The organism is Microbispora sp. CA-135349 (assembly GCF_050947365.1).
Lineage (GTDB): Bacteria > Actinomycetota > Actinomycetes > Streptosporangiales > Streptosporangiaceae > Microbispora.
Genome location: NZ_CP192001.1, coordinates 1175855 through 1230424, shown reverse-complemented (window position 1 = coordinate 1230424; position 54570 = coordinate 1175855). Strand labels below are relative to the sequence as shown.

General features: G+C 69.1%; 62 protein-coding genes and 1 tRNA gene (1 of these 63 running past the window's edge). 6 read left to right on the top strand and 57 right to left on the bottom strand.

What is annotated here, in order from left to right:
- Positions 1–634, top strand: the 3' portion of a protein-coding gene (locus ACQPZZ_RS06210) for a CAP domain-containing protein (RefSeq protein WP_363639225.1). 92 nt of this gene lie to the left of the window's left edge; the window shows 634 of its 726 coding nt (coding positions 93–726); its start codon lies off the left edge, out of view; the stop codon is at positions 632–634.
- A gap of 41 nt (positions 635–675) precedes the next feature.
- Positions 676–1887: a hypothetical protein gene (locus tag ACQPZZ_RS06205; RefSeq protein WP_432929736.1), complete on the top strand. Its 1212-nt coding sequence runs from the start codon at positions 676–678 to the stop codon at positions 1885–1887.
- 2014 nt (positions 1888–3901) lie between these two features.
- On the opposite strand, the gene ACQPZZ_RS06200 is transcribed toward ACQPZZ_RS06205, so the two are convergent.
- A complete protein-coding gene (locus ACQPZZ_RS06200) occupies positions 3902–4165 on the bottom strand; it encodes a hypothetical protein (RefSeq protein WP_432929734.1) in 264 nt (87 codons plus the stop codon).
- Between the two features lie 66 nt (positions 4166–4231).
- Here ACQPZZ_RS06200 and ACQPZZ_RS06195 point away from each other — a divergent pair, with 66 nt between their 5' ends.
- Positions 4232–6229: a hypothetical protein gene (locus ACQPZZ_RS06195; protein ID WP_432929732.1), complete on the top strand. Its 1998-nt coding sequence runs from the start codon at positions 4232–4234 to the stop codon at positions 6227–6229.
- Between the two features lie 92 nt (positions 6230–6321).
- Here ACQPZZ_RS06195 and truA read toward each other — a convergent pair whose 3' ends face one another.
- The 49 genes from truA to ACQPZZ_RS05950 all read right to left on the bottom strand — a co-directional run bounded on the left by truA (position 6322) and on the right by ACQPZZ_RS05950 (position 44291).
- On the bottom strand, positions 6322–7212 hold the full coding sequence (gene truA / locus ACQPZZ_RS06190; RefSeq protein ID WP_432929730.1) for a tRNA pseudouridine(38-40) synthase TruA: 891 nt from the start codon (positions 7210–7212) through the stop codon (positions 6322–6324).
- A gap of 94 nt (positions 7213–7306) precedes the next feature.
- On the bottom strand, positions 7307–7840 hold the full coding sequence (gene rplQ / locus ACQPZZ_RS06185; protein ID WP_432929728.1) for a 50S ribosomal protein L17: 534 nt from the start codon (positions 7838–7840) through the stop codon (positions 7307–7309).
- Positions 7841–7989: 149 nt separating this feature from the next.
- Positions 7990–9006, bottom strand: a complete 1017-nt coding sequence (locus ACQPZZ_RS06180; protein WP_363639215.1) for a DNA-directed RNA polymerase subunit alpha — start codon at positions 9004–9006, stop codon at positions 7990–7992.
- A gap of 155 nt (positions 9007–9161) precedes the next feature.
- Positions 9162–9788, bottom strand: a complete 627-nt coding sequence (gene rpsD / locus ACQPZZ_RS06175; RefSeq protein WP_363639213.1) for a 30S ribosomal protein S4 — start codon at positions 9786–9788, stop codon at positions 9162–9164.
- Between the two features lie 20 nt (positions 9789–9808).
- Positions 9809–10213 (bottom strand): 30S ribosomal protein S11, encoded by a 405-nt coding sequence (rpsK, locus tag ACQPZZ_RS06170; RefSeq protein WP_020542285.1) that lies wholly within the window; start codon positions 10211–10213, stop codon positions 9809–9811.
- A 36-nt stretch (positions 10214–10249) separates the two neighbouring features.
- Positions 10250–10630, bottom strand: a complete 381-nt coding sequence (rpsM, locus tag ACQPZZ_RS06165) for a 30S ribosomal protein S13 (protein WP_169951815.1) — start codon at positions 10628–10630, stop codon at positions 10250–10252.
- Positions 10631–10896: 266 nt separating this feature from the next.
- Positions 10897–11010, bottom strand: coding sequence for a 50S ribosomal protein L36 (gene rpmJ / locus ACQPZZ_RS06160; RefSeq protein WP_003956441.1), 114 nt, complete (start codon positions 11008–11010; stop codon positions 10897–10899).
- A gap of 45 nt (positions 11011–11055) precedes the next feature.
- Positions 11056–11277 carry a translation initiation factor IF-1 gene (infA, locus tag ACQPZZ_RS06155; protein ID WP_030508344.1) on the bottom strand — a complete coding sequence of 74 codons (222 nt, stop codon included), beginning with the start codon at positions 11275–11277 and terminating at the stop codon, positions 11056–11058.
- A gap of 609 nt (positions 11278–11886) precedes the next feature.
- Positions 11887–12324 (bottom strand): DUF1707 SHOCT-like domain-containing protein, encoded by a 438-nt coding sequence (locus tag ACQPZZ_RS06150; RefSeq protein ID WP_432929724.1) that lies wholly within the window; start codon positions 12322–12324, stop codon positions 11887–11889.
- Positions 12325–12393: 69 nt separating this feature from the next.
- Positions 12394–13224: a type I methionyl aminopeptidase gene (gene map, locus ACQPZZ_RS06145; RefSeq protein ID WP_432929722.1), complete on the bottom strand. Its 831-nt coding sequence runs from the start codon at positions 13222–13224 to the stop codon at positions 12394–12396.
- A gap of 85 nt (positions 13225–13309) precedes the next feature.
- Complete coding sequence (locus tag ACQPZZ_RS06140; RefSeq protein ID WP_079319854.1) at positions 13310–13963, bottom strand: adenylate kinase; 654 nt, start codon at positions 13961–13963, stop codon at positions 13310–13312.
- Positions 13963–15270: a preprotein translocase subunit SecY gene (gene secY / locus ACQPZZ_RS06135; RefSeq protein WP_432929719.1), complete on the bottom strand. Its 1308-nt coding sequence runs from the start codon at positions 15268–15270 to the stop codon at positions 13963–13965. Before secY ends, ACQPZZ_RS06140 begins: the two co-directional genes overlap by 1 nt.
- Positions 15271–15451: 181 nt before the next feature.
- Positions 15452–15907, bottom strand: a complete 456-nt coding sequence (gene rplO / locus ACQPZZ_RS06130; RefSeq protein ID WP_357118110.1) for a 50S ribosomal protein L15 — start codon at positions 15905–15907, stop codon at positions 15452–15454.
- Positions 15908–15909: 2 nt separating this feature from the next.
- Complete coding sequence (rpmD, locus tag ACQPZZ_RS06125) at positions 15910–16092, bottom strand: 50S ribosomal protein L30 (protein WP_079319858.1); 183 nt, start codon at positions 16090–16092, stop codon at positions 15910–15912.
- Between the two features lie 2 nt (positions 16093–16094).
- Positions 16095–16727 (bottom strand): 30S ribosomal protein S5, encoded by a 633-nt coding sequence (gene rpsE / locus ACQPZZ_RS06120; RefSeq protein ID WP_030508336.1) that lies wholly within the window; start codon positions 16725–16727, stop codon positions 16095–16097.
- A gap of 64 nt (positions 16728–16791) precedes the next feature.
- Positions 16792–17175: a 50S ribosomal protein L18 gene (gene rplR, locus ACQPZZ_RS06115; RefSeq protein WP_363639202.1), complete on the bottom strand. Its 384-nt coding sequence runs from the start codon at positions 17173–17175 to the stop codon at positions 16792–16794.
- 2 nt (positions 17176–17177) lie between these two features.
- A complete protein-coding gene (gene rplF, locus ACQPZZ_RS06110) occupies positions 17178–17720 on the bottom strand; it encodes a 50S ribosomal protein L6 (protein ID WP_432929716.1) in 543 nt (180 codons plus the stop codon).
- 18 nt (positions 17721–17738) lie between these two features.
- Positions 17739–18137: a 30S ribosomal protein S8 gene (gene rpsH, locus ACQPZZ_RS06105; RefSeq protein ID WP_357044533.1), complete on the bottom strand. Its 399-nt coding sequence runs from the start codon at positions 18135–18137 to the stop codon at positions 17739–17741.
- A gap of 111 nt (positions 18138–18248) precedes the next feature.
- Entirely contained in the window at positions 18249–18434 is a 186-nt protein-coding gene (locus ACQPZZ_RS06100) for a type Z 30S ribosomal protein S14 (RefSeq protein WP_030451489.1), read from the bottom strand.
- Positions 18435–18436: 2 nt separating this feature from the next.
- Entirely contained in the window at positions 18437–19006 is a 570-nt protein-coding gene (gene rplE / locus ACQPZZ_RS06095; protein ID WP_432929713.1) for a 50S ribosomal protein L5, read from the bottom strand.
- Positions 19006–19305 carry a 50S ribosomal protein L24 gene (gene rplX, locus ACQPZZ_RS06090; RefSeq protein WP_432934290.1) on the bottom strand — a complete coding sequence of 100 codons (300 nt, stop codon included), beginning with the start codon at positions 19303–19305 and terminating at the stop codon, positions 19006–19008. The genes rplE and rplX overlap by 1 nt, the downstream gene beginning before the upstream one ends.
- A gap of 8 nt (positions 19306–19313) precedes the next feature.
- On the bottom strand, positions 19314–19682 hold the full coding sequence (rplN, locus tag ACQPZZ_RS06085; protein WP_030508330.1) for a 50S ribosomal protein L14: 369 nt from the start codon (positions 19680–19682) through the stop codon (positions 19314–19316).
- A gap of 189 nt (positions 19683–19871) precedes the next feature.
- Entirely contained in the window at positions 19872–20159 is a 288-nt protein-coding gene (gene rpsQ / locus ACQPZZ_RS06080) for a 30S ribosomal protein S17 (RefSeq protein ID WP_346225635.1), read from the bottom strand.
- Positions 20152–20388 carry a 50S ribosomal protein L29 gene (gene rpmC / locus ACQPZZ_RS06075; RefSeq protein ID WP_030508328.1) on the bottom strand — a complete coding sequence of 79 codons (237 nt, stop codon included), beginning with the start codon at positions 20386–20388 and terminating at the stop codon, positions 20152–20154. The genes rpsQ and rpmC overlap by 8 nt, the downstream gene beginning before the upstream one ends.
- The gene (gene rplP, locus ACQPZZ_RS06070) at positions 20388–20807 is read right to left on the bottom strand and encodes a 50S ribosomal protein L16 (RefSeq protein ID WP_030508327.1); all 420 of its coding nucleotides are present in this window, start codon (positions 20805–20807) and stop codon (positions 20388–20390) included. Before rplP ends, rpmC begins: the two co-directional genes overlap by 1 nt.
- Before the next feature lie 2 nt (positions 20808–20809).
- A complete protein-coding gene (rpsC, locus tag ACQPZZ_RS06065; protein WP_363639194.1) occupies positions 20810–21652 on the bottom strand; it encodes a 30S ribosomal protein S3 in 843 nt (280 codons plus the stop codon).
- Entirely contained in the window at positions 21652–22005 is a 354-nt protein-coding gene (gene rplV, locus ACQPZZ_RS06060; protein WP_079319864.1) for a 50S ribosomal protein L22, read from the bottom strand. Before rplV ends, rpsC begins: the two co-directional genes overlap by 1 nt.
- 33 nt (positions 22006–22038) lie before the next feature.
- On the bottom strand, positions 22039–22317 hold the full coding sequence (rpsS, locus tag ACQPZZ_RS06055) for a 30S ribosomal protein S19 (protein WP_030508324.1): 279 nt from the start codon (positions 22315–22317) through the stop codon (positions 22039–22041).
- An 11-nt stretch (positions 22318–22328) separates the two neighbouring features.
- Entirely contained in the window at positions 22329–23165 is an 837-nt protein-coding gene (rplB, locus tag ACQPZZ_RS06050; protein ID WP_363639191.1) for a 50S ribosomal protein L2, read from the bottom strand.
- A 128-nt stretch (positions 23166–23293) separates the two neighbouring features.
- The gene (gene rplW / locus ACQPZZ_RS06045; protein WP_076432505.1) at positions 23294–23596 is read right to left on the bottom strand and encodes a 50S ribosomal protein L23; all 303 of its coding nucleotides are present in this window, start codon (positions 23594–23596) and stop codon (positions 23294–23296) included.
- Positions 23596–24246: a 50S ribosomal protein L4 gene (gene rplD, locus ACQPZZ_RS06040; protein ID WP_432929708.1), complete on the bottom strand. Its 651-nt coding sequence runs from the start codon at positions 24244–24246 to the stop codon at positions 23596–23598. The genes rplW and rplD overlap by 1 nt, the downstream gene beginning before the upstream one ends.
- Positions 24243–24899, bottom strand: a complete 657-nt coding sequence (gene rplC, locus ACQPZZ_RS06035; protein ID WP_363639187.1) for a 50S ribosomal protein L3 — start codon at positions 24897–24899, stop codon at positions 24243–24245. Before rplC ends, rplD begins: the two co-directional genes overlap by 4 nt.
- 13 nt (positions 24900–24912) lie before the next feature.
- Positions 24913–25221: a 30S ribosomal protein S10 gene (gene rpsJ / locus ACQPZZ_RS06030; protein ID WP_012887830.1), complete on the bottom strand. Its 309-nt coding sequence runs from the start codon at positions 25219–25221 to the stop codon at positions 24913–24915.
- Between the two features lie 246 nt (positions 25222–25467).
- Positions 25468–26661, bottom strand: coding sequence for an elongation factor Tu (gene tuf, locus ACQPZZ_RS06025; RefSeq protein WP_346225640.1), 1194 nt, complete (start codon positions 26659–26661; stop codon positions 25468–25470).
- A 98-nt stretch (positions 26662–26759) separates the two neighbouring features.
- A complete protein-coding gene (gene fusA, locus ACQPZZ_RS06020; RefSeq protein ID WP_432934288.1) occupies positions 26760–28808 on the bottom strand; it encodes an elongation factor G in 2049 nt (682 codons plus the stop codon).
- Positions 28809–28892: 84 nt separating this feature from the next.
- On the bottom strand, positions 28893–29363 hold the full coding sequence (gene rpsG, locus ACQPZZ_RS06015) for a 30S ribosomal protein S7 (protein ID WP_079319871.1): 471 nt from the start codon (positions 29361–29363) through the stop codon (positions 28893–28895).
- 1 nt (position 29364) lies between these two features.
- Positions 29365–29739, bottom strand: coding sequence for a 30S ribosomal protein S12 (rpsL, locus tag ACQPZZ_RS06010; RefSeq protein WP_030508316.1), 375 nt, complete (start codon positions 29737–29739; stop codon positions 29365–29367).
- 642 nt (positions 29740–30381) lie between these two features.
- Positions 30382–34257 carry a DNA-directed RNA polymerase subunit beta' gene (locus ACQPZZ_RS06005; protein WP_363639179.1) on the bottom strand — a complete coding sequence of 1292 codons (3876 nt, stop codon included), beginning with the start codon at positions 34255–34257 and terminating at the stop codon, positions 30382–30384.
- Positions 34258–34276: 19 nt separating this feature from the next.
- Positions 34277–37750: a DNA-directed RNA polymerase subunit beta gene (gene rpoB / locus ACQPZZ_RS06000; protein WP_432929704.1), complete on the bottom strand. Its 3474-nt coding sequence runs from the start codon at positions 37748–37750 to the stop codon at positions 34277–34279.
- 420 nt (positions 37751–38170) lie between these two features.
- Positions 38171–38677: a hypothetical protein gene (locus ACQPZZ_RS05995; RefSeq protein ID WP_432929702.1), complete on the bottom strand. Its 507-nt coding sequence runs from the start codon at positions 38675–38677 to the stop codon at positions 38171–38173.
- Positions 38674–39162 carry a hypothetical protein gene (locus ACQPZZ_RS05990; protein ID WP_432929700.1) on the bottom strand — a complete coding sequence of 163 codons (489 nt, stop codon included), beginning with the start codon at positions 39160–39162 and terminating at the stop codon, positions 38674–38676. The genes ACQPZZ_RS05995 and ACQPZZ_RS05990 overlap by 4 nt, the downstream gene beginning before the upstream one ends.
- A gap of 234 nt (positions 39163–39396) precedes the next feature.
- Positions 39397–39789, bottom strand: a complete 393-nt coding sequence (gene rplL, locus ACQPZZ_RS05985; RefSeq protein WP_169953189.1) for a 50S ribosomal protein L7/L12 — start codon at positions 39787–39789, stop codon at positions 39397–39399.
- Between the two features lie 78 nt (positions 39790–39867).
- A complete protein-coding gene (gene rplJ / locus ACQPZZ_RS05980; RefSeq protein WP_363641459.1) occupies positions 39868–40392 on the bottom strand; it encodes a 50S ribosomal protein L10 in 525 nt (174 codons plus the stop codon).
- Between the two features lie 223 nt (positions 40393–40615).
- Positions 40616–41461, bottom strand: a complete 846-nt coding sequence (locus tag ACQPZZ_RS05975) for an LppX_LprAFG lipoprotein (RefSeq protein WP_432929697.1) — start codon at positions 41459–41461, stop codon at positions 40616–40618.
- Positions 41462–41743: 282 nt separating this feature from the next.
- Positions 41744–42457: a 50S ribosomal protein L1 gene (rplA, locus tag ACQPZZ_RS05970; protein ID WP_363641463.1), complete on the bottom strand. Its 714-nt coding sequence runs from the start codon at positions 42455–42457 to the stop codon at positions 41744–41746.
- A 73-nt stretch (positions 42458–42530) separates the two neighbouring features.
- Positions 42531–42962, bottom strand: coding sequence for a 50S ribosomal protein L11 (gene rplK, locus ACQPZZ_RS05965; RefSeq protein WP_193207638.1), 432 nt, complete (start codon positions 42960–42962; stop codon positions 42531–42533).
- A gap of 94 nt (positions 42963–43056) precedes the next feature.
- Complete coding sequence (gene nusG / locus ACQPZZ_RS05960; protein ID WP_363641465.1) at positions 43057–43830, bottom strand: transcription termination/antitermination protein NusG; 774 nt, start codon at positions 43828–43830, stop codon at positions 43057–43059.
- A gap of 55 nt (positions 43831–43885) precedes the next feature.
- A complete protein-coding gene (gene secE, locus ACQPZZ_RS05955; RefSeq protein WP_432929693.1) occupies positions 43886–44143 on the bottom strand; it encodes a preprotein translocase subunit SecE in 258 nt (85 codons plus the stop codon).
- 75 nt (positions 44144–44218) lie between these two features.
- Positions 44219–44291, bottom strand: a tRNA-Trp gene (locus ACQPZZ_RS05950).
- Between the two features lie 235 nt (positions 44292–44526).
- Here ACQPZZ_RS05950 and ACQPZZ_RS05945 point away from each other — a divergent pair.
- Positions 44527–45732 carry a pyridoxal phosphate-dependent aminotransferase gene (locus ACQPZZ_RS05945; RefSeq protein WP_363641469.1) on the top strand — a complete coding sequence of 402 codons (1206 nt, stop codon included), beginning with the start codon at positions 44527–44529 and terminating at the stop codon, positions 45730–45732.
- 167 nt (positions 45733–45899) lie between these two features.
- Here the strand turns inward: ACQPZZ_RS05945 and ACQPZZ_RS05940 are convergent, their stop codons facing one another.
- The 5 genes from ACQPZZ_RS05940 to ACQPZZ_RS05920 all read right to left on the bottom strand — a co-directional run bounded on the left by ACQPZZ_RS05940 (position 45900) and on the right by ACQPZZ_RS05920 (position 50767).
- On the bottom strand, positions 45900–47306 hold the full coding sequence (locus ACQPZZ_RS05940) for a hypothetical protein (RefSeq protein WP_432929690.1): 1407 nt from the start codon (positions 47304–47306) through the stop codon (positions 45900–45902).
- Positions 47293–47793: a SigE family RNA polymerase sigma factor gene (locus ACQPZZ_RS05935; RefSeq protein WP_363641473.1), complete on the bottom strand. Its 501-nt coding sequence runs from the start codon at positions 47791–47793 to the stop codon at positions 47293–47295. The genes ACQPZZ_RS05940 and ACQPZZ_RS05935 overlap by 14 nt, the downstream gene beginning before the upstream one ends.
- Before the next feature lie 85 nt (positions 47794–47878).
- Entirely contained in the window at positions 47879–49120 is a 1242-nt protein-coding gene (locus tag ACQPZZ_RS05930) for an ATP-binding protein (RefSeq protein ID WP_432929688.1), read from the bottom strand.
- Positions 49121–49259: 139 nt separating this feature from the next.
- Complete coding sequence (locus tag ACQPZZ_RS05925) at positions 49260–50270, bottom strand: PASTA domain-containing protein (RefSeq protein WP_432929686.1); 1011 nt, start codon at positions 50268–50270, stop codon at positions 49260–49262.
- Positions 50267–50767 (bottom strand): SigE family RNA polymerase sigma factor, encoded by a 501-nt coding sequence (locus ACQPZZ_RS05920; RefSeq protein WP_363641479.1) that lies wholly within the window; start codon positions 50765–50767, stop codon positions 50267–50269. Before ACQPZZ_RS05920 ends, ACQPZZ_RS05925 begins: the two co-directional genes overlap by 4 nt.
- Positions 50768–50841: 74 nt before the next feature.
- Here ACQPZZ_RS05920 and ACQPZZ_RS05915 point away from each other — a divergent pair, with 74 nt between their 5' ends.
- The gene (locus tag ACQPZZ_RS05915; RefSeq protein WP_432929684.1) at positions 50842–51861 is read left to right on the top strand and encodes an adenosine deaminase; all 1020 of its coding nucleotides are present in this window, start codon (positions 50842–50844) and stop codon (positions 51859–51861) included.
- Positions 51862–52004: 143 nt separating this feature from the next.
- Here ACQPZZ_RS05915 and ACQPZZ_RS05910 read toward each other — a convergent pair whose 3' ends face one another.
- Both ACQPZZ_RS05910 and ACQPZZ_RS05905 read right to left on the bottom strand, forming a co-directional pair.
- Positions 52005–52865, bottom strand: a complete 861-nt coding sequence (locus ACQPZZ_RS05910) for a hypothetical protein (RefSeq protein ID WP_432929682.1) — start codon at positions 52863–52865, stop codon at positions 52005–52007.
- Positions 52849–53400, bottom strand: coding sequence for an RNA polymerase sigma factor (locus ACQPZZ_RS05905; protein ID WP_432929680.1), 552 nt, complete (start codon positions 53398–53400; stop codon positions 52849–52851). The genes ACQPZZ_RS05910 and ACQPZZ_RS05905 overlap by 17 nt, the downstream gene beginning before the upstream one ends.
- A 335-nt stretch (positions 53401–53735) precedes the next feature.
- Here ACQPZZ_RS05905 and ACQPZZ_RS05900 point away from each other — a divergent pair, with 335 nt between their 5' ends.
- Complete coding sequence (locus ACQPZZ_RS05900; RefSeq protein WP_432929678.1) at positions 53736–54467, top strand: class I SAM-dependent methyltransferase; 732 nt, start codon at positions 53736–53738, stop codon at positions 54465–54467.
- Positions 54468–54570 lie beyond the last annotated feature (103 nt).

The following is a 54570-nucleotide window of genomic DNA, read 5'->3' as shown; positions in this document are numbered from 1 at the left end:
TCTGCGTCAGGTGGAGTCCACCCCGTCGGCAAGCAGGAAGGCGCCGGACGCGGCGCCGCGCGACCGGCCCACCCTCGACCACGTGCTGCGCACCGTGGCACCGGTCGTCCCCCGGCAGGTGCCGCAGCGCAGGCCCCGCAGGGAACGGCCGCCCTCGAACGTGATCGGCGGCTCCGGCGGCGGTTCGTCGTACACCGTGATCACCCCGGGAACGGACGGGGGTGAGGACTCCTACGACGCCGACACGATGCGGTCCGCCTCGATGGAGGCCGAGGTCGTCCGCCTGGTCAACGCCGAGCGCCGCAGGCACGGCTGCCGGCCTCTGCGGGTGGACCGCCGCCTGGTGGAGTCCGCCCGCGCGCACTCGGACGAGATGGCGTCGAGCACGCTGTTCCGGCACAGCTCGCCCGGGGGCGCCTCCCCCTGGGACCGCATGGGCGCGGCGGGCTACCCCGACGGCGGGGCCGAGACGATCGCCAAGGGCTACCAGACCCCCGAGGAGGTCGTACGCGGCTGGATGGCCGGGCGGAGCGACCGCGCCACGCTGCTCAACTGCCGCCTGGTCGCGACCGGGGTCGGCGTGAGCACGGGCGGAGGCGGCCCGTGGTGGACCGAGGACTTCGGGTATTCCTGACGCTTCCTCATCTGTCCATTTAGCCGACTAATCTCAGCGCCATGGGTTATCCCGGCGACCAGCAACCACCTCCGCCGAACCATCCCGCCGATCCCCGCAGGCGGGACCTGCCGCCGTACGCCGGCGGGGACGACTCGCCCCTCGCCGGCCGTCGCGACGCGCCCCCCCACGGCGGGGGCCAGCCGCCCTACCAGCGCGAGCAGGCGCCGTACGCCCGCGAGCAATCGCCATATGAACGTGAGCAGGCGCCCTACCAGCGTGAACCGTCCCCGTACGCCCGCGAGCAATCGCCGTACACACGCGAGCAGGCGCCCTATCAGCCCTACCAGCAGCAGCCGGAGCAGCCGCCGTACGCCGGGCGCGGGCCGTACGAGCAGGAGAGCCCGAACCGGGCGGAGCAGCTCGCTTCGGGTCCGGGCCCGTACGCGCTCCCGGGCGGCGGTCAGGCGGGCGGCGACTGGGACGCGAGGCGGCAGCCGACGGCGCCGCGGGTGCCTCCTCCGCCGGAGCCCGAGTGGGATCCGGACGCGAAGGGGCCGCTGTGGCGCCGCCCCTGGGTCCTCGGCCTCGCCCTGCTGGCCCTGATCGGGGTGCTGTTCACCGGGGTCTGGTACGCAGCACGCAACGAGAAACCGCCCGTGGCCGCTCCGAAGCAGACCGCCCCGCCCCCGACGCTCGCCCCCCAGGCCCCTCTCGGGAAGTACGGCTACACGGCCTCGCGAACGACCGACAAGAGCCCACTGTCACTCGGGGAGCTGTTCGCCAAACGCAAGATCGTCAAGAACAAGCGGTCGTACGTCCGGACGGTGACGCGCAAGGAGAAGAAGTGCGCGGACGGCGTCACGGGAGACAAAATCACGAAGGCGCTCAAGGCGGCCGGATGCACGCAACTCATGCGGGCGAGCTTCGCGGACGCCAAGGGCACGGTCATCGGCACCGTGGGCGTCGCCAACCTCAGGACCTCCGCCGCGGCGAAGAAGGTCGCCTCCGCCGGAGGCGGCGGGGAGCGCAAGGACTACCTCAAGCCGCTGCCGGGCAAGGACGAGGCCACCAAACACCTCGGCACCGGCGAGGCCTACGCGGGCGGCTGGACCCACGGCCACTACGCGGTGCTGCTGTGGTTCCAGTTCAAGGACGGCCGTAAACCAGCCAAGAATGAACTGAAACGGCTCTATCAGGTCGCGGTGGACGTCACCGACGCGACTGTTTTCCCTGCCCTGGACACCCGCTCGCTGACCGGTGGCCCCAGATGAGGCCAGGCGTTCCCTGAGGTGGGAGCCGCTGGGCGACCCGGGGCGGCACGGACCGAAACGCCCAGAGGGGCACGCCCAACGCGTCCACGCCGTTACGCTTCCGGCTATGCGTGGCAAGGATTCCGGTTCCGAGCACGAACACGAAACGGCGTGGACCCGCCCCGAGGCGGACGCCGAGGGCTCGGCGACACCTCCGACGCCACCTCCGAGCTTCGGACAGACCGTCCCGCCCGGATCCGGGCAGCCTCCGGCGGACGGCGGCACGGCCTGGGCTCCGGACGCCGCCGCCTCGGCGGGCCCGCCTCCAGAGGTGCACTACCCGACCAGGTATGGGCCACCCGGCGGTCTCAGGGCAGGGGAACCGCTCAACGACGACCCGGAGAGCACGAACAGGTTCAGGGCCGTCCCGGCATACGGCCCCCCGCCCGCCGCTCCCCACGCACCGGGGAACGCCGGCGGAGCGGAGGACGCGAGGTCCCTTCCCGCACCGCGCCGCCCGGAAGACGAGGGCCCCGGCAGGCCGGCGTCCGGCGAGCCGTATCCCGGGGTCGAACCTGGAGCCGGCCCGTACGCCGACCAGGGAGCCGTGCCGCAGCAGCCCGCGTACGGCGGAGATCCGTCGTCCTGGCACCAGCCGGAAGGGCAGGGAGTGCACGTGTGGCAGCCGCCCGCGGCCCACGGCGACCAGCGGCAGCCCGGGTACGGCCCGCCCTCATGGCAGCCCCCGGCCCCCGTCGCGCATCCCTGGCAGCCTCCCGTGGGTCACGCCCCCGATTCTCACCCTCCTGTGCCCGGCCCGGGCACTCCCTCCTGGCAGCCCCAGAGCCCAGGCGGACCGGCACAGAGCGGACCGGCACAGAGCGGACCGGCCTGGCAACCCCACGCCGACCCGAACGCCCCACACCGGCCGCAGCCTGACCCCGGTACCGCGCACTGGGGTCAGGCCGACCCCACCGCACAGGGTTACCCGAACACACAGGGTTACCCTGACGCACAGAACTACCCGAACACACAGGGCCACCCCGGCGCACAGAACTACCCCAGTGCACAGGTGGGCCCCAACGGCCCTGGCTGGGAGCAGGCTCCAGGCGCGGGCGGCCCGCCCTGGCACCCCGCGCAGCCGTCCTGGGGCCCCGCGCAGGCCGCAGGCGGTCCCGCGTACCCGCAGGCTCCCCCGCCTCCGGGGCCGCAGCAGCCCGCGTACGGCCCCGGCGCGGGCCCCGGTCCCCAACAGCCCCCCTACGGCGCCGGGCCGCACTCCTGGCAGCCGCCGGCGGAGGGAACGCCTGGATCATGGCAGCCGCCGGCCGACCCGGGTGCGCAGACATGGCAGCCGCACGGGTCTCAGCCACAGGGGCCCGGGACACCGGCCTGGGCGCCGCCCCCGAACGCGGCCCCGCCGTCGTGGCAGCAGGAGCCGCCGCCTCCGGGCGCCGGGGCTCCGCACATGTGGTCCGCTCCCGTCGGTGACCCCGGCCCCCAGCCCGGCGGTGTCACCTCCTGGCCCTACTCGGGTGACGAGTCGCAGTGGCCGCAGGGCCCCGGACAGGCCGGGACGGCTGACACCGGCCCCGCCCCGTGGTCGCCCCCTCCGGCCGCCGAACCGACCGCTCCCGGCGCCTTCGGCGCGTCCCCCTCGCCGTACGACACAGGGCCGCAGGCGGAGCCCGTAGCCCGGGAGCCGTACGACGACGGGTCCCAGGGGCGGTCATGGCAGGACCAGGCCGGGTCCGCCGGCTGGTCGCAGCCCGGAGGCGCCCCCGCCACACCGGACTCGTACGCTCCGGGTCAGCAGAACACCGGAGGTCCGTGGGCCGTCCAGCCCGGGCAGGCCGCGCCCGGCGTGCCGTCGTTCCCCGAATGGGGGCCCGCCTCCGCCGCGGGACAGCCCTCCGGCGGGGAGACGTGGCCGCAGGCTCAGGCGCCCGCCCAGGGGTATTCGCCGGCGGATCCGCAGCAGCAGGTGCCCCAACATGGGCCACAGCACGAGCCCCAACATGATCCGCAGTACGGATCACCCCCGGGCGCCCCGGCAGAGCCTCCCGCGTCGTCGCTCCACGACGAGAGGCAGCACGGCGCAGGGCGGCACGGCGGCGGACGGCACGGCGCAGGGCAGCAGGACGAGGGATGGCAGGGGCACGCTTCCGGCGCCGCCGAGCCCGGCGCGCACCAAGCCGCCCCACCGCATGCCGCCCCACCGCATGCCGCCCCACCGCATGCCGCCCCACCGCATGCCGCCCCACCGCATGCCGCCCCACCGCATGCCGCCCCACCGCATGCCGCGCCACCGCAGCCCGATCCCGGGATCCCGGCCACGCAGCCGGAGACGTACGCGGAGGAAGCCGTGTCCCCCGAGGCGATCCGCCCCGGGGAGCCCGGCGACGTGCCCGTCTGGCCGCCACGGCTGCCGGGCGAGCCGTATCCGCAGGGAGACAGGCCCGCCGGCACCTCCTGGCCCCCGGTGCACGCCTACCAGGGCGAGCCGGGCGCGACGCAGGCGCCCACGGCCCCGGCCGGCGACCGGGCAGGAACGAGCGAGCCGGGCGGCACGTCCGGCGACACGCTCGCTGCCACCGACACGCCGGAGCACACGAGCGCGCCCGGCCGGCTCAGCATGTCCGGCCACTCCGGCGAGCCCGGCGCGCATGACCAGACCGGCCCGGGAACGCCCACGGACTCGTCGCGTCGATCGGGTGTGCCCGCCGACGAGCGCCCGCCGTCCGACGGCGCGAGCTCATTCGCCGGCGGCGCTCCCGGCAGCACTCTCGGCGGCGCGCCCGACGGCGCTCACGGCGACGGCCCCGGTCAGACGGACACCCCCGCCGACGAGCGGACGCTTCCGGGCGGTGCCGTGCGGGACGCTGTCGCGGACAGCGTCCCGCCGCAGGGCGCCCAGGCGTCGCATCCCTTCGCCCCGGGCCACGCCGGGCCGCCCCAGGGCTTCGGAGCCGAGATCGCGCACGCGGTGACCCCGATCGAGGGGTTCCCCATCGAGGGTTTCCAGCAGGGCGAGGGCGTCCACGAACCCGACACACAGCACGAATCTGGCCAGACCGCCACATATCGCGATTACAGCACCGCGCAGGGCGAACAGCGGGCAAGCTACGACAGGACGACACAGCCGCTCGTCCCGCCGCAGCCCGAGGAGCCGTTACAAGCGCCCACTCAGACATCGAACGCGCCGAACCAGGCACAGGACAGCGCACCGTCCGGGACGCCGCTGGGGACACAAGACGGGACACAAGACGGGACACAAGACGGGACACCGGCCGAGACCGCCTGGCCGCCGTCCCAGTCACCGTCCGAGACGTTCCCCGCGAATGTCCCTCCAGCCGCCGCGTCCCCGGGCGCGGCGCCCTCTGACACGCCGCCCACGGGCCCGTCCGCGAGCGACGGCGCCACCGGAGCGGACTCCCCCGACCCCAGTTCAGGACAGATGGCGACAACCTCCTCCACGACCGGTTCGCCCTCACAGCCGACCGGTGAGACTCCGTTCGCGTTCACGCCGGTGACACCGGCCAAGGCGGGCAAGCCTGCGCCTCCGCCCGGATTCGGGCCGGCTCCCTCCGCCGGCGGCACCTCTCCTGCGGGCAACCTCCCCGCGACGCTGGGCCCCGGCAGCCCTCCCCCCTCCGGAGGAAAGGTCAAGCGGATCCTGATGGCCGCCGGAGCGGTGGTCGTCGTAGGGGCGATCGGCACCGCGGCCTACTTCGCGTACTCGGGTGAAGCGGATGGCGGCCACGCCGCCCCGACGCGGGCGGCCACCACCGCTCCCCCTTCCGACGAGCCACAACCGAGCCCCACGGTCGCCTCCGTCATCCTCGACTCCGAGCAGACCGACCCCAAGACCCTCAAGCCGGGAGAGGCGTTCCCGGACGAGAAGGTCACGCTGGCCGGGCGGACGTACCGCCGGGTCAAGGTCGACGCGACCGACGACTGTGAGAAGGCGGCGATGGGCGCGTTCGCGCAGGCCCTCACCGACCAGCAGTGCCGCAGGGTGCTCAGGGCCACCTATGTGGACGGCAAGCGCCAGTACGCGGTGACCACCGGCATCGCCGTGCTGCCGGGCAAGACCGAGGCCCTCGCCGTGGACCAGGCCAAGAATCTCGGCACGAACGTCTGGTTCCGCGGCCTCGACGGCAACCAGGCGAGCGGAGCGGACAAGGTGTCGATCTCCGGTGGCTACGCCGCCGGCATGGTGTGGGGACGCTACATCGTGTTCAGCTACGCCACCTACGCGGACGGGCACACCCCGGACGCGAACGACAACACTCTCGGGCCGATCAGCGGCGCCTTCCGCGACAACATGGCGAAGGTGATCGAAAAGCGCGCCGCACGCTGACGGTCCCGGCGCGTGGCCTCCCGGCGCGGAGATCACGCGCCGCCCCACCGCACGGCGTGGAAGCGACTCTCGGCGTCAGGAGCCTCGCGGCGTCAGGAGTTCAGTGTGCGCACCCGGCGGGTGGCGGCGGCACGTCGCGCCAGTTCCTCCGGCTCGGGGTAGCGCACCTCCTCCAGCGTCAGCCCGTGCGCCGGAGCGACGTGCACACCCGAGTCCCGTACGGCTCTCGCCAGCACCTCGGCGGGCCACTCGGCGGGCCGCCTGCCCTCCCCCACGGACAGCAGCGCACCAACCAGCGCCCGGACCATCGAGTGGCAGAAAGCGTCGGCGACCACGGTCGCGAGGAGGATCCCGTCCTCGCCCCTGACCCAGTCGAGCCGCTGCAGCTCACGGATCGTGGTCGCGCCCTCGCGCCTGCGGCAGAAGGCGGCGAAGTCGTGCTCGCCCAGAAGGCGGGCGGCCGCGGCGTTCAGCAGGCCGACGTCCAACGGCCGGGCGTACCACAGCACCTCGCGCCGCCGCAGTGGGTCCACCCCGCCGGGGCCGTCGCCGACGCGGTAGCCGTACCGGCGAGACAGCGCGGAGAACCGGGCGTCGAAGCCCTCGGGCGCCACGCTGACGGTGTGGATCCGCACGTCGAGGGGCAGCACACCGGCGAGCCGTCTCGTCAGCGCGGCGAGCCGTTCAGCGCCGCGCTCCTCCCACGTGTCCTCCGGGTCCGCGGGGACGGCAGCGCGCCCCGACGAGGCGGCGGCCAGCGCGGCGATCGGAAGGTCGACGTGCGCCACCTGCCCCCGAGCATGGACACCGGCGTCCGTGCGACCGGCGACCGTGAGCGGCGGCGGGGCGTCCAGGCGCAGGATCCGGCCGAGCGCGTCCTCGATCTCCCCCTGCACGGTCCGCCGTCCGGGCTGTCGCGCCCAGCCCGAGAAGTCCGTTCCGTCGTAACCCAGGTCCAGCCTCAGCCGCAGTTCTCGCCTCACGACATCCCTCGTACGGTGGCTCGTACGGTGCACAAACGAAGAGCGGGCCCAGCGTTCCCCGAAGGGAAACTGAGCCCGCTCACAGAGCCTGGGATCAGGCCTCGTCCTTCTTGTCGCCCTCCGCCGGGGCGGCCTCGGAGGCCTCGGCGGTGGTGCTCTCGGCGGCCTCGTCCTGCGCCGCCGGCGTCTCCTCGACCTCCGCCGGAGCGGCCGGAGCGGCCTCGGCGGCGGGCGCGGCCGGAGCCGTACGGGAGACCCGGACCGGGTTCAGCTGCTCGGTCACCAGCTCGATGACCGCCATGGGGGCAGCGTCGCCCTTACGCGGGCCGAGCTTGGTGATCCGGGTGTAACCACCGGGACGCTCGGCGTACGTCGGGGCGATCTCGGTGAAGAGGTGGTGGACGACGCCCTTGTCGCGGACGACCGTCAGCACCTGGCGACGGTTGTGGATGTCGCCCTTCTTCGCCTTGGTGATCAGCTTCTCCGCGAGCGGGCGGAGACGCCTGGCCTTGGCCTCGGTGGTGGTGATCCGGCCGTTCTGGAACAGCGCGGTGGCGAGGTTCGCCAGGATCAGCCGCTCGTGAGAGGGGCTGCCGCCGAGGCGGGCGCCCTTGGTGGGCTTGGGCATTTCATGCTCCTCATGGGATAACCCGCTCCGGCCGTGTCAGGTACCGGGGTCGGGCCGACCGGCGTACCGGTCGTGACTTGTCATCGCCGCCTCATGCCGCCCTCGACGGGCGGCACGAGACGGTGGTGCCGCTGCTGAAAGACGCGAGATCAGTACTGCTCGGTCTCGATGAACCCGCCGTCCTCGTCGTCGTACCCGCCGCCGGCGACGGCGGAGGGGTCGAATCCGGGCGGGGAGTCCTTGAGAGCCAGACCCATCTCGTGCAGCTTCTGCTTGACCTCTTCGATCGACTTGGCGCCGAAGTTGCGGATGTCCAGCAGGTCCTGCTCGCTGCGGGCGACGAGTTCACCCACGGTGTGGATGCCCTCGCGCTTGAGGCAGTTGTACGAACGGACGGTGAGGTTGAGCTCCTCGATCGGCAGCGCCAGGTCGGCCGCGAGAGCCGCGTCCGTCGGCGACGGGCCGATGTCGATGCCCTCGGCCTCCACGTTGAGCTCGCGGGCCAGGCCGAACAGCTCGACCAGGGTCTTGCCGGCCGAGGCCACCGCGTCGCGGGGCTTCATGGACGGCTTGGTCTCGACGTCGAGGATCAGCCGGTCGAAGTCCGTGCGCTGCTCGACACGGGTGGCCTCGACCTTGTAGGTGACCTTGAGAACCGGGGAGTAGATCGAGTCGATCGGAATCCGGCCGATCTCCTGGCCCGGCTGCTTGTTCTGGGCGGCGGAGACGTAGCCGCGACCGCGCTCGACGGTCAGCTCCATCTCCAGCTTCGCCTTGCCGTTCAGCGTGGCGATGTGCAGGTCGGGGTTGTGCACCTCGACACCGGCCGGAGGCGCGATGTCGGCGGCGGTGACCTCACCCGGGCCCTGCTTGCGCAGGTACATGACCACAGGCTCGTCGTGCTCGGAGGAGACGACCAGCGACTTGAGGTTCAGGATGATGTCGGTGACGTCTTCCTTGACCCCGGGCACGGTCGAGAACTCGTGCAGCACGCCCTCGATGCGGATGCTGGTGACCGCCGCCCCCGGGATGGAGGACAGCAGCGTGCGCCGCAGCGAGTTGCCGATGGTGTAGCCGAAGCCCGGCTCGAGCGGCTCGATGACGAACCGGGACCGGTGCTCCTCGAGCGACTCCTCCTGGAGGCTCGGGCGCTGTGCGATGAGCATCAGGATCTCCTGGATCCGGGACCGCCCCGTCGCGACGGACGAGGGGTCCCTGGGTTACGGCGACGCCCGCTATTTGACGCCGCTCGCCTACAACCATGATGCCGTACGGCCGGGAATGTACCAGCCGTACGGCGCCATGAACTGCCGGGGCCCTACTACTTGGAGTAGAGCTCGACGATCAGCTGCTCCTGGACCAGCGTGTCGATCTGCTGGCGGACCGGGAGCTGGTGCACGAGGATGCGCATGCTCTCGGCGGAGACACCCAGCCACGCCGGGACGGTCTTGTCGCCGGCGGTCGCGCGGGCCACCTCGTACGGGAGCAGGTTGCGCGACTTCTCGCGGACCTCGATGATGTCGTGCTCGCGCACGCGGTACGACGGGATGTCGACCTTCCTGCCGTTCACGAGGAAGTGGCCGTGGCGCACCTGCTGGCGGGCCGCGTCCCGCGACTCGGCGAAGCCGGCGCGGTAGACCACGTTGTCGAGACGGCTCTCCAGGATCTGGAGCAGGTTCTCACCGGTCTTGCCGCCCTTGCGGTTGGCTTCCTCGTAGTAGTTGTGGAACTGCTTCTCGAGGACGCCGTAGATGCGGCGGGTCTTCTGCTTCTCACGAAGCTGAAGCTGGTACTCCGACTCCTTCGGACGGCCGCGGCCGTGCTCACCGGGCGGGTACGGGCGGATCTCGATGGGGCACTTGGCGGACTCGCACTTCTTGCCCTTGAGGAAGAGCTTGGTCTTCTCTCGACGGCAGAGCTTGCAGTCCGGACCCGTGTAACGAGCCATTTCTTTCTACTCTCCTGAGCTCAGACGCGACGGCGCTTGGGCGGACGGCAGCCGTTGTGCGGGACCGGGGTCACGTCCTGGATGGACCCGACCTCGAGGCCGGTCGCCTGCAGCGAACGGATCGCGGTCTCACGGCCGGAGCCGGGGCCCTTGACGAAGACGTCGACCTTGCGCATGCCGTGCTCCATGGCGCGGCGGGCGGCGTTCTCGGCAGCCATCTGGGCGGCGAACGGGGTGGACTTACGGGAGCCCTTGAACCCGACGTGGCCGGCGCTGGCCCAGGAGATCACGTTCCCGTTCGGGTCGGTGATCGAAACGATCGTGTTGTTGAACGTGCTCTTGATGTGGGCGTGCCCGTGAGCGACGTTCTTCTTTTCCTTGCGGCGCACCTTCTTCGGTGCGCCCTGGCGGCTCTTCGGCGGCATTGAAGCGCTAACTCCTGGAAATGTGGCTGCTAAGGACTACTTCTTGCCGGGCTTCTTCTTGCCGGCAACGGTCTTCTTCTTGCCCTTGCGGGTGCGCGCGTTCGTCTGCGTCCGCTGACCGTGGACAGGCAGCCCCTTGCGGTGCCGGATGCCCTGGTAGCAGCCGATTTCGATCTTGCGTCGGATGTCGGCCTGAATCTCGCGGCGAAGGTCGCCCTCGATCTTGTAGTTCGCCTCGATGAAGTCACGCATCGGGACGAGCTCGGCGTCCGTGAGCTGGTGGACGCGCAGGTCGGGGCTGATGCCGGTCGCGTCAAGGATCTCCTTGGCGCGGGTGCGGCCGATTCCGAAAACGTAGGTGAGAGCGATCTCCAGCCGCTTGTCGCGGGGGAGGTCGACGCCAACCAGGCGGGCCATGGTCGGGCATTCTCCTTCAGTGTGGCGGAGGTCTTGCGCCACACTTCCCCTCCCATGCCCGGGCGAGGGCCCCGGCCTCCGACCGGGGGTCTCCCACGTGGTACGGCTCTCGCCGCCTGCGCGGGTGTGTGACGCGTCTTCGTTGTCCCGGCCCTCATGCGGGTCGAGTCCGCCACGCGGACGGACTCAGCAGGGGCCTGGTGGCGACGTACTGGAGAGGAAGGTCGGCCTCGCCCGGCACACGGCCCGGCGCAGCCCCCGTCCGCTCAGCCCTGGCGCTGCTTGTGGCGCAGGTTGTCGCAGATCACCATGACGCGACCGTGCCGGCGAATCACCTTGCACTTGTCGCAGATCTTCTTGACGCTCGGCTTGACCTTCATAGTCCTTATTCGTTCCGCATACGGCCCGTCCCGCTGGCGGGGGGCCTACTTGTACCGGTAGACGATCCGCCCACGACTCAGGTCGTAGGGGCTCAGCTCCACGACTACCCGGTCGTCGGGCAGGATCCTGATGTAGTGCATCCGCATCCGCCCACTGATATGGGCCAGGACCTTGTGACCGTTGTCGAGCTGCACCCTGAACATGGCATTCGGGAGCGACTCAATAACAGTGCCCTCAATCTCGATGGCGCCGTCTTTCTTGGCCATGGCCCTCGCGTTTCACTGATCGGATCGTCTGAGGCTTCGGAACACTAAGCAGCCGCGACCTTCGTGGCGCTTCCAGAGAGCGGCGACCAGCAAGGCCGCCTAGGCGCAAAGGTCATAGTGAACCGACAAAGGAGTGTACGACAACCCGGGCCGAATTGCGAAACGACGGCAGGGGTCCCGACACAACCAGATCACAGCGTACCCCCGGCGGGTGCGTCCGGCCAATTCCGCGCCCGGCCACGTCCGGCCGAGTCTGCAGGGTCCGCGCCGCGCCGATGTCCTCATCGGGCCGTTCACGTCGCCCAGGTCCACGTCCGCCCGGTCCCGTGTCCGGGGCCGATCGGGCCTTCACAGGGGAAGCCGCCGCACCCGCCCGCCCGGCACCGCCGAAATGCCGGGACGGGTGGGTGCGGCCCGATCACCGCGGGCGCACGGCCCGAGCGGGGCCGTACGTCGCGACATCGGACATCTACCCGCCGCCGGCTCTCACGACATCGGCGCTCCGGTAAAGAAGGGGCCGCACACGCGGAAGGGCGCGGGCGCCCCGCCCGGCCGACGCGTACGGCGAGGAGAGCGATCGGCGTCAGAAGGGTCGGGACAGCGTGGGCGTCAGGAGTCGCGCCGGGACTGTCCGCTGATCGTGTTGATGAGGAGGATGATCCCCCAGGGGCCCATGACCCACAGCGGCCACGGAGGAACGAAGTGGCCCGAGGCGACGAAGGCGAGGAGCCAGAAGAGCCAGCACATGGCGCTGACCCCCGCCCAGGCGGTCCACGCGTTCTTCAGGCTCCGTGCCTTGTCGTCCGGCCGGGCCGGATGAGCCCCCTGTGCGGGCGCGGCGGCGGCGGGCAGCCGGTGCAGGTCGATCTCGGGCAGATCCGAGGTGAGCGTGGCCAGCTCCCCGTACGTACGGCTCTGGTAGACCCGCTCCAGCCGCTCGTTGAACTCGTCGATGGTGAGCCTGCCCTCGGCCACGTGCTCGCGCAATGCCGCCGCGACCCGGTCCCGGTCGCCGTCGGAGGCCCGCATCTCCGGAGCTGCAGCCATCACCATCTCCCGGTCATTCGAGCGATACGACCATTATTGTTCAGACGCCGCCGGAGCGGGCGTTCCCGATCAGAGGGCGGTATCCCCCGCCTGGGTTGCCACGTCCGGGAACCGGGAGGCTCCGCCGTCCAGTGCGGTCAGCACCAGCGGGCCGTTCTCGGTGACCGCCACGCTGTGCTCGAAGTGCGCAGAGGCCCGGCCGTCGAGGGTGACGACCGTCCAGTCGTCGGCCAGCACCTTGGTCCGGTCGGTGCCGAGGTTCACCATCGGCTCGACCGCGAAGCACATGCCCACCTCGAACCGGGGCCCCCGCCCCGGGCGGCCGTGGTTGGCGATCCACGGGTCCATGTGCATCTCGGTGCCGATGCCGTGCCCACCGTACTCCTGGGGGATGCCGTAGCGGCCCTGGGAACGCACGTACTGCTCGACCTGGTGGCCGATGTCGGACAGGTGCCCGCCGACCCGCAGGGCCGCGATGCCCCGCCACATGGCCTCCTCGGTCACCCGGATGAGCTCGAGCAGTTCGGGGTCGACCTCGCCGATCGGCACCGTGATCGCCGAGTCCCCGTGCCACCCGTCGAGGATCGCGCCGCAGTCGATCGAGATGATGTCGCCCTCGCGGAGCTCCCGGCGGTCGCTGGGGATCCCGTGGACGACCTCGTCGTTCACGGAGGCGCAGATCGTGGCGGGGAAGCCCTGGTAGCCCTTGAACGACGGGATCGCGCCCTCGCCCCGGATGGCCTCCTCGGCGATGGCGTCGAGATCGAGCGGCGTCATCCCGGGCCGGACCGAGGTCCGGAGCAGTTCCAGCGTCCTGCCCACGACGAGGCCGGCCGCGCGCATCTTCTCCAGTTGCTCGGCGCTTTTGATCTGAATTCCGTGCCGGTTTTTCTTGAACACGTAACGCACCCCCTCTCGAATTGTCCCATATAAGCCTGAACGCCACCCCATGGAGTGGAGTGGCGTTCCGGGCTGCGGTAATGATTCAGTCAGCGAACCGCCGCAGTGCCGACATCGCCCGCTGGGTGATCTCCTCGACCGGACCGGTCGCGTCGACCCCCTGCAGGATGCCCTCGTCGGCGTAGAACGAGATCAACGGCGCCGTCTGCTCCTGGTAGACCTCCAGGCGGCGTCTGATGGTCTCCTCACGGTCGTCGTCCCGCTGGAAGAGCTCCCCGCCGCAGGCGTCGCAGACGCCCTCCACGGCGGGCGGGTCGAACACGACGTGCCACACCTTGCCGCAGGAGCGGCAGGTACGGCGGCCCGCCAGGCGGCGTACGACCTCGTCGTCCTCGACGACCAGGTTGAGGACCACGTCGAGCGCTGTGCCGAACTCGGCCAGCATCTTCTTCAGGACCTCGGCCTGCGGCACGTTGCGGGGGAAGCCGTCCAGGAGGAAGCCCTCCTGCGCGTCGTCCTCCGACAGCCGGTCGCGGACCATCGCCACGGTCACCTCGTCGGGGACGAGGTCGCCGCGGTCCATGTACTCCTTGGCGAGCTTGCCGAGCTCCGTGCCGCCGGAGACGTTGGCACGGAAGATGTCGCCTGTCGAGATTTTCGGGATCGACAGGTGCGAAGCGATGAACTGGGCCTGCGTCCCCTTACCCGCTCCGGGGGGCCCTACCAGGACGACGCGCACTATCTCAGGAAGCCCTCGTAGTTGCGCTGCTGAAGCTGGCTCTCGATCTGCTTGACCGTGTCCAGACCAACACCAACCATGATCAGAATGCTGGTCCCTCCGAACGGGAAGTTCTGGCTCGCTCCGGCCACCGCCAGCGCGATGATCGGGATGAGCGAGATGACACCCAGATACGGAGCGCCCGCGGCCGTGAGCCTGTTGAGCACGTAGCTCAGGTACTCAGCGGTCGGCCGGCCCGGGCGGATGCCCGGAATGAACCCACCGTACTTCTTCATGTTGTCAGCCACTTCAGGGGGGTTGAAAGTGATGGACACGTAGAAGTACGTGAAGAAGACGATCAGCAGGAAGAACGTGGCCATGTAGATGGGGTGGTCGCCCCTGATCATGTTCTGCGCCAGCCACTCGACCACCGCGTTGGGGTTCTGGCTGTTGCCGAACAGCGTGACCAGCAGCTGCGGCAGGTACAGCAGCGACGAGGCGAAGATGACCGGGATGATGCCGGCCTGGTTCACCTTGAGCGGGATGTAGGTCGAGGTGCCGCCGTACATCCGGCGGCCGACCATCCGCTTGGCGTACTGCACCGGGATGCGACGCTGCGCCTGCTCGATGAACACGACGACACCGATCATCACGATGCCGACGATCATCACGACCACGAACTTGAACGGGCTCTGGCGGAAGATGTTCACGAGCTCGGACGGGAACACCGCGATGACCTGCGTGAAGATCAGGATCGACATGCCGTTGCCGACGCCGCGGTCGGTCACCAGCTCGCCCAGCCACATGATCACGGCGGTTCCGGCGGTCATCGTGACGACCATGGTGATCAACGGGAAGACGTCCTGGCTCAGCAGGACTTCCTTGTTGCAGTTCTGGAAGAGCTGCCCACTACGGGCGAGCGCGACGAACGCGGTCGACTGCAGCACCGCGAGGCCGATGGTCAGGTAACGGGTGTATTGTGTGATCTTCGCCGTGCCCGCCTGGCCCTCCTTCTTGAGGGCCTCCAGCCGGGGGATCACCACCGTCAGCAGCTGCAGGATGATGCTCGCGGTGATGTACGGCATGATGCCGAGCGCGAACACTGAAAGTTTCAACAGGGCGCCGCCGCTGAAGAGCTGCACCATCCCGTAGATGTTTGCAGCGTCTCCCGCCTGGGCCTCCTCAAGACACAGGGCCACGTTCTGGGCGTTGACGCCCGGAGTGGGAAGCACCGAGCCGAGCCGGAACAGCACGATGATGCCCAGTGTGAAGAGCAGCTTCTTGCGCAGGTCCGGCGTACGGAACGCCCGGGTAATCGCGGTCAGCACGGTCCCTCCTGCGCGTCAGTGACGCGGTAACGGTCGGCGATGGCCCCCAAGGCGTCCATCGACATGTCTTTCTGCCAGAGTGCTTGGTCTGGCACGGGTGGAGCCCCGTGCCAGGCGAACTCTAACGCACTACGGGCGCGGAGGCTCATAACGAACCTCCGCGCCTCGTGCAGCGTCATGCCTACAGCTCGGAAACCGAGCCACCGGCCGCGGCGATCTTCTCCTTCGCGCTGGCGGAGAAGGCGTGCGCCTGCACGTTCACCGCCACGGAGATCTCGCCGGTGCCGAGCACCTTCACGGGCTGGTTCTTGCGAACCGCACCCTTGGCGACCAGGTCGTCGAGGGTGACGTCGCCGCCCTGGGGGAACAGCTCCCCAAGCCTGTCCAGGTTGACGACCTGGTAGGTCGTCTTGAACAGGGCGTTGGAGAAGCCCTTCAGCTTCGGCAGCCGCCGCTGGAGCGGAACCTGGCCACCCTCGAAGCCCGGCATCACGGCGGTACGGGCCCTGGTGCCCTTGGTGCCACGGCCGGCCGTCTTGCCCTTGGAGCCCTCACCGCGACCCTTGCGGGTCTTGGCCTTGTTGGCGCCGGGGGCCGGACGGAGGTCGTGAATCTTGAGCGGAGCGTTCTCGGTCATGACTAGTCGACCTCCTCAACTTCGACGAGGTGCGACACCTTGGCGACCATGCCCCGGATCTCCGGGCGGTCCTCCTTGACGACCACGTCGCCGATTCGCTTCAGACCCAGCGAGCGCAGCGAGTCACGCTGGTTCTGCTGACCACCGATCTTGGACCGGGTCTGGGTGATCTTCAGACGAGCCATCGCTAGCTCACCGCCTTCGCGGCCGCGGCCGCCTCGGCCAGGCCCTCGGCGCGAGCCTTCAGCATCGCCTTGGGAGCGACGTCCTCGATCGGCAGGCCACGGCGGGCGGCGATCTCCTCGGGCCTGCTGAGGCCCTTCAGAGCCGCCACGGTGGCGTGCACGATGTTGATCGGGTTGTCCGAGCCGAGCGACTTGGACAACACGTCGTGGATCCCGGCGCACTCCAGGACCGCGCGGACCGGGCCACCCGCGATGACGCCCGTACCGGGCGAGGCCGGACGCAGGAGGACGACGCCGGCGGCGTCCTCACCCTGCACCGGGTGCGGGATCGTGCCCTGGATGCGCGGAACCTTGAAGAAGTGCTTCTTGGCCTCCTCGACGCCCTTGGCGATCGCCGCGGGCACCTCCTTGGCCTTGCCGTAGCCGACCCCGACGAGGCCGTTGCCGTCGCCGACGATGACCAGCGCGGTGAAGCTGAAGCGCCGGCCGCCCTGGACGACCTTCGCCACTCGGTTGATCTTTACAACGCGCTCGATGTACGAGACGCCCTTGTCTGCGGCGCCACCGCGGCGGTCATCACGACGGTCACGCCGCTCGCCACCGCCGCCGGCACCGCGACGCGGAGCTGCAGCCATCAGTGGTTCCTCTTCTCGTTGCTCTTGGGACGGGCCGTCAGTCGCGACCCCCGGGCCGGAGCCATCAGAACTCCAGCCCGCCTTCACGGGCGCTGTCAGCGAGAGCGGCAATGCGCCCCGCGTAGCGGTTGCCACCGCGGTCGAACACGACAGCGGTGATCCCGGCGCTCTTGGCCCGCTGAGCGAGAAGCTCGCCGACCTTCTTCGCCTTCTCGGTCTTGTCACCCTCGGCGCCGCGCAGCGAGGCGTCCATGGTGGACGCGCTCACCAGCGTGTGCCCCTGGGTGTCGTCGACGATCTGCACGAACAGGTGACGCGTGGACCGGTTGACGACCAGACGCGGACGCTCGGACGTACCGAAGACGTTCTTGCGGACACGGTGGTGCCGGCGGGCCCGGGAGACCGTGCGGGCGGCCGTGTGCTTGCCGAACGCAGTCTTTCCAGCCATGCCTACTTACCAGCCTTTCCGACCTTGCGGCGGACAACCTCGCCCTGGTAGCGCACGCCCTTGCCCTTGTACGGGTCCGGCTTGCGCAGCTTCCTGATGTTGGCGGCGACCTCGCCGACCTTCTGCTTGTCGATGCCGTCCACGTGGAACAGGGTCGGCTTCTCGACGCGGAAGCTGACACCGTCGGGCGCGTCGACGATCACCGGGTGGCTGAAGCCCAGCGAGAACTCCAGCTGCGTCGGGCCCTTGGCCTGAACGCGGTAACCGACGCCGACGATCTCGAGCGTCTTCGTGTAGCCCTGCGTGACGCCCGCCACCATGTTGGCGATGAGCGTGCGGGACAGGCCGTGCAGAGCACGCACCTTGTTCTCGTCGTTCGGGCGGGTGACGGCTACGGTGCCGTCCTCGCCGCGCGAGACCTCGATGGGCTCGGCGACCGTGTGAGTGAGCGTGCCCTTGGGCCCCTTGACCTGGACTTCCCGGCCGTCGATCGTGATGTCGACACCCGCCGGTACGGGGATGGGCAGCCGTCCGATTCGCGACATGCTGAGTGCCTCCCCTCGTTACCAGACGTAGGCGAGGACTTCCCCGCCCACTCCACGCTTAGTCGCCTGCCGGTCCGTCATCAGGCCGCCGGACGTCGAGATGATCGCGACGCCCAGACCGCCCAGCACGCGGGGCAGGTTGTCCTTCTTTGCATAGACCCGCAGACCGGGCTTCGACACCCGGCGCAGGCCCGCGATGGCGCGCTCGCGGCTGGGGCCGAACTTCAGCTCCATCACGAGGTTCTTGCCAACCTTCGCGTCCTCGACGCTCCAGCCCTGGATGTAGCCCTCCTGCTGGAGGATCTCCGCGATGTGTGCCTTGATCTTGGAGTAAGGCATGCTCACGGTGTCGTGATAGGCCGAGTTCGCGTTACGCAGACGCGTCAGCATGTCTGCGATCGGGTCGGTCATCGTCATGGCCGGTGGCCTTCCTCACCGCGGTTTCCCCGATGGGACCTTCGGTGTGGTCGTGGGCGCTGCGTTCAGCGCCCGGTTGATATGACTTCTGTACGGCTGGCCCGCGAGGGCTTACCAGCTCGACTTGGTGATGCCGGGCAGCTCGCCCCGGTGCGCCATCTCGCGGAAGCACACGCGGCACAGCCCGAACTTGCGGTAGACAGCGCGGGGACGGCCGCAGCGCGAGCACCGAGTGTACGCCCGGACCTCGAACTTCTGCTTGCGCGCTGCCTTGACCTTCAGCGACGTCTTCGCCATGATCAGGCCTCCTTGAAGGGGAATCCGAGGAGCTTCAGCAGCGCCCGGCCCTGCTCGTCGTTCTTCGCGGTGGTCACGACCGTGATGTCCATGCCCCGCTGCCGGTCCACCTTGTCCTGGTCGACCTCGTGGAACATGACCTGCTCGGTCAGGCCGAAGGTGTAGTTGCCGTTGCCGTCGAACTGCTTCGGCGACAGACCGCGGAAGTCACGGATACGCGGCAGCGCCAGAGCCAGCAGCCGGTCGAGGAACTCCCACATGCGGTCGCCGCGCAGCGTCACGTGCGCGCCGATCGGCATGCCCTCACGCAGCTTGAACTGCGCGATGGACTTGCGGGCGCGGGCGACGGCCGGCTTCTGGCCGGTGATGGCGGTCAGGTCGCGCACGGCGCCCTCGATGAGCTTCGAGTCGCGGGCGGCCTCGCCGACACCCATGTTCACCTTGATCTTGGTGATCGTGGGCACCTGCATGATGTTCTCGATGCCGAACTCCTCGCGCAGCTTCGCGATGATCTCCTCGCGGTAGCGCTGCTTGAGGCGCGGAACAACTCGCTCTTCAGTCGTGGCGGTCATCAGCTGTCCTCACCCGTCGCCGCGGCGTCGCCCTTGGCGGCGGCCTTCTTCTCGGGCTTCTTCTCGTCATCCTTGAGCTTCTTGACGTTGCTCACGTGGATGGGAGCCTCCATGGTCTGCACGCCGCCCTCCTGGGCGCCTCGCGGGCCCTGGTTGGTGACCTTGGAGTGCTTCTTGATCATGTTGACGCCCTCGACCACCACACGCTCGTCGCGCGGGTAGGCGGCGATGATCCGGCCCTTGGCGCCCTTGTCCTTGCCGGCGATGACCTGGACGAGGTCGCCCTTCTTCACGTGCAGCTTCGGCATCACAGCACCTCCGGCGCGAGCGAGATGATGCGCATGAACTTCTTGTCGCGCAGTTCACGGCCCACCGGGCCGAAGATGCGGGTGCCCCGCGGGTCGCCGCTGTCCTTGATGATGACCGCGGCGTTCTCGTCGAAGCGGATGTAGGAGCCGTCGGGGCGGCGGCGCTCCTTCACGGTGCGCACCACGACAGCCTTGACAACGTCGCCTTTCTTAACGCCTCCGCCGGGAATGGCGTCCTTCACCGTGCCCACGATGATGTCGCCGATTCCCGCGTAGCGCCGACCCGAGCCGCCGAGCACGCGGATGCAAAGAATCTCCTTGGCACCCGTGTTGTCGGCGACCTTGAGCCGCGACTCCTGCTGGATCACGTCTACTCCTGTGTGTCGTGCCGGTTCTCACCTCACGGTGAGCCTGGCCGAACCCGATGTGGTCTTTTTCCCTCGGCGACAGTCGTACGACCGCCGCCGCTGGCGGACGGGGCCGACGGCCGGCCCCGCCCCTTGGACACCGTCATGGGGGGTGGTTTCCCACCCCCCACGAGGCGCGTCTTTGTGAGGTTACTTGGCCTTCTCGAGGATCTCGACGACCCGCCACCGCTTGGTGGCCGACAGCGGCCGGGTCTCCATCAGGAGGACGCGGTCGCCGACGCCGCAGGAGTTCTGCTCGTCGTGGGCCTTGTACTTGGTCGTACGGCGGATGACCTTGCCGTACAGCGGGTGCTTGACGCGGTCCTCGACGGCGACGACGACGGTCTTGTCCATCTTGTCGCTGACGACCAGGCCCTCGCGGGTCTTGCGGTAGTTCCGCTGCGTCTCAGTGGTCGGGGTCTCGGTTGCTTCAGACATCGCTCGGCTCCTTCTCGACCGTGACGATCCCGAGCTCGCGCTCGCGCATCACGGTGTAGATGCGGGCGATCTCGCGGCGGACGGCACGCAGCCGCCCGTGGCTCTCCAGCTGACCCGTCGCCGACTGGAAGCGGAGGTTGAACAGCTCCTCCTTGGCTTCCTTCAGCTTCTGGACCAGGACCTCCTGGTCCTCGACACGCAGCTCCGCGGCGGTCAGACCCTTAGCCATCACGCCTCACCCACTTCACGCTTGACGAAACGGCACTTCATGGGGAGCTTGTGCATCGCACGCCGCATGGCCTCGCGGGCCACGGGCTCGGCGACACCGGACAGCTCGAACATGACACGGCCGGGCTTGACATTGGCGATCCACCACTCCGGAGAGCCCTTACCGGAACCCATGCGGGTCTCGGCCGGCTTCTTCGTCAGGGGGCGGTCCGGGAAGATGTTGATCCACACCTTGCCGCCACGGCGGATGTGCCGGGTCATGGCGATACGCGCGGCCTCGATCTGGCGGTTGGTCACGTAGGAGTGCTCAAGCGCCTGGATGCCGAACTCGCCGAAGACGACCCGGGTGCCGCCCTTGGCGGCGCCGCTGCGGTCGGGCCGGTGCTGCTTGCGGTGCTTGACCCTGCGCGGGATCAGCATGGTCAGCTCCCTTCAGCACCCGGCTGCTCCGCCGGGCCGGTCTCGGGGGCGGCCTGCGCGGCCGCCTCAGTCCTGGGTGCGCGGTCGGAACGACCCGCACCGCCACGACGGGGACGGTCGCCGCCGCCACGACGCGGACGCTCGCCCGCGCCACCGCGACGGTCGTCGCGACGCTGCCCCGCACGGGCCGCGGCCGCTGCCGCATCCCGCTCGGCGCGGCTGGTCGGGGCCTCGCCCTTGTAGATCCACACCTTCACGCCGATGCGGCCGAAGGTGGTGCGGGCCTCGTAGAAGCCGAAGTCGACGTCCGCGCGGAGCGTGTGCAGGGGCACGCGGCCCTCGCGGTAGAACTCCGAGCGCGACATCTCGGCGCCGCCGAGACGGCCGGAGCACTGGACACGGATGCCCTTGGCCCCGCTCTTCATGGCGGACTGCATGGCCTTGCGCATGGCCCGGCGGAACGAGACGCGGCTGGACAGCTGCTCGGCCACGCCCTGCGCGACGAGCTGCGCGTCGGTCTCGGGGTTCTTCACCTCGAGGATGTTCAGCTGGACCTGCTTCTTGGTCAGCTTCTCCAGGTCGCCGCGGATGCGGTCGGCCTCGGCGCCGCGGCGGCCGATGACGATGCCCGGCCGGGCGGTGTGGATGTCGACCTGGACGCGGTCGGTCGTGCGCTCGATCTCGACCTTGGAGATGCCGGCCCGCTCCATGCCCTTCTGCAGCATGCGACGGATCGCCACGTCCTCGGCGACGTACGACTTGTACAGCTTGTCGGCGTACCACCGGCTCTTGTGCTCGGTCGTGATGCCGAGGCGGAACCCGTGCGGGTTAACCTTCTGGCCCACTAGCGGGTCCTTCCCTTCGGCTCGCGGGACTCCACGATCACAGTGATGTGACTGGTCCGCTTGTTGATCCGATAGGCACGACCCTGGGCACGCGGGCGGAAGCGCTTGAGCGTCGGGCCCTCGTCGACCCACGCCCGGCTCACGAAGAGCGTGTCCCGGTCGAGCTTGAAGTTGTGCTCAGCGTTCGCGATCGCGCTCGAGAGCACCTTGTAAACGGTCTCGCTCGCCGCCTGGGGAGCGAACTGCAGCACGGCCTGCGCCTCCGAAGCGGGCAGCCCGCGAATGAGGTCCACCACACGGCGGGCCTTCCGGGGCGTGTGGCGCGCATACCGCGCCTGTGCCCTGGCTTCCATCGCTTTCTCCTCTAACTGCTGGCTTGAAGGCGCTTACCGCCGGCTGCGGCGGTCTTCCTTGACGTGGCTGCGGAACGTCCGCGTGGGGGCGAACTCACCGAGCTTGTGACCGATCATCGACTCGGTGACGAACACCGGGACGTGCTTGCGGCCGTCGTGCACGGCGATCGTGTGGCCGATCATGTCGGGCACGATCATGGAGCGCCGCGACCACGTCTTGATGACGTTCTTGGTGCCCTTCTCGTTCTGGGCGTCCACCTTCTTCTGAAGGTGATCGTCCACGAAGGGACCCTTCTTAAGACTACGTGGCATTTCGGCTGCTCCTACCGCTTCTTCCTCTTGCTCCGACGACGGATGATCAGCCGGTCGCTCGGCTTGTTCGGCTGCCGGGTGCGGCCCTCGGGCTTACCCTTCGGGTTCACCGGGTGACGACCACCGGAGGTCTTGCCCTCACCACCACCGTGCGGGTGGTCGACCGGGTTCATGGCGACACCGCGGACCGTGGGGCGCTTGCCCTTCCAGCGGTTGCGGCCGGCCTTGCCGATGCTGATGTTGCCCTGCTCGGCGTTGCCCACCTGGCCCACAGAGGCCCGGCAGCGCACGTCGACCTGGCGCATTTCTCCGGACGGCATACGCAGCGTGGCGTACATGCCCTCCTTGGCGAGCAGCTGGATCTGCGCGCCGGCGCTGCGGCCGAGCTTGGCGCCGCCACCCGGGCGGAGCTCCACCGCGTGGATGAAGGTACCGGTCGGGATGTTGCGCAGCGGCAGGCAGTTGCCCGGCTTGATGTCGGCCGTGGGGCCGTTCTCGATCCGGTCCCCCTGCTTGAGGCCGGCCGGAGCGAGGATGTAGCGCTTCTCGCCGTCGGCGTAGTGGAGCAGCGCGATGCGGGAGGTCCGGTTGGGGTCGTACTCGATGTGCGCGACCTTGGCCGGGATCCCGTCCTTGTCGTGGCGGCGGAAGTCGATGATCCGGTAGGCGCGCTTGTGCCCGCCTCCCTGGTGCCGGGCGGTCACCCGGCCGTGGACGTTACGGCCGCCCTTGCTGTGCAGGGGTGCAAGCAGCGACTTCTCCGGAGTGCTGCGCGTGATCTCGGCGAAGTCCGAGACGCTCGCGCCGCGACGACCCGGAGTCGTCGGCTTGTATTTACGGATGCCCATCTCTTTCGTTCATCCTTCGTCGGTTCGTACCGGTCGGGGTCCGCCTCTCGGCGGTCCCCCCGGTGCTTACTCAATGGGGCGGTCCCTCGCTCGGTGGCGAGGGGCCCCTCTCCCCGCTGCGGCAGGTGCTAGCCGATCTGACCGAAGATGTCGATCCGCTCGCCCTCGGCCAGGCTCACGATCGCGCGCTTGGTGTCGGGGCGCTGGCCGTAGCCGTGCCGGGTCCGCTTGCGCTTGCCCTGGCGGTTGATCGTGTTCACGCCGGTCACCTTGACGCCGAAGATCTGCTCGACGGCGATCTTCACCTGCGTCTTGTTGGCACCCTTGCGCACCAGGAACGTGTACTTGTTGTGCTCATCGATCAGGCCGTAGCTCTTCTCGGAGACGATCGGCTTGAGGATGATGTCACGCGGGTCGGCGATCTTCTGCATCAGGCCTCTTCCTTCCCGCTCTTCGCCAGCCGGGCCACGACCTGGTCGTAGGCCTCACGGGTGAAGACCACGTCGTCGTGGCACAGCACGTCGTAGGTGTTCAGCTGTCCCGCGTCCAGCAGGTGGACCTCGGGCGCGTTGCGCAGGCTGAGCCAGGTGAGCTCGTCGTTCTCGTCGACCACGACGAGCACGCTGCGGGCCTGCGTGATCTTGCGCAGCGCCTCCAGGGTGGCTCTGGTCTTGGGCGTGTCACCCGTGACCAGGCTGTCCACCACGTGGACGCGGCCGCCGCCGGCGCGGTCGGACAGCGCGCCCTTCAGGGCGGCCGCCTTCATCTTCTTGGGCGTCCGCTGCTCGTACGAGCGCGGCTGCGGGCCGTGGACGACGCCACCGCCGGCGAACTGCGGAGCACGGGTCGAGCCCTGGCGGGCGCGGCCGGTGCCCTTCTGCCGGTACGGCTTCTTGCCGCCGCCGGACACGTCGCCGCGGGTCTTGGTGGCGTGGGTGCCCTGCCGGCGCGCGGCGAGCTGGGCGACGACCACCTGGTGGATCAGCGGGACGTTGACCTTGGCCCCGAAGACCTCCTCGGGGAGGTCGACGGTCCCCGTCTTGGCGCCGCTGGCGTCGAGGACGTCAATGGTCGTGGTCACTTCGCAGCAACCCCCTTCTTGGCAGCGGTGCGGAGGAGGACCAGGCTGCCGTTGGCGCCGGGGATCGCACCCTTGATCAGGATGAGGCCCTTCTCGGCGTCCACGGCGTGCACCTTGAGGCTCTGGACCGTCGTGCGGACGTTGCCCATCCGGCCGGCCATGCGCACGCCCTTGAAGACGCGGCCCGGGGTGGCGCAGCCACCGATGGAACCCGGGGAGCGGTGCTTGCGCTGGGTACCGTGCGAAGCGCTCAGACCACGGAAGTTGTGGCGCTTCATGACACCGGCGTAGCCCTTGCCCTTGCTCTTGCCAGTGACGTCGACGTACTGGCCGGCCTCGAAGGTGTCGGCGAGGATCTCCTGGCCGATCGTGTACTCGGAGGCGTCGTCGGTGCGTACCTCGGTGAAGTAGCGGCGCGGGGTGATGTCGTGCTTGCGCAGGTAGTCGCCCAGGGGCTTGTTCACCTTGCGCGGGTCGATCTGCCCGTAGCCGAGCTGGACGGCGGAGTAGCCGTCCTTCTCCGGAGTGCGGACCCGGGTCACCACGCACGGACCGGCCTCGACCACGGTGACCGGGATCACCCGGTTCGCCTCATCGAAGACCTGGGTCATGCCGAGCTTCTTGCCCAGGACGCCCTTGATCTGCTTAGCCATGTCAGTGCGTTCCTTAGAGCTTGATCGAGATGTCCACGCCGGCGGGAAGGTCGAGACGCATGAGCGAGTCGACCGTCTTCGGCGTCGGGTCGATGATGTCAATCAGCCGCTTGTGCGTACGCATCTCAAAGTGCTCGCGGCTGTCCTTGTACTTGTGCGGCGACCGGATGACGCAGTACACGTTCTTCTCGGTCGGCAGCGGCACCGGGCCAGCGACCTTGGCACCGGTCCGCGTCACCGTCTCGACGATCTTCTTGGCCGAGCTGTCGATGACCTCGTGGTCATACGCCTTAAGCCGGATGCGGATCTTCTGTCCCGCCATAATGGCCTCGGTGTCCTTCGCTGTCGTCCTATAAAGCTTCGCGCGGCCTGTTGCCGCAGGTCTGTTTCCACAAGACCGACGCCCGGATTCCGTCCGGTGTTCCGTGATCTGGCAGTGGCTTCGGTCGAAGTGCGGCCGAAAGCACTGCGAGATCACGGTCTCGTCGTCCGTGGAGGGGTCGTCTCCGGCCCCTGCGTGGTGCGGCGGTCAGGCCCTTGCGGACCCGACCGCCGCCCAGCGGTGCTACTACTTGATGACCTTCGTAACGCGACCGGCGCCGACGGTGCGGCCACCCTCACGGATCGCGAACTTCAGACCCTCTTCCATGGCGACCGGCTGGATGAGCTGGACGGTCATCTCGGTGTTGTCACCGGGCATGACCATCTCGGTGCCCTCCGGCAGGTTCACCACGCCCGTCACGTCAGTCGTACGGAAGTAGAACTGCGGACGGTAGTTGTTGAAGAACGGCGTGTGGCGGCCGCCCTCGTCCTTGGACAGGATGTAGACCTGCGCCTCGAACTCGGTGTGCGGGGTGGTCGTGCCCGGCTTGATGACACACTGACCGCGCTCGACCTCCTCACGCTTGATGCCGCGCAGGAGCAGACCGACGTTGTCACCGGCCTGGCCCTCGTCGAGGAGCTTGCGGAACATCTCGACGCCGGTGACGGTCGTCGTGGTGCTCTTCTCCTTGATGCCGATGATGTCGACGGTCTCGTTGACCTTGACGATGCCGCGCTCGATACGGCCGGTGACGACGGTGCCGCGACCGGTGATCGAGAACACGTCCTCGATCGGCATGAGGAACGGCTTGTCGGTGTCACGAACGGGCTCGGGGACGTTCTCGTCCACGGCGTTCATGAGCTCGATGATGGAGTCGCCCCACTTCTCGTCGCCCTCGAGCGCCTTAAGCGCCGATACGCGCACGACCGGCAGGTCGTCGCCCGGGAACTCCTGGGCGGACAGCAGCTCGCGGACCTCGAGCTCGACGAGCTCCAGGATCTCCTCGTCGTCGACCATGTCGGCCTTGTTGAGGGCCACGACGATGTAGGGGACGCCGACCTGGCGGGCCAGGAGGACGTGCTCCTTCGTCTGCGGCATCGGGCCGTCGGTCGCCGCGACCACCAGGATCGCGCCGTCCATCTGGGCGGCACCGGTGATCATGTTCTTCACGTAGTCGGCGTGACCGGGGCAGTCCACGTGGGCGTAGTGGCGCTTCTCGGTCTGGTACTCGACGTGCGCGATGGAGATGGTGATTCCGCGAGCCTTCTCCTCGGGCGCCTTGTCGATCTTGTCGAACGGGGTCGCCTCGTTGAGCTGCGGGAAACGGTCGTGAAGCACCTTGGTGATCGCCGCGGTCAGAGTGGTCTTGCCGTGGTCGATGTGCCCAATGGTGCCGATGTTCACGTGCGGCTTGTTCCGCTCGAACTTGGCCTTGGCCACTGGTCTGTCTCCTTAGAGATTCTGACTTGACTTTCGTCTTCTACCTCAGGCTCTGTACGGCGGGGCGCCGAGAGCGCCCCACCATACAGCGAGCGGAACTATTCGCCCCGAGCCTTCGCGACGATCTCCTTGGCGATGCCCGGGGGCACCTCCGCGTAGGAGTCGAACTGCATGCTGTAGCTCGCCCGTCCCTGAGTGCGGCTGCGCAGGTCGCCCACGTAGCCGAACATCTCCGAGAGCGGAACGAGCGCCCTGATGACACGGGCTCCGGACCGTTCGTCCATCGCCTGGATCTGTCCGCGACGACCGTTCAGGTCGCCGATGACGTCTCCCATGTAGTCCTCGGGCGTGGTGACCTCAACGGCCATCATCGGCTCGAGGAGTACGGCATCCGCCTTGCGCGCGGCCTCCTTGAAGGCCATCGAGCCGGCAATCTTGAAGGCCATTTCCGACGAGTCGACCTCGTGGAAGGCACCGTCCTGCAGCGTGACCTTGACGCCGACCATCGGGTAGCCGGCGAGCACGCCGAACTCGGCCGCCTCCTGCGCGCCCGCGTCCACCGACGGGATGTACTCCCGCGGGATGCGGCCACCGGTGACCTTGTTCTCGAACTCGTAACCGTCGTTGCCCTCGCCCAGCGGCTCCAGGCTGATGATCACGCGAGCGAACTGGCCGGAACCACCGGTCTGCTTCTTGTGCGTGTACTCGACCTTCTCCACCTTGCGGCGGATGGTCTCGCGGTAGGCGACCTGCGGGCGGCCGACGTTCGCCTCGACCTTGAACTCGCGGCGCATCCGGTCGACGAGGATCTCCAGGTGGAGCTCGCCCATGCCCCAGATGACCGTCTGGCCGGTCTCCTCGTCACGGCGGACCTGGAAGGACGGGTCCTCCTCGGCCAGCCGCTGGATCGCGGTGCCCAGCTTCTCCTGGTCGCCCTTGGTCTTGGGCTCGATGGCGACGTTGATGACCGGCGCCGGGAAGGTCATCGACTCGAGGACGACCTGCTTGACCGGGTCCGAGAGGGTGTCACCGGTGGTGGTGTCCTTCAGGCCCATGACGGCCACGATCTGACCAGCGGTCGCGGACGGGCGCTCCTCGCGCTTGTTCGCGTGCATCTGGTAGATCTTGCCGATCCGCTCCTTCTTGCCCTTGACCGAGTTCACCACGGTGGTGCCGGTCTCGAGCGTGCCGGAGTAGATGCGGATGTAGGTCAGCTTGCCCAGGTGCGGGTCGCTCATGATCTTGAACGCCAGCGCCGCGAAGGGCTCGTTCGGGTCCGCGTGGCGCTCGACGATCTCCTCCTCGTTGCCCACCGCGTGGCCCTTGAAGGCCGGGATGTCGGTGGGGGCGGGGAGGTAGGCGACGATCGCGTCGAGCAGGGGCTGCACGCCCTTGTTCTTGAACGCGGTGCCGCACAGGACCGGGTTGATCGAGCCGGCGACCGTCGCACGGCGGATGGCCGCGACGAGCTGCTCCTCGGTGGGCTCGACGCCCTCCAGGAAGAGCTCCATGAGCTCGTCGTCGTTCTCCGCCACGGTCTCGACGAGCTTGTCGCGCCACTCACGGGCGGCGTCGGCGTGGTCGGCCGGGATGTCGACGGTGTCGTACATCTCGCCCTTGGCCGCCTCGGCGCTCCAGAGCAGGCCCTTCATCTTCACCAGGTCGATGACGCCCTTGAAGTCGGCCTCGACGCCCCAGGGAAGCTGGATGACCGCAGGCGTGGAACCCAGCCGGCTGATCATCATGTCGACACAGCGGTGGAACTCCGCGCCGACCCGGTCCATCTTGTTCACGAAGCAGATGCGGGGCACGCCGTACCGGTCGGCCTGGCGCCAGACCGTCTCCGACTGCGGCTCCACGCCGGCGACGCCATCGAACACCGCGACCGCGCCGTCGAGAACACGCAGCGACCGCTCGACCTCGATGGTGAAGTCCACGTGTCCGGGCGTGTCGATGATGTTGATCGTGTGATCAAGCCAGCTGCAGGTGGTCGCGGCGGAGGTGATGGTGATGCCGCGCTCCTGCTCCTGCTCCATCCAGTCCATGGTGGCAGCGCCCTCATGGACTTCACCGATCTTGTAGTTGATGCCGGTGTAGAACAGGATGCGCTCAGTCGTCGTGGTCTTGCCCGCGTCGATGTGGGCCATGATCCCGATGTTGCGGACCCTGGCCAGGTCAAGAGCGGTCGTGGTGGCCACTTCTTCGCGTCCTTAACTCGTCGTCGGTGCTCACTACCAGCGGTAGTGCGCGAAGGCCTTGTTGGACTCGGCCATCTTGTGCGTGTCCTCGCGCCGCTTGACGCTGGCGCCGAGGCCGTTGCTCGCGTCGAGCAGCTCGTTCATGAGCCGCTCGGTCATGGTCTTCTCGCGGCGCGCCCGGGAGTACTGGACGATCCACCGCAGCGCCAGCGTAGTGCTGCGCGAGGCCTTGACCTCGACGGGCACCTGGTAGGTGGCGCCACCGACGCGGCGGCTCTTCACCTCGAGCGTCGGGCGGACGTTGTCGAGAGCGCGCTTGAGGGTGACGACCGGGTCGTTGCCGGTCTTGTCCTTGCAGCCCTCGAGGGCGCCGTAGACGATCGACTGCGCGAGGGAGCGCTTGCCGTCCAGGAGAACCTTGTTGATAAGCGCGGTGACCAGCGGCGAGTTGTGCACCGGGTCAGCGACCAGCTGGCGGCGGCCAGGGGAACCCTTGCGCGGCATGTCAGCTCTTCTCCTTCTTCGCGCCGTAGCGGCTGCGGGCCTGCTTGCGGTTGCGGACGGCCTGAGTGTCCAGCGAACCACGGATGATCTTGTAGCGAACACCCGGCAGGTCCTTCACACGACCACCACGCACGAGCACCATCGAGTGCTCCTGGAGGTTGTGGCCCACCCCGGGGATGTAAGCCGTGACCTCGATGCCGTTGGTGAGCCGAACACGGGCCACCTTGCGCAGCGCCGAGTTGGGCTTCTTGGGGGTCGTCGTGTAAACGCGGGTGCAAACGCCGCGCCGCTGCGGGCTCCCCTTGAGGGCAGGAGTCTTGGTCTTGCTGACCTTGTCCTGCCGGCCCTTACGGACCAACTGCTGAATGGTGGGCACCGCGTCTCCGTTTCGTGCCTAGCCGGTGATACGTAGGACCCGATCGAGGTGGCGATGCCGCCTCTCACAGGCTTGCAGGTACTGCCGGTGTCATGACCTGCTGGTTTTCCATCCCCTTCGACCCCCGCGCTCGGGCGTGTCGCGCTCTGGTCGCATCACACCCGGGCGGACCCGGTCGATCTGGAGGAGTCACGCGACGCCCCCCGCGCACCCCCCTTGTCGGGAAGCGGCATTTGAGCGCACGCATGCGAGCCCACAGACGGGCACGAAGGTAAAGCCTACCCGCCCCTGTACAACACGTCAAAACAGAGGAGGACGCCCCGGAGGGACGTGCCCCGCTGTCTCGACGTGCCGCTACGCCGGCGGCCCGAGCCGAGCCGCCGAGAGACTCGGCCCCCCATAATACCGCCCTCACGAGCCGCTTCTCACGGTTTCCGCGCCGTCTCCGCCGGGAGTCGCCCGCACCCGCGCGGCGCCCGTGTCACATGCTGGCCCGCGCCTGCCCGCGCCCGGCCGGCTCCGGCCGCGCTCAGGGCCGGGAGAGCATGCGAAGCGTGGACAACGGAAAGCGGCCCGGGACCAGATGCCCCGGGCCGCTTCCGTACGTTCCCCGCCGCGGCGATCGCTCACCGCGGCGACCTGTCAACGGCCGTACTGGCCGAAGTCGTACTCCTCCAGCGGAACGGCCTCGCCGCTGCCGGAGCCGAAGGTGTAGTCCGCCGCCGAGCCGTCGTAGCCGCCGACCGTGTACATCGCGGCCTTGGCCTCCTCGGTCGGCTCCACCCGGATGTTGCGGTACTGGGGCATGCCCGTACCGGCCGGGATGAGCTTACCGATGATGACGTTCTCCTTCAGGCCGAGCAGCGAGTCCGACTTGGCGTGGATCGCCGCGTCGGTGAGGACTCGCGTCGTCTCCTGGAAGGACGCCGCCGACAGCCACGACTCGGTGGCCAGCGAGGCCTTCGTGATGCCCATCAGCACCGGACGGCCGGCAGCCGGCTGGCCGCCCTCCGCCACGGTCTGACGGTTGATCGCCTCGAAGCGCGGCCGCTCGACCAGCTCGCCGGGCAGCAGCTCGGTGTCGCCGGACTCCAGCACGTTCACGCGCTTGAGCATCTGCCGGACGATGACCTCGATGTGCTTGTCGTGGATCGACACACCCTGCGAGCGGTAGACCTGCTGCACCTCGTCCACGAGGTGGAGCTGGACCGCGCGCGGGCCGAGGATGCGCAGGACCTCGTTCGGGTTGCGCGCACCGGCGACCAGGAGCTGGCCGACGTCAACGCGCTGCCCCTCCGAGACCAGCAGCCGCGACCGCATCGACACCGGGTAGGCGACCTCGTCGGAGCCGTCGTCCGGAGTGATGACGATCTTGCGGGTCTTGTCGGTCTCGTCGATCCGGACGCGGCCGGCGACCTCGCTGATCGGGGCGACACCCTTGGGGATGCGCGCCTCGAACAGCTCCTGGACACGCGGCAGACCGTGGGTGATGTCGGCGCCCGCCACACCACCGGTGTGGAAGGTACGCATGGTCAGCTGCGTGCCGGGCTCACCGATCGACTGGGCCGCGATGATGCCGACGGCCTCGCCGACGTCCACGAGCTTGCCGGTGGCCAGCGAACGGCCGTAGCAGGTCGCGCAGACACCGATCTTGGCCTCGCAGACGAGCGTGCTGCGCGTCCTGACGGTCTCGATGCCGGCGTTCACCAGCGCCGTCACCACGTCGTCGTTGATGTCGACGCCCGCCGACGCGACGAGCTTGCCGTCCACCTCGACGTCCTCGGCCAGGATGCGGCCGTGCACGTTGCTCTCGGCGTTCTCGGCCTTGACCAGGTTGCCCTGGGGGTCGCGCTCGCCCACGTGCAGCGGGACGGCCCGGTCGGTGCCGCAGTCGATCTCGCGCACGATGACGTCCTGCGCGACGTCGACCAGACGACGGGTCAGGTAACCGGAGTCGGCGGTCCGCAGGGCGGTGTCCGCCAGACCCTTCCGCTGGCCGTGGGTCGAGATGAAGTACTCCAGCACCGACAGGCCCTCGCGGAAGGAGGACTTGATCGGCCGCGGGATCGTCTCACCCTTGGTGTTGGACACCAGGCCGCGGATGCCGGCGATCTGCCGGACCTGCATGCGGTTACCACGAGCGCCGGAGTTGACCATCATCCAGACCGGGTTGGTCGCCGGGAACGCGTTGACCATGTCGGTCTCGACGTCCGCCGTCGCGTGGGTCCAGATCTCGATGAGCTCCTGACGGCGCTCCTCGTCGGTGATCAGACCGCGGTCGTACTCCCGCTGGACCTTGTCGGCCCGCTTCTCGTACGACTCCATGATGGCGGCCTTGTTCGGCGGGGCCACGACGTCCTCGATGGAGATCGTGACACCGGCGCGGGTCGCCCAGTAGAAGCCGGCGTCCTTCAGCGAGTCGAGCGCGTTGGCCACCTCCACCTTCGGGTACCGCTCGGCCAGCTCGTTGACGATCGCCGAGAGCTGCTTCTTGCCGACCTGGTAGTTCACGAAGGGGTAGTTGGCGGGCAGCGTCTGGTTGAACAGGCACCGGCCCAGCGTGGTCTCCAGCCGGATCGGGTCGCCGGTCTCCCAGCCCTCGGGGGCCTCCCAGCCGCGCGGCGGCGGGACGTCCTTGAGCCGCACCTGGACCTTGGCCTGGATGTCCAGCTCGTGGCGGTCGAAGGCCATGAGGGCCTCCGACACGTTGCCGAACACCCGGCCCTCGCCCTTGCCGCCATCCTTCTGGGTGGTCAGCCAGTACAGACCGATGACCATGTCCTGGGTGGGCATCGTCACCGGCTTGCCGTCGGCCGGCTTGAGGATGTTGTTGGTGGACAGCATCAGGATCCGCGCCTCGGCCTGGGCCTCGGCCGACAGCGGCAGGTGCACCGCCATCTGGTCGCCGTCGAAGTCCGCGTTGAACGCGGTGCAGACGAGCGGGTGGATCTGGATGGCCTTGCCCTCGACCAGCTGCGGCTCGAAGGCCTGGATGCCCAGGCGGTGCAGGGTGGGCGCACGGTTGAGCAGCACCGGGTGCTCGGTGATGACCTCTTCCAGCACGTCCCACACGACCGGCTTGGACCGCTCGACCATCCGCTTGGCGGACTTGATGTTCTGCGCGTGGTTGAGGTCGACCAGGCGCTTCATCACGAACGGCTTGAACAGCTCCAGCGCCATCTGCTTGGGCAGGCCGCACTGGTGGAGCTTGAGCTGCGGGCCGACGACGATGACCGAACGGCCGGAGTAGTCGACGCGCTTGCCGAGCAGGTTCTGCCGGAAACGACCCTGCTTACCCTTCAGCATGTCGCTGAGGGACTTCAGCGGACGGTTGCCGGGGCCCGTGACCGGGCGGCCGCGGCGGCCGTTGTCGAACAGGGCGTCGACCGCCTCCTGCAGCATCCGCTTCTCGTTGTTCACGATGATCTCGGGCGCGCCGAGGTCGAGCAGACGCTTGAGCCGGTTGTTCCGGTTGATGACCCGGCGGTACAGGTCGTTCAGGTCCGAGGTCGCGAAGCGGCCACCGTCGAGCTGGACCATCGGCCGCAGGTCCGGCGGGATCACCGGGATGCAGTCGAGGACCATGCCGCTCGGCGAGTTGCGGGTGTTGAGGAACGCCGCGACGACCTTGAGCCGCTTGAGCGCGCGGGCCTTCTTCTGGCCCTTGCCGCTGCGGATGGTCTCCCGCAGGTTCTCCGCCTCGGCCTCCAGGTCGAAGCTGGCCAGCCGCTCCTGGATGGCCTGGGCGCCCATGCCGCCGCGGAAGTAGCGGCCGAACCGGTCGCGCATCTCGCGGTAGAGCAGCTCGTCGCCCTCCAGGTCCTGGACCTTGAGGTTCTTGAAGCGGCTCCAGACCTCCTCGAGCCGGTCCAGCTCGCGCTGGGCCCGGTCGCGGAGCTGACGCATCTCGCGGTCGGCGCCCTCACGCACCTTGCGGCGGGCGTCGCCCTTGGCGCCGGCGGCCTCCAGCTCGGCCAGGTCGGCCTCGAGCTTCTTCTGCCGTGCCTCGATGTCGGCGTCACGGCGCTGCTCGATGTGCTGCCGCTCGACGGAGATCTTCGCCTCCAGCGAGGGCAGGTCACGGTCACGCATCTCGATGTCGACATGCGTGATCATGTACGCCGCGAAGTAGATGACCTTCTCCAGGTCCTTCGGGGCCAGGTCGAGCAGGTAACCGAGGCGCGAAGGAACGCCCTTGAAGTACCAGATGTGGGTGACCGGAGCGGCGAGCTCGATGTGGCCCATCCGCTCGCGGCGCACCTTCGCGCGCGTGACCTCGACGCCACAGCGCTCACAGATGATGCCCTTGAAGCGGACGCGCTTGTACTTACCGCAGTAGCACTCCCAGTCCCGGGTCGGACCGAAGATCTTCTCGCAGAAGAGCCCGTCCTTTTCCGGCTTGAGGGTCCGGTAGTTGATGGTCTCCGGCTTCTTCACCTCGCCGTGCGACCACTGCCTGATGTCGTCGGCGGTCGCGAGGCCGATGCGCAGCTCGTCGAAGAAGTTGACGTCGAGCACTAGATAATCCCCTTTTGAATCAGACCTCGTCGACGGTCATCGCGCCCTCGTGGGGACGCCGGGACAGGTCGATGCCGAGCTCCTCCGCCGCGCGGAAGACGTCCTCGTCGGTGTCCCTCATCTCGATCGACATGCCGTCGCTGGAGAGAACCTCGACGTTCAGACAGAGCGACTGCATCTCCTTGATGAGGACCTTGAAGGACTCGGGAATGCCCGCCTCGGGGATGTTCTCGCCCTTGACGATGGCCTCGTAGACCTTCACGCGGCCCAGGACGTCGTCGGACTTGATCGTCAGCAGCTCCTGCAGCGCGTAGGCCGCGCCGTAGGCCTCCAGGGCCCACACCTCCATCTCGCCGAAGCGCTGGCCGCCGAACTGCGCCTTACCGCCCAGCGGCTGCTGGGTGATCATCGAGTACGGACCGGTCGAGCGAGCGTGGATCTTGTCGTCGACCAGGTGCAGCAGCTTCAGGATGTAGATGTAGCCGACCGAGATCGGGTGCGGGAACGGTTCACCGGAGCGGCCGTCGAACAACCGCGCCTTGCCGTTCTCCCCCACCATCCGGGAGCCGTCCCGGTTGAGCAGGGTGCTGTCGAGCAGGCCGACGATCTCCTCCTCGTGGGCGCCGTCGAACACCGGCGTGGCGACCTTGGTCCAGGGCTCGACCCTGTCCAGGCCCTTGTCGCGCAGGCGCTCGGCCCAGGCCTCCTCGATGCCGCTGACGTCCCACCCGCGGGCGGCGATCCACCCGAGATGTGTTTCCAGCACCTGGCCGACGTTCATCCGGCCGGGCACACCCAGCGGGTTGAGGACGATGTCGACCGGGGTGCCGTCCTCCAGGAACGGCATGTCCTCCACGGGCAGGATCTTGGAGATGACGCCCTTGTTGCCGTGGCGGCCGGCCAGCTTGTCACCATCGGTGATCTTGCGCTTCTGCGCCACGTAGACGCGGACCAGCTCGTTCACGCCCGGAGGAAGCTCGTCGCCCTCCTCGCGGCTGAACACGCGCACGCCGATGACCTTGCCGGACTCACCGTGCGGCACCTTCAGCGAGGTGTCGCGGACCTCGCGCGCCTTCTCCCCGAAGATCGCCCGCAGCAGCCGCTCCTCGGGGGTCAGCTCCGTCTCACCCTTGGGCGTGACCTTGCCGACCAGGATGTCACCGGTCACGACCTCGGCGCCGATGCGGATGATGCCGCGCTCGTCGAGGTCGGCCAGCGCGTCCTCGGAGGCGTTCGGGATGTCGCGGGTGATCTCCTCGGGGCCCAGCTTGGTGTCGCGGGCGTCGACCTCGTGCTCCTCGATGTGGATCGACGACAGCACGTCGTCCTGCACCAGGCGCTGGGACAGGATGATCGCGTCCTCGTAGTTGTGGCCCTCCCACGGCATGAACGCCACGAGCAGGTTCTTGCCGAGCGCCATCTCACCGTTGTCGGTGCACGGCCCGTCGGCGACGACCTGGCCCTGCTCGACCCGGTCGCCCTCGGCCACGATCGGCTTCTGGTTGAAGCAGGTGCCCTGGTTCGACCGCTTGAACTTGGCGACCCGGTAGGTCGTCCGGGTGCCGTCGTCGTTCATCACGGTGACGTAGTCGGCCGAGACCTCCTCCACCACACCGGCCTTCTCGGCCGTGATGACGTCGCCGGCATCGGTCGCGGCGCGGTATTCCATGCCGGTGCCGACCAGCGGGGCCTCGCTCTTGAGCAGGGGCACCGACTGCCGCTGCATGTTCGAGCCCATGAGCGCGCGGTTGGCGTCGTCGTGCTCGAGGAACGGAATCATGGCGGTCGCGACCGACACCATCTGGCGCGGCGAGACGTCCATGTAGTCGACCTCGGACGGGTGGACGGCCTCGAACTCGCCACCCTTACGGCGGGCGAGCACGCGGGTCTCAGCGAACGAGCCGTCGGCGTTCAGGGCCGTGTTGGCCTGCGCCACGACGTGCCGGTCCTCCTCGTCCGCGGTCAGGTAGTCGATCTGGTCGCTCACCTTGCCGTCGACGACGCGGCGGTACGGCGTCTCGACGAAGCCGAACGAGTTGACCCGCCCGTAGGAGGACAGCGAGCCGATCAGGCCGATGTTCGGGCCTTCCGGCGTCTCGATCGGGCACATCCGGCCGTAGTGCGAGGGGTGCACGTCGCGGACCTCGAAGCCCGCACGCTCACGCGACAGACCACCGGGGCCGAGGGCGGACAGACGCCGCTTGTGCGTCAGGCCGGCCAGCGGGTTCGTCTGGTCCATGAACTGCGACAGCTGCGAGGTGCCGAAGAACTCCTTGATCGACGCCACGACCGGGCGGATGTTGATCAGGGTCTGCGGCGTGATCGCCTCGACGTCCTGCGTGGTCATGCGCTCGCGGACGACGCGCTCCATGCGGGCCAGGCCCAGGCGGACCTGGTTCTGGATCAGCTCGCCGACGCTGCGCAGACGGCGGTTGCCGAAGTGGTCGATGTCGTCGGTCTCGACGACCACCGAGCCCTCCGGGCCCATCGTCTCCTCGCCGGCGTGCAGCCGGACGATGTACTCGATGGTGGACACGATGTCCTCGTCGGTCAGCGTGCCCTGGGTGATGTCGGCCTGGACGCCCAGCTTCTTGTTGATCTTGTAGCGGCCGACCTTCGCCAGGTCGTAACGCTTCGGATTGAAGTACAGGTTCTCCAGCAGCGCCTGCGCCGACTCCTTGGTCGGCGGCTCACCCGGACGCAGCTTGCGGTAGATGTCCAGCAACGCGTCGTCCTGGCCGGAGGTGTGGTCCTTCTCCAGCGTCGCCCGCATCGACTCGTACTGGCCGAACCGCTCCAGAATCTGGTCGCTGGTCCAGCCCAGCGCCTTCAGCAGCACCGTGACCGGCTGCTTGCGCTTGCGGTCGATCCGCACGCCGACGCTGTCGCGCTTGTCGATCTCGAACTCGAGCCACGCGCCACGCGAGGGGATCACCCGGCAGCCGAACAGGTCCTTGTCGGAGGTCTTGTCGACCGACCGGTCGAAGTAGACGCCCGGCGACCGCACGAGCTGGGAGACCACGACACGCTCGGTGCCGTTGATGATGAACGTGCCCTTCGACGTCATGAGCGGGAAGTCGCCCATGAACACCGTCTGGCTCTTGATCTCACCTGTGGTGTTATTGATGAACTCCGCCGTGACGAACATCGGGGCGGAGTAGGTCATGTCCTTGTCTTTGCACTCATCGACTGAGTACTTGGGCGGCTCGAACCTGTGGTCCCGGAACGACAGGGACATGGTTCCGGAGAAGTCCTCAATCGGACTGATCTCCTCGAAGATCTCTTCGAGACCCGACTGGGCCGGGACGTCCTTGCGCCCGGCCTGGCGAGCCGCCTCAACCCGTCCCTTCCATCTCTCGTTCCCGAGCAACCAGTCAAAGGACTCGGTCTGCAGGGCGAGAAGGTCGGGTACTTCGAGCGGCTCCTCGATACGTGCGAACGACACGGTACGGGGACCGGCGGGTACGGCGGAGGCGTTGCGCGAGGCTGCCAACAGATGTCCTTCCGAGGGCTCGCGGACTGACTACACGCACGCCAGACGACCAGGACTAAGAGTTACTCAGAGAGACGGTCGTCAAAGGGCAGCGCAAAGGGGCAGTGTAGCCGATCGGCATACACCTGTCCACTCCGCTATCGCTCTGCGCTCCACGTTGGTGGCAGCATCACCCGTCAGCGCCGAAACGTCAAGCCCGAGAGCCGACATTTCGCCTAACCGACGGGCGTCACGCTGGGTTTTTCCGCCCTCGGGACCGAGCGAGCGCCGGGGATCCAGTCCCTACCCGGGACCGGAGACGGGTAACGCTCAGTCACGCGAGCGGCCCAACGCTGACCGTCGGTCGACGCCGCCGTGCCCTGAATACCCATCTACAGCCCTGGCCTAAACGCCTTCTTTGCTAACAATTTAGCTACGTGCTCAGGGAACGGGCGTGTCACCCAGGAGCGTGGACAGCCGGGAGGCCCGCCAGCCGTCGCCCTGCGTCACCATGACCAGGCGTGCTCTCCCCTGGCTGACCTGCTGTTTGGGCTCCTCCTGCCCCGGCCCCGAGCGTGTCGTGACCAGGTTCACGAACAGCAGCACCCGGACCTCTTCCGGCGTCGCCGACTCCACGCCGGCGGCGGCCACGACCGCGTGCTGGACCGTCCGCCGTTCACGCGCCCCCGGGCCGAGCGTCGCCGCGAGCGTCCGATAGTGCTCCGCCAGCTGACCGGTCGCGTGCGCGCCCGCCCTCAGCATGTCCCGCTCGATCGTACGGTAGTCGTACGACAGCATGTCCGGCGCGTAGGAACGGGCGGCCGCGAGGGCCTCCCTGGAGGCCGTCTCGGCGGCCTGAAGGCGGCGCAGGTCGAGCAGCAGCCACACCGCGGCGACGGTCAGCCCCGCCGCCAGGAGGACCGCCAGCGACCGCACCAGGCGACTCACCGCACCAGCTCCGCCCGGGAGACCAGCCACAGGCCCGAGGCCTTCGTGACGTCCATGCGCCACCGGAAGAAGCGTTCTTCGGGAGGGGCCTTCCTGCCGTCCTCCCAGTGGATCACCGCGTCCCCGACGATCAGCACCTGCGCCGAACGCCGGTCGCCGGCGAGGGAGGCGAGCGCGGACGCCCGCAGAACGCCCGTCTGGACGGCCTTGTTCTTCAGCGTGGCGGCTCTCAGCGCCGCCTGTCCGGCGGCGTACTGTGCCCGCTCCTGGCCCGTGGAGGTCGCCAGCGCGCGTTTGATGTCGTCGTCGATGCGGCGGTGGTCGATCGACATGAGGCTCACGGCGTGCGCCGCCGCGGCCTGTACGGCCATCTCACGGTCCTGTACAGCCGTCAGGGCCTCCGTACGGGCCCGGGCGAAATACTGGACCGCCAGGGCCGGCGCGGCCACGAGGAGGACGAGCCCGGCGGTCAGCGCGCGCCGCATCCCCGCACCTCCTGAGCACCCGGTCGTCTCGGTCCGTTCACGTCGCGCGGTCCACGGTCGTGTCCGAGACACCATGTCCCGCGTCAGACACTCCCTATGCCGCACGATAGATCAACGGGGCCACCATGCCCATAGGGTCTGGATCCCGTACGACTTCCGGACATGCGAAAGGGGCGGTCCCATCCGGCACCTGGATGGACCCGCCCCTTCGGTGAAGCGTGTTGCGAGACCGTCTTACTTGACGGTGACGGTGGCGCCGGCGCCCTCGAGGGCGGCCTTCGCCTTCTCGGCCTGCTCCTTGTTGACCTTGCCGTCGAAGACCGGCTTCGGAGCGCCGTCCACGAGGTCCTTGGCCTCCTTGAGGCCCAGGCTCGTCAGGGCGCGGATCTCCTTGATGACCTGGATCTTCTTGTCGCCGGCGGCCTCGAGGATGACGTCGAACTCGTCCTGCTCCTCGGCCTCTTCGGCGGCGGCCGGAGCGCCGGGGGCGCCGACGGCGGCGACGGCGACCGGAGCGGCGGCCTTGACGTCGAAGGTCTCCTCGAAGACCTTCACGAACTCGGACAGCTCAAGGAGGGTCATCTCCTTGAAGGTCTCGAGCAGCTCGTCGGTGCTGAGCTTCGCCATGATGTGTTCCTCCAGTGGATCTAACTCGAAAACGTGTAAGGGACCGCGGTGCGCGCTTCCCCCGTCCGCTGCGCGGACCTACTCGCCGGCCTCTTCGCGCTTGGCGCGCAGAGCCTCGGCCAGTCGAGCCATGGTGGTGGGCAGCGCGGCGAAGGTGGCGGCAGCCTGGGACTGCTTGGCCTTCAGCGCACCGGCCAGCTTCGCGAGGAGCACCTCACGGGACTCAAGGTCGGCAAGCTTGGTGATCTCGTCGGGGGTCATCGACTTGCCGTCGACGACGCCGCCCTTGATCACCAGGAGGGGGTTGGCCTTGGCGAAGTCACGCAGACCCTTGGCCGCCTCCACGACGTCGCCCTTGACGAACGCGATGGCGGTGGGGCCCTGGAACAGGTCGTCCAGGGAGGTGATCCCGGCGTCGTTCGCCGCGATCTTGGTAAGCGTGTTCTTCGCCACGGCGAACTTCGCATTCCCACCGAGAGAAACGCGCAGCTGCTTGAGCTGAGCGACGGTGAGACCGCGGTATTCGGTCAGAACGGCGGCGCTGGATCCCTCGAACTCACTCTTGAGCTCGGCGATCGCGACGCTCTTCTCCGCCTTCGCCATGGGCCTCCTTCCAGGTGTGCCGCCGGCGAAGGCCCTCGGAAAACAGACAAGCCCCGGCGCAGGCGCACGGGGCTTGGACGGACGTCGAACGTCCTCAAGCATCTCCACACCTACGCGGGCCGTCCACTCACGTGGATCCTTCGGTCACCAGGCTTCACGCCCGGCGACGACCGGCGGTCTTCGGCAGGAGACAGACTACGTTGTCAACCGGCTGGACGCCAAATCAGCCGCCGAGACCGGACGGCTGCGGCAGGTTCTGCGGCAGTTCGCCCACCTGGTCGGCGGCCGGCGCCTCGATCGAGACCGGCTCGTTGAACGCCTTGAACATCGCCGTGGCCTTGAGCGTGCCGGCGTTGGGCTCGCCGCCGTTCAGCTCGACCTTGCGCGGCAGGCCCTGGGCGTCGATCCAGGCGTCGAACTTGACGTCCTTGGCGTTCGCGAGCTCGCCCTGCAGGCGCGCGCGCCGCTCCTCGGGAAGCTGCTTGACCGCCTCGTCCACCGGGAACGTGCCCGAGTAGTGGGTGGTGTCCACCCCGCCGACCTGCTCGCTGCCGACGGACTTCACGTCCTTCGACGCCGTCAGCATGGCGGCGCTCGTCTTCAGGTCGAACTGCTGGGCCTGGCCGAGGAACTGGTCGACGTTCACACCCGACTGCGAGCCGAGCTGCTTCAGGTCGAGCCTGATCCACGGCTTGGTGGCGCCCACCAGGGTCTTGAGCATGTCGACCTTCACGTACGCCACGTCGCCCTGCAGGATCAGCCGCACGCCGCCGGGCACGTTCTGCCCGTTGAACGCCACCTGGCTGAGGTTGATGTCGGTGGCGAGCTGCGGGGTCTTCTGGTAGAGCATCGTGCCCTGGACGACCCCGCCCTGACCGCCCTTGGCGTCGGTCACGTTGACCACGAGGTCCGCGGCATAGGTGTTGACGTCGTCGACCTTCTTCGCGGTCTGCTGAATGGCCTCGGCCGCCGAAAGCTGCACGTTCTGGAGAGACGGAGTCGCGGTCGTCCCGCATCCCGCGACCGTGATCGCGGCCACCGCTCCGGCAGCCACCAGTAGTCGTCGCATTGTTTCCATCCCTTCGTTTCCCCCTTTACCTGCCCTTGACCCTATGCGCCTAACGCCCCAAGCGCGCCGAGGGCAGGCAAACCCCCATCAGCCCTGCACAATCCCTCCACATCGCTAGCGGTTCGGCAGGTGCGCGTGCACGGACAGCGGCGTCTGTGCCCATGGGCGTGCCGCTGTCCGGCGGCTGACGCGGGAAGGCCGTGTGATCCGCCCTGGACGCGCGGAAGCCCCCGCCCGGGAAAGGGCGGGGGCTTCCGTCGGTCTGCCGGCCGGAGCGACGGCTCAGGCGTCGATCTCGGCGGTCATCGCCCGCGTCACGTTCGGGTCGACCGGGATGCCCGGGCCCATGGACGTGGTGAAGGTGACCTTCTTGAGGTAACGGCCCTTGGCCGCCGACGGCTTGAGACGCAGCACCTCGTCCAGCGCCGCGGCGTAGTTCTCCACGAGCTGGCGGTCGTCGAAGGACGCCTTGCCGATGATGAAGTGCAGGTTCGCGTGCCGGTCGACCCGGAACTCGATCTTGCCGCCCTTGATGTCGGTGACGGCCTTGGTCACGTCGGGCGTGACGGTGCCGGTCTTCGGGTTCGGCATGAGGCCGCGGGGGCCGAGCACGCGGCCCAGACGACCGACCTTGCCCATCATGTCCGGGGTGGCGACGACCGCGTCGAAGTCGAGGCGGCCCTTGGACACCTCGTCGATCAGGTCGTCGGAGCCGACGATGTCGGCGCCCGCCGCGCGGGCCTCCTCGGCACGGTCACCGGTCGCGAAGACCAGGACCCGGGCGGTCTTGCCGGTGCCGTGCGGGAGGTTGACGGTGCCGCGGACCATCTGGTCGGCCTTGCGCGGGTCGACGCCCAGCCGCAGGGCGACCTCGACGGTCGCGTCGAACTTCGTGGTCGCGGTCTTCTTGGCCAGCCGCACGCCCTCGAGCGGGGCGTACAGGGCCGCGCGGTCGACCTCGGCCGCCGCGTTCTTCCAGTTCTTGCTGCGCTTCACTTCGTGCTCCTCGTGGAGATCGTGGTCCGGGCCTGCGCTTCGGCCCTCCCACTGCGTTTGCTGAGGCTGAGAGTCAGTCGGCGATGGTGATGCCCATGGAGCGGGCGGTGCCGGCGATGATCTTCTCCGCGGCCTCGACGTCGTTGGCGTTGAGGTCCTGCATCTTGGTCTCGGCGATCTGGCGAAGCTGCTCGCGGGTCAGCTTGCCCACCTTGTCCTTGTGCGGGTTCGCGCTGCCCTTCTGCAGACCGGCGGCCTTCTTGATCAGCTCGGGCGCCGGCGGCGTCTTCGTGACGAAGGTGAAGGTGCGGTCTTCGAAGATGGTGATCTCAACGGGGATGATGTTGCCCCGCTGGGCCTCCGTCGCCGCGTTGTACTGCTTGACGAAGTCCATGATGTTGACGCCGTGCGGACCGAGCGCGGTACCGACCGGCGGCGCGGGGGTGGCCTGTCCAGCGGGAAGCTGGACCTTCACCAGGGCCGCGACTTTCTTCTTTGGAGGCATCTGTCCTTCTCCGGGTCCTTTGTCCTACAAAAGCCTCACAGGCACGCCGAAGAAGGGCGTGCGTGAGGACGGCTATCGAGTCTACGGGAGACGGTCAGATCTTCGAGACCTGGTTGAACGACAGCTCGACCGGGGTCTCTCGGCCGAAGATCGAGACGAGGACCTTGAGCTTCTGCGACTCGGCGCTGATCTCGCTGACCGTGGCCGGCAGCGTGGCGAACGGCCCGTCCATGACCGTGACGGACTCGCCGACCTCGAAGTCGACGGTCGCGGTGGTCGTCTTGGCCGTGGCCTTCTTGACTTCCTCGGCGGGCTCCGGGGCGAGCAGCTTGGCGACCTCGTCGAGGTTCAGCGGACTCGGCTTGTTGGACAGGCCGACGAAGCCGGTCACGCCGGGCGTGTTGCGCACCGCGGCCCAGGACTCGTCGGTCAGGTCCATCCGGACCAGAACGTAACCGGGAAGCACGCGCTCCTTGATCGGAGTCTTCTTACCGCCCTTGAACTCCGTGATCGTGTGGGTCGGCACCTCGACCTGGAAGATGAAGTCCTCCATGTTGAGGGACCCGATACGGCTCTCGATGTTCTGCTTCACGCGGTTCTCGTAACCGGCGTACGAGTGGATGACGTACCACTCGCCGAACTGACCGCGAAGCTGGCGCTTGAACTCCTCGACCGGGTCGACGTCCGGGAGAACGTCACCGTCCTCGTCGACCTGCGCGGCGGCCTCGGCCGAGTCTTCGCCGCCGTCACCGCCGTCTGAGTCGGCGGCCGTGGTCTCCTCGACCTCTGCTACGGCCTCGTCCTGCTCGGTGCCCCACTCGTCATGCTCGTCATGGGAGCGGTCGGCCGGCATCGGGGACTCGGACACGGGACTCTTCCTTCTTCGCTTGGTGTCTTGACGTGCTGCGACGTCTTGGGCGGGATCAGGATCCGCCGAAGAGCCAGAGCACAGCCTTACCCAGCAGCGTATCGATCCCGAACACGAGCCCAACCATGATCACGACGAAGACCAGGACAACCACCGTGTACGAGATCAGGTCGTTGCGCCGGGGCCAGATGACCTTGCGCAGCTCGGCGACGACCTGCCGATAGAACAGAGCGGGCGAGGTGCGCTTTGCCTTCTTGTCACTGGTCGGCTTGCCTGGCTTGCCAGCGGTCTCGCCGCGGGTGTCAATCGCCACAGTCCTCACCTGATCCGTCGTGTCCGTCGCAGTTGCGGCGCGCTTTCACGCCATTGTTGCGCGGACCGCACTCCGCAGGGCACGAGGGACTCGAACCCCCAACCGCCGGTTTTGGAGACCGGTGCGCTACCAATTGCGCTAGTGCCCTAAGCCGTGCACCACGATACCCGAGAAACGCGTGGAAGCGTCCGTCGCGGTGTTCACGTGGCCCACTAGTCGGTGAAGTGTACGCGGGATTCACCACTCCGTCGAACCACATGGTCGCCGCACCGCCCGGAGGCGGCCCGGGTGCCGTTCCTGTGCGGTCTAAAGCTACCGTGCGAACCCGTCCGCATCCTGGATATGGAGACGAAACCGCGTGGCGCGTCTGGAACGATGGAGGCATGACCCGACCTCGCATCTCCGCACGTATTTCCGCGATCTCCGAGTCCGCGACTCTGGCCGTGGACGCCAAGGCCAAGGCGATGAAGGCGGCCGGTCGCCCGGTCATCGGCTTCGGCGCCGGCGAGCCCGACTTTCCCACGCCCGGCTACATCGTCGAGGCGGCCATCGAGGCGTGCCGGAACCCCAGGTTCCACAAGTACACGCCCGCCGGCGGCCTGCCCGAGCTCAAGCAGGCGATCGCCGACAAGACGTTGCGCGACAGCGGGTTCCAGGTCGAGGCCGCCCAGGTCCTGGTGACGAACGGCGGGAAGCAGGCGGTCTACGAGGCGTTCGCCACCCTGCTCGACCCCGGTGACGAGGTCCTGGTCGTCGCGCCGTACTGGACGACGTACCCGGAGGCGATCAAGCTCGCGGGCGGCGTCCAGGTCGACGTGGTCACCGACGAGACGACCGGCTACCTGGCCTCGGTGGAGCAGCTGGAGGAGAAGCTGACCGACCGCACCAAGGTGCTGCTGTTCGTCTCGCCGTCCAACCCGACGGGGGCCGTCTACTCCCCCGCCCAGGTCGAGGAGATCGGCCGTTGGGCGCTGGACAAGGGCCTGTGGGTCGTGACCGATGAGATCTACGAGCACCTGGTCTACGGCGAGGCGGAGTTCTCCAGCATCGCCACCGCCGTCCCCGAACTGCGCGACCGGGTCGTCGTGCTGAACGGCGTGGCCAAGACGTACGCGATGACCGGCTGGCGGGTGGGCTGGCTGATCGGTCCGTCCGACGTGGTCAAGGCGGCGACGAACCTGCAGTCCCACGCCACCTCGAACGTCTCCAACGTCGCCCAGGCCGCCGCGCTCGCGGCCGTCTCCGGCGACCTGTCGGCCGTCGCCGAGATGCGCGCGGCGTTCGACCGGCGCCGCCAGACCATGGTCCGGATGCTCAACGAGATTCCCGGCGTGGTCTGCCCCGAGCCGTTCGGCGCGTTCTACGCGTACCCGTCGGTCAAGGCGCTGCTGGGCAAGGAGATCCGCGGCAGGCGCCCGCAGACCTCGGCCGAGCTGGCCGAGCTCATCTTGGAGGAGGCCGAGGTCGCGCTGGTGCCCGGCGAGGCGTTCGGCACCCCCGGCTACTTCCGCCTGTCGTACGCGCTGGGCGACGACGACCTGGTCGAGGGCGTCAGCCGGGTGGCCAAGCTGCTGGCCGAGTCCCACTGAGAACCGCTGCTCACCGCCGCTCACCGAGAACGGCGGTGAATCACGCGCACCGGGATTCGAGGTGCGCCGAGGGGCGTAGAAGGGCCCGGGCGTGGTAACGCGCCCGGGCCCTTCGCACGTGTGCCGGGCCTCTCCCGATCGTCGCTTCCTGAGCTACGGGGACTCGTTCAGGGCACCCGCAGATTACGGACCAGGTCCGCCAGGTCGTCCACGGCCCGCGCCGAGTCGTCCGGGCCGGCGACGACGGTCACCGCGAGGACGAGGCCGACCTCGGGGTGCCACAGGAAGTTCCGGCCGGCCAACGGCCCCGCGCCGTCACGCGGCCTTTCCTTCCAGGTCAGCAGAGTGCCGTTGACATCGCCCACGGACGCGCCCCGCGGCGTCGCGGAGGAGATCTGCCGGAGCCAGCCGTCGACCTCCACCTCCAGTCCGCGGTAGACGGACACGGCGACGTACGGGCCCTCGCCCGGCCTGCCGCCCCAGAACCGGGTGATGCCCGACCATTCGTGGCCCATCGCGCTGTCGCCGCCCGACGGCTCCCCGAGGCTCGCGGGGAGGCCGATGCCGTCCACGGAGACGGCGGCGTCCGCGGCCACCTCCTCGACGCCTTCGGCGATCCTCCGCAGCTCGCCGGCCAGCGGGGTCGTCGCCCAGATGCGCACACCCACGCCGGGCCGTACGACCCAGAGCAGCATGCGGCCCCTGTCGACGCGGCGGCCTGCTGACGCGACGGACCCCTGCAGAGCCGCGGCCGGCCCGACCGAGACGCGCCGCACGTCGAACAGCTCCTCGTTCGTCGGCCAGGGGACCTGGCGCAGGCTGTCCAGGTCGAGCGCCTCGCGGCCGTGCACGACCTCCACCGTCACGCCCTGCGTGTCGTTCGTGCCGTTCGTCCATGAGCGGGCGATGCCGCCGAAATTGATAATCGCCTCGCCTGTGGAGCGCAGCCCGGATGGCACATACGTCACCCGCATGCCGCCGACGTCGCGGTTCCGGACGACGCGCAGCCCCTCGGCGATCCTGCCGAGCTCGCTCTCCAGAGAGGCGGACGTCGTGACCCGGAGCGCGAGGCCCGGCTCCGGCACCCACATCTCGTCCGTGGCGGTGAAGACGACCGGGCCGGTCTTCTTCACCGGCTCGCTCGCCACCGGCCCCAGGTTCAGGGCGAGGAGGTCGAGGGCGTCCTCCAGGCTCCGCCCGGTCCGGTAGACGCCGACCTGGACGAACCCGCCGTCGCCCTTCCATCGCAACGCCTCGCCGGCCAGCGGGCCGGCCTTCACCCTGATCCGCTCGGGAGGGCCGCCGAACCCCTCCGGAAGGTAGCCGACCTCGACACCGTCGATCTCGGCGAGCGTCTCGCCGGCGGTGACCTGGTGCCGGGGGACGAGCGCGACGTAGGCGGGCACCGCTCCGGCCACGACCAGGACCGCGGCGACGACGGCCAGCAGCCGCAGGCGCGTGCGGCGTCTGCGGACCGAGCGGCGCACGACCCGGTCGACCAGGTCCGGCGCGATCGCCAGGCCCGCCGTGTCGTCCGCCATGGCCCGGCGCAGCACGCTCTCAAGCTCTGACATCGTCGATCACCTCCGCACCCAGCAGCCGGCGCAGCCGTACGAGGGCCTTGGCGGTCTGGCTTTTGACGGTCCCCACCGAGCACCCGAGCACCTTCGCGGTCTGCGCCTCCGTCATGTCCTCCCAGAACCGGAGAACGACCACGGCCCGCTGGCGCGGGGGCAGGGCCCGCAGGCCGTCCATGAGCACCTGACGCAACTCGACGTCGGCGGCCGGTGCGGGCGTCTCCGGCGGCGTGTGGGTCGGGATGATCCGCAGCAGGGCACGCCGCCTCGCCCGGCTGATCGCGAGGTTGACGATGATCCGCCGCACGTACGGTTCCGGGTCGGCGTCCTTGTGCACCCTGTGCCAGTTACGGCAGGCCCGCTCCAGCGCCGCCTGCAGCACGTCTTCGGCGTCGTCTGAAGGGCCGCAGGTGAGATGGGCTGTGCGGAGCAGGCTCCTGCCACGGGCCGCCACGAACTCGGCGAACCCGTCCGGAGGTCTCACGCGCCTTCATCCAGTCTCATGCCCACACGTACGCTCGGCCGCCGCGGAAGGTTGCCCTCCGCTCATCACCGCCGGCCGTGTGCGTTCAGGACCAGAGGACGCAGATGGGAGCGGCCACGATCTTCTCGTCCATCTCGTGGACCCGCGGGCCGGTGTGCAGGACGACACCGGCGACGAAACGGTCCCCCAGCTCGTCCCGCAACCACCGGAGGTGCTTCGCGTCGTCGTGGCGTGGGGTGGCCGCGGCCTTGACCTCGATGCCGATCACTCGTCCCATGCCGAGCTCCAGGACGATGTCGACCTCGTGCCGTCCCTGGTCCTGACGCAGGTGATAGACGCGGGGCCTGCTGTCGCACACCGGTGCCTCCGCACGTAGCTGCTGGACCACGAAGGTGTCCAGCAGCCGGCCGATCAGATCGCCGTCACGGAGGACCGCCTGTCCGTCCACCCTCAGCAGGGCGGCGACCAGGGCCGGGTCGGCGAGATACCGCTTGGGCCCGCGGATCAGCCGCTTCAGCCGGTTGCTGAACCAGGCGGGCACCTTGTCCACGATGAGCAGATCACGAAGGAGGCGCTCGTACGCCTCTCCCGTGCGGGCGTTCACGCCCGCCGCGTCGTAGAGCGTCTTGTCCGTGACCACGCCCGCGGTGTTGAAAGCCAGCGCCTCCAGGTAGGCCCGGAGGCGGACGGGATCGCGCCGTCCGTCCAGGGTCTCGATGTCCCGAGTGAGGGTCTGCTCGATGTAGCTGTCCAGCCACCGCATCCTCACCGGATCGGGCATCCGCTGAGCCTCGGGAAAGCCGCTGCGCAACGCCAGGCCGATGTAGTCGGCCAGGTTCGGGGGCTGCGCCGCTACGGCGAGTTCCTCCACCCGCCCCTGAGCGAGGAGGTCGGCGAAAGGAGGTCTCCCGCTGTTGCGCGCGAGTTCCTTGACCGCCAGCCCCATCATGTCGATGCGGACGACCCGCCCCGTGCCGGGCCATGTCCGGCCCCCGAAGTCCGACCACACGGAGCCGGTGAGGATGAAGCGGCCCGGCCGGTGGTCGTCGTCCACCGCTCGCTTGACCGCCCCGAGCACTTCGGGGACGACCTGCCATTCGTCCAGCAAGACGGGCTCTTTCAGCCCACGCAGGGCGGTGTCCGGGTCTGCAAGGAAGGCGGCGTTCTCGCTGTCCCGATCGAGCCGTACCACCGTTTCCACGTGTCGTTGAGCCGTGGTGGTCTTCCCGGTGGCCCGCGGTCCGACCAACATGATCGCCGGCAGCGTCGCGAAGACGGCGTCGATGATCGGATCCACGAGTCGCGGGATGTAGGAATCGCGGCTCACGCAGGCACAGTACCAATCTCACCCAGCGAGGAGTACAAAGATTACCCAGATGCCAGTACAAAGACGACCCACTGAGCCGGGTTCGTACGGCCGGCGCCTCCGGGCCCCGCCGGGGGGCGCGGAGGCGCGGATCAGAGGGTCACTTGTCGAGGACGACTCCGGCGGCGATCTTCTTGAGCTCCCTGTCGGCGGCGGCGCCGAGCTTGGCCTCGTAGTCGGGACTCATCATGACCTCGACCCCGACGCCGGAAGCGAGGGTCCACACGATGGTCCGGGTGCCTCCGTCGTTGAGCTCGTCGGCGCCCTCCGACACGCTGACCAGGTACGCCTTCGCGCCGCCGACGCCGACCGGCTCGGCGCCCTGGGCCGCGTAGCCCCGCATCCGCTTCTCGAGCGACTTCGCGGCGTCCTTCCGGTAGACCACGATCTGGATGCTGTACATCCCGGGTTCCAGCCCGGGCTCCACCCAGCTCGTGGTGTAGCTGCTCGTACCGAACCCGTCCTTGCCGGACCACTTGCCCCATTCGAGCCCCTCGGGCAGGTAGCCGACGTGAACGCCGCCGAGCGTCCGGCCGTCCCCCAGGTCGCCGAGATCCTGGGGCGTCCGCGGGTTCTCGCTACTCGTGCTGGCGGGGGTCGGGGCGGCCTTCGCGGCGATGATGACGGTGACCGCCGCCCCGGCCGGAGCGGCCGTCCCCGGTGCCGGCGTCTGGGCGACGACCGTCCCCGCCGGGGCCTTGTCGGTGACGACCTTCGTGATCCTCACCGTGTAACCGGCCGCCTTCAGCAGCGCGTTGACATCCGCGGCCCGGAGGCCGACCACGGTGGGGACGACGTTCCCGGGCACGGCGATCGTGTCGTCGGAGCCGGGCCCGGACGCGACGGGGGCGGCCGTACCGGACGCGGCGGGGACCGCCGGACCGGTGGCGGCGCCTCCGGTGGCCGGGGTGAGGGCGGTGTCGGGCCTGGCCGTCAACGCCACGGGCACGCCCACGGCGACCGCGGCGGTCAGCACGGCCGCCCCCGCCGTACGGAACCTGACGACGTGACGGCGGTTGCGCCGCCGTACGGCCTGGCCGAGGGACGGCGAGGCGTGCGCGCCCGCGACCTCGGCCGCCATCGCGTCCTTCAGCGCCTCTTCCACGTTCATGCGGATGCTCCTTCCAAGCTCTCCATGCGCGCACGCACGCGGGCCAGGCCGCGGGCGGCCTGGCTCTTGACGGTCCCGACCGAGCAGCCCAGCAGCGCCGCGGTCTCGGCCTCGGACATGTCCTCCCAGTAGCGGAGGACCAGAACGGCCCGCATCCGGGCCGGCAGCTTCCTGAGTTCGGCGACCAGCACGTCCCGCAGGCCGAAGTCGGGCGACTCCACGGGCGTCTCCGGCGGCTGGGCGAAGGTGATCTCCTGGATCACCCTGCGCCGCCGGGCCTTGCTGATCGCGCCGTTCACCACGACCCGGCGCGCGTACGCCTCGGGGTTGTCGTGGCGGATGCGCGGCCAGTGACGGTAGACCTTCTCCAGAGCGCTCTGGACCATGTCCTCGGCGTCGGACGCCGAGGCGCCGCATACCAGGATCGCGGTACGCAGGAGGGCGGTGCTGCGCGCGGCCAGGAACTCGTCGAAGGCCGCCTCGTCTTCTTCGGTCATGAGCTCCCCTTTCGTCCCTCCCCAACGCGCCAACCCTGCATCGGGTTGAGAGCGACATGCGGCAACATATGGAGATGGCACGCCCACTCGACACGCTCCCCAAGGCACATCTGCACCTGCACTTCACCGGTTCGATGCGGCATTCGACGCTGATCGAGCTCGCCCGGGAGCAGGGCGTCCATCTTCCCGACGCGCTGGTGGAGGACTGGCCGCCGAAACTGCGGGCGACCGACGAGCGCGGATGGTTCCGGTTCCAGCGGTTGTACGACATCGCGCGGTCGGTGCTGCGCCGGCCCGAGGACGTCCGCCGGCTGCTGCGCGAGGCCGCGGAGGACGAGGCCCGGGAGGGGTCGCGCTGGCTGGAGATCCAGGTGGACCCGTCCGGGTACGCCCAGCGGTTCGGCGGGCTGACCGAGACCCTCGAACTCGTCCTCGACGCGGCGGAGGAGGCGGCCAGGGAAGCCGGGATCGGCATGGCGGTGGTCGTGGCGGCCAACCGCACGCGGCACACGCTCGACGCCAGGACGCTGGCCCGCCTGGCGTCGCGGTACGCGGGCAGGGGCGTGGTGGGCTTCGGCCTGTCCAACGACGAGCGGCGCGGCCGCGCGAGGGAGTTCGAGCACGCCTTCAGGATCGCCAGGCGCGCGGGGCTGCTCGCCGTGCCGCACGGCGGCGAGCTGCTGGGCGCGCCGAGCGTCGCGGAGTGCCTGGACGACCTGGGCGCCGACCGGATCGGCCACGGCGTGCGCGCGGCGGAGTCGCCCCGGCTGATGGAGCGGCTGGCCGACCGGCAGGTCACCTGCGAGGTGTGCCCGCTGTCCAATGTGGGCCTCGGGGTGGCCGAACGGCCCGAGGACGTGCCGCTGCGGCGGTTGTTCGACGCCGGGGTGCCGATCGCCCTCGGCGCCGACGACCCGCTGCTGTTCGGCGCCAGGCTGCTGCCGCAGTACGAACTCGCCAGAGACGTGTACGGCTTCGGCGACGCGGAGATCGCCGAACTCGCCCGGCAGTCGATCCGGTCGTCGGCGGCGCCCGACGCGGTGAAGAAGGAGTTGCTGAGCGAGGTCGACGCCTGGCTCGCCTCCCCCGAATGATCGCGCCGCCGCGCCACGGGACGAGACGTCCGCGAATCGGCTTGCCCTGCGGCTTCCCTGGCCCGCTACGCGAGCACGCCCGCCCCACCCCCCGGTTCGAAGGCCGGAGGCACTCCGGACGATCCCGGCAGCGCGGCGAGGCCTCAGCGGACCGAGAGGGCGATCCGCACGGCCTCGGCGCGGTCCGGTCCCTCCAGCCGCAGCCCGGCGAGCTTGTGCTGCCAGATGAGCGTCGGCCCTGCCACCTGCTGCTCGCGCGGCTCGCCGCCGCCCGCGGGCACGTACGACACGCCGTGCGGCCGCGGGATCCACCAGCCGGCGACGGCGCTCACCTGCTCGGGCCACGGTTGTCCGAGTTCCTTGCGCCAGACGACGCCGAGCGTCCCGTCGAACTCGTCGAGCCGGACACCCGGCCACAGCAGCGTCACCACCCGGCCGCCGTCGGCCAGCCGGACGTCGGCCGGTTCGCCGAGCGCGGACGGCACCGCGACGGGAAAGCGGGCGGTCCGCCGCGCCTCCTCCAGCGTCACCCGGCGCTCGCCCGGCAGCGGGCTCGGCACCCCCGTGGGCAGTGGCCCGGCGCCGCCGACGTGGATCTCGACGCCCGCGAAGCGCAGCACCGACGCGACCGCTGCTCGGCCCTGCGGTGTGGCCCCGAGCAGCACGGCCATCGCCACCGCCACCAGCACCGCCACCGGCGCCGCTGCGACGCGCGGCCGCCGTCCCGCGGGCCGGCGGGACCACCGCGGGACGCGCCCCGGCGAACCCTGCCGTGAGCCCTGCCGTGAGCCCTGCCGTGAGCCCTGCCGTGAACCCCGCTGACCGCCCGGCCCGCTCTCGGTGTTCCCGTCGCCGTCCCGCACCGGCTCCGCCGCGTCCTCGAGACGGGCGCGTACGGCGCGCGCCACGTCGGCGGGAGGAGGCGCGGGCACGGCCAGATCGGCACCGAGAGCCCGCAGGCGCGCCTCGATGGCCTCCGGATCGTCGTCATCCGAGGTGCTCACGGCTCACCTCCTCCCGCAGGCGCCGCAGGGCCCGGAACGTCCGCGACTTCACCGTGCCGAGCCGTACGCCGAGGACCTCGGCCGTCTCCGCCTCGGACAACTGCAGGAAATACCGGCAGATCACGGCTTCCCGGTCCCTGTCGGGCAGCGCGCGTACGGCCTCCAGCAGGCGGGTCCTGCCGTCGGCGTCCATGATCGCGTCCTGCGGGTCCCCGGGTCCCCCCGGTCCGTACGGCTCCCGCTCGCGGCCCAGCCGTACGGCGAGGTCGGAGCGGCGGCCACGCGACCGGGTGAGGTCGTGGGTCTCGTTGGCCACGATGCGCAGCAGCCAGGGGCGGAAGGACGAGCCCCGGCGGAAGCCCTTCAGATGCCGGAAGGCCTTGACGAACGCCTCCTGGACGACGTCCTCCGTCTCGTCGGCCGCCCCGAGCAGGCTCGCCGTACGGTGGGCGACCGCGCTGTAGCGGGTGACCAGCACCTCGTAGGCGTCAAGGTCACCGGCCAGGGCACGGGTCACTGCCTCGTCGTCGTCCATACAGGGGGTTTCGGGGGACGTTGAAGGGCGTTCGGGGCGTCGGCCGGAACGGCGGACGGAGGTGAAGCCTACGAGCGGACGGGCACCCCGTCCACAGTGCCCGTCACACAATGCCGTCACACAATGCCGTCAGGCAGTGCCCGTCACAGGGCGTTCATGACGCCCCTCTGAGGGCACGGTGCACCGAGGGCGCGCGGTGGAACGGCACGCCCGGAAGCCACGGCGCCAGGCGGCGCGAACCCTTCCGCAAAGCGGCCCCTGTGGCGAAGCGGACACCCGCCGGAGGGGCGGGCACTACACTTTCCACGACCGTCAGCGTGCAGATCGAGGATCCTATGTCTGGGTATGACCGAGTAGTCCAGCCGGCGGCCGGGGACGAGGCTCTGGAGAACCACCTCGGCGGCGACGAGGCCAAGAACTACCGGCAATACGAGTTCGACATGGTCGCGCCGCACGTCGGGCGGTCGCTGCTGGAGATCGGCTCGGGTCTCGGGCATTTCGCCGAGCAGTTCCTGCCGCGCCTGGACAGGCTCGTGGTGAGCGACTTCGACCCCTACTGCGTCGAGCAACTGCGCAAGAGGTTCGCCGACCGCGACGACGTGTCGGTGCTCCAGTTCGGCCTGCCGACCGAGATCCCCCTGGCCGACCCGGTCGACACCGTCGTGATGATGAACGTCCTGGAGCACATCGAGGAGGACGCCGAGGCGCTGCGGTCGCTGGCCAAGGTGACCGCTCCCGGCGGGCGGATCATCATCTGGGTGCCCGGTTACATGCAGCTCTACGGGGACTTCGACCGCAAGGTGGGGCACGTCACCCGCTACACCCCCGCCACGCTGCGCAAGACGGTCACCGACGCCGGCCTCGGCGTCCAGGTGTGCAAGCCGATCAACTTCCTCGGCGGCATCGCCTGGTGGGCGGCGGTGCGGCGAGGCGGCGTGGGCTACCCCGACCCCCGGCTCGTGAAGATCTACGATCGGACCGTCGTGCCGATGACCCGGCTCATCGAGCGGTTCGTCCGTCCGCCGTTCGGCCAGACCGTGTTCTGCGTCGCCAGGGTTCCGCGATAGTGGTCTCCCCGGCGCAACACGGCTTCCGGACAAGCAGCGTGCCGGAGTAGGAGGCCCGCGTTTCCGCGCCCGCGCGGATCGCCCGTCATCGATCGTCGGCCGC

Coding starts and splice junctions, on each gene's coding strand:
- ACQPZZ_RS06205 (WP_432929736.1), top strand. CDS start 676: ATGGGTTATCCCGGCGACCAGCAACCACCTCCGCCGAACCATCCCGCC.
- ACQPZZ_RS06200 (WP_432929734.1), bottom strand. CDS start 4,165: ATGCGGTGGGGCGGCATGCGGTGGGGCGGCATGCGGTGGGGCGGCATG.
- rplQ (WP_432929728.1), bottom strand. CDS start 7,840: ATGCCCAAGCCCACCAAGGGCGCCCGCCTCGGCGGCAGCCCCTCTCAC.
- ACQPZZ_RS06180 (WP_363639215.1), bottom strand. CDS start 9,006: ATGCTCATCGCACAGCGCCCGAGCCTCCAGGAGGAGTCGCTCGAGGAG.
- rpsD (WP_363639213.1), bottom strand. CDS start 9,788: ATGGCTCGTTACACGGGTCCGGACTGCAAGCTCTGCCGTCGAGAGAAG.
- rpsK (WP_020542285.1), bottom strand. CDS start 10,213: ATGCCGCCGAAGAGCCGCCAGGGCGCACCGAAGAAGGTGCGCCGCAAG.
- rpsM (WP_169951815.1), bottom strand. CDS start 10,630: ATGGCCCGCCTGGTTGGCGTCGACCTCCCCCGCGACAAGCGGCTGGAG.
- rpmJ (WP_003956441.1), bottom strand. CDS start 11,010: ATGAAGGTCAAGCCGAGCGTCAAGAAGATCTGCGACAAGTGCAAGGTG.
- infA (WP_030508344.1), bottom strand. CDS start 11,277: ATGGCCAAGAAAGACGGCGCCATCGAGATTGAGGGCACTGTTATTGAG.
- ACQPZZ_RS06150 (WP_432929724.1), bottom strand. CDS start 12,324: ATGGCTGCAGCTCCGGAGATGCGGGCCTCCGACGGCGACCGGGACCGG.
- rplO (WP_357118110.1), bottom strand. CDS start 15,907: ATGACCGAGAACGCTCCGCTCAAGATTCACGACCTCCGTCCGGCCCCC.
- rpmD (WP_079319858.1), bottom strand. CDS start 16,092: ATGGCTCGTCTGAAGATCACCCAGACCCGGTCCAAGATCGGTGGTCAG.
- rpsE (WP_030508336.1), bottom strand. CDS start 16,727: ATGGCTGCAGCTCCGCGTCGCGGTGCCGGCGGCGGTGGCGAGCGGCGT.
- rplR (WP_363639202.1), bottom strand. CDS start 17,175: ATGGCTGGAAAGACTGCGTTCGGCAAGCACACGGCCGCCCGCACGGTC.
- rplF (WP_432929716.1), bottom strand. CDS start 17,720: ATGTCGCGAATCGGACGGCTGCCCATCCCCGTACCGGCGGGTGTCGAC.
- rpsH (WP_357044533.1), bottom strand. CDS start 18,137: ATGACGATGACCGACCCGATCGCAGACATGCTGACGCGTCTGCGTAAC.
- ACQPZZ_RS06100 (WP_030451489.1), bottom strand. CDS start 18,434: ATGGCGAAGACGTCGCTGAAGGTCAAGGCAGCGCGCAAGCAGAAGTTC.
- rplE (WP_432929713.1), bottom strand. CDS start 19,006: ATGACCGCCACGACTGAAGAGCGAGTTGTTCCGCGCCTCAAGCAGCGC.
- rpsQ (WP_346225635.1), bottom strand. CDS start 20,159: ATGTCTGAAGCAACCGAGACCCCGACCACTGAGACGCAGCGGAACTAC.
- rpmC (WP_030508328.1), bottom strand. CDS start 20,388: ATGGCTAAGGGTCTGACCGCCGCGGAGCTGCGTGTCGAGGACCAGGAG.
- rplP (WP_030508327.1), bottom strand. CDS start 20,807: ATGCTGATCCCGCGCAGGGTCAAGCACCGCAAGCAGCACCGGCCCGAC.
- rplV (WP_079319864.1), bottom strand. CDS start 22,005: ATGGAAGCCAGGGCACAGGCGCGGTATGCGCGCCACACGCCCCGGAAG.
- rpsS (WP_030508324.1), bottom strand. CDS start 22,317: ATGCCACGTAGTCTTAAGAAGGGTCCCTTCGTGGACGATCACCTTCAG.
- rplB (WP_363639191.1), bottom strand. CDS start 23,165: ATGGGCATCCGTAAATACAAGCCGACGACTCCGGGTCGTCGCGGCGCG.
- rplW (WP_076432505.1), bottom strand. CDS start 23,596: ATGCAGAAGATCGCCGACCCGCGTGACATCATCCTCAAGCCGATCGTC.
- rplC (WP_363639187.1), bottom strand. CDS start 24,899: ATGGCTAAGCAGATCAAGGGCGTCCTGGGCAAGAAGCTCGGCATGACC.
- rpsJ (WP_012887830.1), bottom strand. CDS start 25,221: ATGGCGGGACAGAAGATCCGCATCCGGCTTAAGGCGTATGACCACGAG.
- fusA (WP_432934288.1), bottom strand. CDS start 28,808: ATGGCCCACATCGACGCGGGCAAGACCACGACGACTGAGCGCATCCTG.
- rpsG (WP_079319871.1), bottom strand. CDS start 29,363: ATGCCGCGCAAGGGTTCCCCTGGCCGCCGCCAGCTGGTCGCTGACCCG.
- ACQPZZ_RS05990 (WP_432929700.1), bottom strand. CDS start 39,162: ATGCGGCGCGCGCTGACCGCCGGGCTCGTCCTCCTCGTGGCCGCGCCG.
- rplL (WP_169953189.1), bottom strand. CDS start 39,789: ATGGCGAAGCTCAGCACCGACGAGCTGCTCGAGACCTTCAAGGAGATG.
- rplJ (WP_363641459.1), bottom strand. CDS start 40,392: ATGGCGAAGGCGGAGAAGAGCGTCGCGATCGCCGAGCTCAAGAGTGAG.
- ACQPZZ_RS05975 (WP_432929697.1), bottom strand. CDS start 41,461: ATGCGACGACTACTGGTGGCTGCCGGAGCGGTGGCCGCGATCACGGTC.
- rplK (WP_193207638.1), bottom strand. CDS start 42,962: ATGCCTCCAAAGAAGAAAGTCGCGGCCCTGGTGAAGGTCCAGCTTCCC.
- ACQPZZ_RS05945 (WP_363641469.1), top strand. CDS start 44,527: ATGACCCGACCTCGCATCTCCGCACGTATTTCCGCGATCTCCGAGTCC.
- ACQPZZ_RS05940 (WP_432929690.1), bottom strand. CDS start 47,306: ATGTCAGAGCTTGAGAGCGTGCTGCGCCGGGCCATGGCGGACGACACG.
- ACQPZZ_RS05925 (WP_432929686.1), bottom strand. CDS start 50,270: ATGAACGTGGAAGAGGCGCTGAAGGACGCGATGGCGGCCGAGGTCGCG.
- ACQPZZ_RS05920 (WP_363641479.1), bottom strand. CDS start 50,767: ATGACCGAAGAAGACGAGGCGGCCTTCGACGAGTTCCTGGCCGCGCGC.
- ACQPZZ_RS05915 (WP_432929684.1), top strand. CDS start 50,842: ATGGCACGCCCACTCGACACGCTCCCCAAGGCACATCTGCACCTGCAC.
- ACQPZZ_RS05905 (WP_432929680.1), bottom strand. CDS start 53,400: ATGGACGACGACGAGGCAGTGACCCGTGCCCTGGCCGGTGACCTTGAC.
- ACQPZZ_RS05900 (WP_432929678.1), top strand. CDS start 53,736: ATGTCTGGGTATGACCGAGTAGTCCAGCCGGCGGCCGGGGACGAGGCT.